57 protein-coding genes and 1 pseudogene (1 of these 58 running past the window's edge) are annotated in these 55,280 nt (G+C 64.7%); 33 read left to right on the plus strand and 25 right to left on the minus strand.

The features are described from left to right. Both ACI0FO_RS09485 and azu read right to left on the minus strand, forming a co-directional pair. Window positions 1–98, minus strand: partial view of a TerC family protein gene (locus ACI0FO_RS09485; protein WP_416026092.1) — the 5' end (the start) only. Its footprint begins 1,489 nt before the window's first position; only the first 98 of its 1,587 coding nucleotides appear in the window; its start codon is at window positions 96–98; the stop codon falls past the left edge of the window. A gap of 187 nt (window positions 99–285) precedes the next feature. Further along, a complete protein-coding gene (gene azu / locus ACI0FO_RS09490; protein ID WP_416026094.1) occupies window positions 286–735 on the minus strand; it encodes an azurin in 450 nt (149 codons plus the stop codon). Between the two features lie 336 nt (window positions 736–1,071). Between azu and ACI0FO_RS09495 the strand changes: the two genes are divergently transcribed. Genes ACI0FO_RS09495 through ACI0FO_RS09525 form a run of 7 tightly spaced genes read left to right on the plus strand, consistent with a single transcriptional unit; the run spans window position 1,072 to window position 9,793 of the window. Next, window positions 1,072–3,255, plus strand: a complete 2,184-nt coding sequence (locus ACI0FO_RS09495; protein WP_416026096.1) for a 4Fe-4S binding protein — start codon at window positions 1,072–1,074, stop codon at window positions 3,253–3,255. Window positions 3,256–3,308: 53 nt separating this feature from the next. Continuing rightward, window positions 3,309–5,225, plus strand: a complete 1,917-nt coding sequence (nosZ, locus tag ACI0FO_RS09500) for a TAT-dependent nitrous-oxide reductase (protein WP_416026098.1) — start codon at window positions 3,309–3,311, stop codon at window positions 5,223–5,225. A gap of 5 nt (window positions 5,226–5,230) precedes the next feature. Then, entirely contained in the window at window positions 5,231–6,529 is a 1,299-nt protein-coding gene (locus tag ACI0FO_RS09505; RefSeq protein ID WP_416026100.1) for a nitrous oxide reductase family maturation protein NosD, read from the plus strand. Continuing rightward, entirely contained in the window at window positions 6,526–7,431 is a 906-nt protein-coding gene (locus tag ACI0FO_RS09510; RefSeq protein WP_416026102.1) for an ABC transporter ATP-binding protein, read from the plus strand. Before ACI0FO_RS09505 ends, ACI0FO_RS09510 begins: the two co-directional genes overlap by 4 nt. After that, on the plus strand, window positions 7,428–8,258 hold the full coding sequence (locus ACI0FO_RS09515) for an ABC transporter permease (RefSeq protein ID WP_416026104.1): 831 nt from the start codon (window positions 7,428–7,430) through the stop codon (window positions 8,256–8,258). The genes ACI0FO_RS09510 and ACI0FO_RS09515 overlap by 4 nt, the downstream gene beginning before the upstream one ends. After that, a complete protein-coding gene (locus ACI0FO_RS09520) occupies window positions 8,255–8,755 on the plus strand; it encodes a nitrous oxide reductase accessory protein NosL (RefSeq protein ID WP_416026106.1) in 501 nt (166 codons plus the stop codon). Before ACI0FO_RS09515 ends, ACI0FO_RS09520 begins: the two co-directional genes overlap by 4 nt. A 42-nt stretch (window positions 8,756–8,797) precedes the next feature. Continuing rightward, on the plus strand, window positions 8,798–9,793 hold the full coding sequence (locus ACI0FO_RS09525; protein WP_416026107.1) for an FAD:protein FMN transferase: 996 nt from the start codon (window positions 8,798–8,800) through the stop codon (window positions 9,791–9,793). Between the two features lie 91 nt (window positions 9,794–9,884). Here the strand turns inward: ACI0FO_RS09525 and ACI0FO_RS09530 are convergent, their stop codons facing one another. Further along, window positions 9,885–10,670, minus strand: coding sequence for an inositol monophosphatase family protein (locus ACI0FO_RS09530; protein WP_416026109.1), 786 nt, complete (start codon window positions 10,668–10,670; stop codon window positions 9,885–9,887). Window positions 10,671–10,801: 131 nt separating this feature from the next. Here ACI0FO_RS09530 and ACI0FO_RS09535 point away from each other — a divergent pair, with 131 nt between their 5' ends. Continuing rightward, window positions 10,802–11,593, plus strand: a complete 792-nt coding sequence (locus ACI0FO_RS09535) for an RNA methyltransferase (protein ID WP_416026111.1) — start codon at window positions 10,802–10,804, stop codon at window positions 11,591–11,593. Window positions 11,594–11,656: 63 nt separating this feature from the next. On the opposite strand, the gene ACI0FO_RS09540 is transcribed toward ACI0FO_RS09535, so the two are convergent. Next, the gene (locus tag ACI0FO_RS09540) at window positions 11,657–12,646 is read right to left on the minus strand and encodes a Bug family tripartite tricarboxylate transporter substrate binding protein (protein WP_416026113.1); all 990 of its coding nucleotides are present in this window, start codon (window positions 12,644–12,646) and stop codon (window positions 11,657–11,659) included. A 160-nt stretch (window positions 12,647–12,806) separates the two neighbouring features. Between ACI0FO_RS09540 and ACI0FO_RS09545 the strand changes: the two genes are divergently transcribed. Continuing rightward, complete coding sequence (locus ACI0FO_RS09545) at window positions 12,807–13,568, plus strand: IclR family transcriptional regulator (RefSeq protein ID WP_105557481.1); 762 nt, start codon at window positions 12,807–12,809, stop codon at window positions 13,566–13,568. Between the two features lie 106 nt (window positions 13,569–13,674). On the opposite strand, the gene ACI0FO_RS09550 is transcribed toward ACI0FO_RS09545, so the two are convergent. From ACI0FO_RS09550 to ACI0FO_RS09570, 5 genes are all read right to left on the minus strand, one after another. Continuing rightward, window positions 13,675–14,535, minus strand: a complete 861-nt coding sequence (locus tag ACI0FO_RS09550) for a mechanosensitive ion channel family protein (protein WP_416026116.1) — start codon at window positions 14,533–14,535, stop codon at window positions 13,675–13,677. 121 nt (window positions 14,536–14,656) lie between these two features. Further along, window positions 14,657–15,778 (minus strand): DUF1513 domain-containing protein, encoded by a 1,122-nt coding sequence (locus ACI0FO_RS09555; RefSeq protein WP_416026118.1) that lies wholly within the window; start codon window positions 15,776–15,778, stop codon window positions 14,657–14,659. After that, window positions 15,759–16,847, minus strand: coding sequence for an imelysin family protein (locus ACI0FO_RS09560; protein WP_416026119.1), 1,089 nt, complete (start codon window positions 16,845–16,847; stop codon window positions 15,759–15,761). Before ACI0FO_RS09560 ends, ACI0FO_RS09555 begins: the two co-directional genes overlap by 20 nt. After that, window positions 16,847–18,364, minus strand: coding sequence for a di-heme oxidoredictase family protein (locus ACI0FO_RS09565; protein ID WP_416026121.1), 1,518 nt, complete (start codon window positions 18,362–18,364; stop codon window positions 16,847–16,849). The genes ACI0FO_RS09560 and ACI0FO_RS09565 overlap by 1 nt, the downstream gene beginning before the upstream one ends. Continuing rightward, window positions 18,361–19,659, minus strand: coding sequence for an imelysin family protein (locus tag ACI0FO_RS09570; protein ID WP_416026123.1), 1,299 nt, complete (start codon window positions 19,657–19,659; stop codon window positions 18,361–18,363). Before ACI0FO_RS09570 ends, ACI0FO_RS09565 begins: the two co-directional genes overlap by 4 nt. A 211-nt stretch (window positions 19,660–19,870) precedes the next feature. Here ACI0FO_RS09570 and ACI0FO_RS09575 point away from each other — a divergent pair, with 211 nt between their 5' ends. The 4 genes from ACI0FO_RS09575 (at window position 19,871) to ACI0FO_RS09590 (ending at window position 23,737) form a co-directional block, all read left to right on the plus strand. After that, window positions 19,871–20,797 (plus strand): LysR family transcriptional regulator, encoded by a 927-nt coding sequence (locus ACI0FO_RS09575; protein WP_416026125.1) that lies wholly within the window; start codon window positions 19,871–19,873, stop codon window positions 20,795–20,797. A 106-nt stretch (window positions 20,798–20,903) separates the two neighbouring features. Then, a complete protein-coding gene (locus tag ACI0FO_RS09580; RefSeq protein ID WP_416026126.1) occupies window positions 20,904–21,704 on the plus strand; it encodes a class II aldolase/adducin family protein in 801 nt (266 codons plus the stop codon). 81 nt (window positions 21,705–21,785) lie between these two features. Next, window positions 21,786–22,742: a Bug family tripartite tricarboxylate transporter substrate binding protein gene (locus ACI0FO_RS09585; protein ID WP_416026128.1), complete on the plus strand. Its 957-nt coding sequence runs from the start codon at window positions 21,786–21,788 to the stop codon at window positions 22,740–22,742. A 14-nt stretch (window positions 22,743–22,756) separates the two neighbouring features. Beyond that, complete coding sequence (locus tag ACI0FO_RS09590) at window positions 22,757–23,737, plus strand: NAD(P)-dependent oxidoreductase (protein WP_416026603.1); 981 nt, start codon at window positions 22,757–22,759, stop codon at window positions 23,735–23,737. 10 nt (window positions 23,738–23,747) lie between these two features. Here the strand turns inward: ACI0FO_RS09590 and ACI0FO_RS09595 are convergent. Further along, a pseudogene (locus ACI0FO_RS09595) lies at window positions 23,748–23,921 on the minus strand (MFS transporter); the annotation flags it as partial. A gap of 221 nt (window positions 23,922–24,142) precedes the next feature. Here ACI0FO_RS09595 and ACI0FO_RS09600 point away from each other — a divergent pair. From ACI0FO_RS09600 to ACI0FO_RS09625, 6 genes are all read left to right on the plus strand, one after another. Continuing rightward, window positions 24,143–25,150, plus strand: a complete 1,008-nt coding sequence (locus ACI0FO_RS09600) for an ABC transporter substrate-binding protein (RefSeq protein WP_105557471.1) — start codon at window positions 24,143–24,145, stop codon at window positions 25,148–25,150. Between the two features lie 81 nt (window positions 25,151–25,231). Next, window positions 25,232–26,038 (plus strand): ABC transporter permease, encoded by an 807-nt coding sequence (locus ACI0FO_RS09605; RefSeq protein WP_416026605.1) that lies wholly within the window; start codon window positions 25,232–25,234, stop codon window positions 26,036–26,038. Beyond that, window positions 26,039–26,860 (plus strand): ABC transporter ATP-binding protein, encoded by an 822-nt coding sequence (locus ACI0FO_RS09610; protein WP_416026130.1) that lies wholly within the window; start codon window positions 26,039–26,041, stop codon window positions 26,858–26,860. A 67-nt stretch (window positions 26,861–26,927) separates the two neighbouring features. Further along, the gene (locus ACI0FO_RS09615; protein ID WP_416026132.1) at window positions 26,928–27,110 is read left to right on the plus strand and encodes a DUF4089 domain-containing protein; all 183 of its coding nucleotides are present in this window, start codon (window positions 26,928–26,930) and stop codon (window positions 27,108–27,110) included. Then, window positions 27,107–28,495 (plus strand): AtzE family amidohydrolase, encoded by a 1,389-nt coding sequence (locus tag ACI0FO_RS09620; RefSeq protein WP_416026134.1) that lies wholly within the window; start codon window positions 27,107–27,109, stop codon window positions 28,493–28,495. Before ACI0FO_RS09615 ends, ACI0FO_RS09620 begins: the two co-directional genes overlap by 4 nt. 34 nt (window positions 28,496–28,529) lie before the next feature. After that, window positions 28,530–29,237 (plus strand): GntR family transcriptional regulator, encoded by a 708-nt coding sequence (locus ACI0FO_RS09625; RefSeq protein WP_416026136.1) that lies wholly within the window; start codon window positions 28,530–28,532, stop codon window positions 29,235–29,237. Between the two features lie 20 nt (window positions 29,238–29,257). Here ACI0FO_RS09625 and ACI0FO_RS09630 read toward each other — a convergent pair whose 3' ends face one another. Beyond that, on the minus strand, window positions 29,258–29,800 hold the full coding sequence (locus tag ACI0FO_RS09630; protein WP_416026138.1) for an antibiotic biosynthesis monooxygenase: 543 nt from the start codon (window positions 29,798–29,800) through the stop codon (window positions 29,258–29,260). Between the two features lie 220 nt (window positions 29,801–30,020). Here ACI0FO_RS09630 and hpxZ point away from each other — a divergent pair, with 220 nt between their 5' ends. After that, window positions 30,021–30,395 carry an oxalurate catabolism protein HpxZ gene (gene hpxZ / locus ACI0FO_RS09635; protein WP_416026139.1) on the plus strand — a complete coding sequence of 125 codons (375 nt, stop codon included), beginning with the start codon at window positions 30,021–30,023 and terminating at the stop codon, window positions 30,393–30,395. A gap of 128 nt (window positions 30,396–30,523) precedes the next feature. After that, window positions 30,524–31,078 (plus strand): NADPH-dependent FMN reductase, encoded by a 555-nt coding sequence (locus ACI0FO_RS09640; protein WP_416026141.1) that lies wholly within the window; start codon window positions 30,524–30,526, stop codon window positions 31,076–31,078. Between the two features lie 762 nt (window positions 31,079–31,840). Here ACI0FO_RS09640 and ACI0FO_RS09645 read toward each other — a convergent pair. Then, on the minus strand, window positions 31,841–32,056 hold the full coding sequence (locus ACI0FO_RS09645; RefSeq protein WP_054426601.1) for a dodecin: 216 nt from the start codon (window positions 32,054–32,056) through the stop codon (window positions 31,841–31,843). A gap of 183 nt (window positions 32,057–32,239) precedes the next feature. Here ACI0FO_RS09645 and ACI0FO_RS09650 point away from each other — a divergent pair, with 183 nt between their 5' ends. Further along, window positions 32,240–32,761 (plus strand): DUF6496 domain-containing protein, encoded by a 522-nt coding sequence (locus tag ACI0FO_RS09650; RefSeq protein ID WP_416026142.1) that lies wholly within the window; start codon window positions 32,240–32,242, stop codon window positions 32,759–32,761. A gap of 13 nt (window positions 32,762–32,774) precedes the next feature. Here the strand turns inward: ACI0FO_RS09650 and ACI0FO_RS09655 are convergent, their stop codons facing one another. Continuing rightward, the gene (locus ACI0FO_RS09655) at window positions 32,775–33,677 is read right to left on the minus strand and encodes a LysR family transcriptional regulator (RefSeq protein ID WP_416026144.1); all 903 of its coding nucleotides are present in this window, start codon (window positions 33,675–33,677) and stop codon (window positions 32,775–32,777) included. Between the two features lie 111 nt (window positions 33,678–33,788). On the opposite strand from ACI0FO_RS09655, the gene ACI0FO_RS09660 reads away from it, so the two are divergent. The 3 genes from ACI0FO_RS09660 to ACI0FO_RS09670 all read left to right on the plus strand — a co-directional run bounded on the left by ACI0FO_RS09660 (window position 33,789) and on the right by ACI0FO_RS09670 (window position 36,096). Then, complete coding sequence (locus ACI0FO_RS09660; RefSeq protein ID WP_416026146.1) at window positions 33,789–34,583, plus strand: SDR family NAD(P)-dependent oxidoreductase; 795 nt, start codon at window positions 33,789–33,791, stop codon at window positions 34,581–34,583. 27 nt (window positions 34,584–34,610) lie between these two features. Continuing rightward, window positions 34,611–35,624: a zinc-binding alcohol dehydrogenase family protein gene (locus tag ACI0FO_RS09665; RefSeq protein WP_416026148.1), complete on the plus strand. Its 1,014-nt coding sequence runs from the start codon at window positions 34,611–34,613 to the stop codon at window positions 35,622–35,624. Window positions 35,625–35,862: 238 nt separating this feature from the next. Next, the gene (locus tag ACI0FO_RS09670) at window positions 35,863–36,096 is read left to right on the plus strand and encodes a hypothetical protein (protein WP_416026150.1); all 234 of its coding nucleotides are present in this window, start codon (window positions 35,863–35,865) and stop codon (window positions 36,094–36,096) included. A 9-nt stretch (window positions 36,097–36,105) separates the two neighbouring features. Here the strand turns inward: ACI0FO_RS09670 and ACI0FO_RS09675 are convergent, their stop codons facing one another. From ACI0FO_RS09675 to ACI0FO_RS09695, 5 genes are all read right to left on the minus strand, one after another. Further along, on the minus strand, window positions 36,106–36,456 hold the full coding sequence (locus ACI0FO_RS09675; protein WP_416026152.1) for an antibiotic biosynthesis monooxygenase: 351 nt from the start codon (window positions 36,454–36,456) through the stop codon (window positions 36,106–36,108). A 132-nt stretch (window positions 36,457–36,588) separates the two neighbouring features. After that, a complete protein-coding gene (locus ACI0FO_RS09680; protein ID WP_416026154.1) occupies window positions 36,589–36,945 on the minus strand; it encodes a hypothetical protein in 357 nt (118 codons plus the stop codon). An 80-nt stretch (window positions 36,946–37,025) separates the two neighbouring features. After that, window positions 37,026–37,931, minus strand: a complete 906-nt coding sequence (locus ACI0FO_RS09685) for an aldose 1-epimerase (RefSeq protein ID WP_416026155.1) — start codon at window positions 37,929–37,931, stop codon at window positions 37,026–37,028. 98 nt (window positions 37,932–38,029) lie between these two features. Then, complete coding sequence (locus tag ACI0FO_RS09690) at window positions 38,030–39,499, minus strand: catalase (protein ID WP_416026157.1); 1,470 nt, start codon at window positions 39,497–39,499, stop codon at window positions 38,030–38,032. 506 nt (window positions 39,500–40,005) lie between these two features. Then, window positions 40,006–40,725, minus strand: a complete 720-nt coding sequence (locus tag ACI0FO_RS09695; protein ID WP_416026159.1) for a GntR family transcriptional regulator — start codon at window positions 40,723–40,725, stop codon at window positions 40,006–40,008. 184 nt (window positions 40,726–40,909) lie between these two features. Between ACI0FO_RS09695 and ACI0FO_RS09700 the strand changes: the two genes are divergently transcribed. From ACI0FO_RS09700 to ACI0FO_RS09720, 5 genes are all read left to right on the plus strand, one after another. Next, window positions 40,910–41,761, plus strand: a complete 852-nt coding sequence (locus tag ACI0FO_RS09700) for a fumarylacetoacetate hydrolase family protein (protein WP_416026161.1) — start codon at window positions 40,910–40,912, stop codon at window positions 41,759–41,761. Window positions 41,762–41,817: 56 nt separating this feature from the next. Further along, window positions 41,818–42,765, plus strand: a complete 948-nt coding sequence (locus ACI0FO_RS09705) for a VOC family protein (protein ID WP_416026163.1) — start codon at window positions 41,818–41,820, stop codon at window positions 42,763–42,765. Between the two features lie 100 nt (window positions 42,766–42,865). Then, the gene (gene mutS, locus ACI0FO_RS09710) at window positions 42,866–45,535 is read left to right on the plus strand and encodes a DNA mismatch repair protein MutS (RefSeq protein ID WP_416026165.1); all 2,670 of its coding nucleotides are present in this window, start codon (window positions 42,866–42,868) and stop codon (window positions 45,533–45,535) included. Then, window positions 45,532–46,725, plus strand: coding sequence for a JmjC domain-containing protein (locus tag ACI0FO_RS09715; RefSeq protein ID WP_416026167.1), 1,194 nt, complete (start codon window positions 45,532–45,534; stop codon window positions 46,723–46,725). Before mutS ends, ACI0FO_RS09715 begins: the two co-directional genes overlap by 4 nt. Before the next feature lie 217 nt (window positions 46,726–46,942). Next, window positions 46,943–47,170: an endopeptidase gene (locus ACI0FO_RS09720; protein WP_105557453.1), complete on the plus strand. Its 228-nt coding sequence runs from the start codon at window positions 46,943–46,945 to the stop codon at window positions 47,168–47,170. A 176-nt stretch (window positions 47,171–47,346) separates the two neighbouring features. Here the strand turns inward: ACI0FO_RS09720 and bamC are convergent, their stop codons facing one another. The 4 genes from bamC to ACI0FO_RS09740 all read right to left on the minus strand — a co-directional run bounded on the left by bamC (window position 47,347) and on the right by ACI0FO_RS09740 (window position 50,828). Further along, a complete protein-coding gene (bamC, locus tag ACI0FO_RS09725) occupies window positions 47,347–48,471 on the minus strand; it encodes an outer membrane protein assembly factor BamC (protein ID WP_416026169.1) in 1,125 nt (374 codons plus the stop codon). A gap of 17 nt (window positions 48,472–48,488) precedes the next feature. Then, on the minus strand, window positions 48,489–49,394 hold the full coding sequence (dapA, locus tag ACI0FO_RS09730; RefSeq protein WP_416026171.1) for a 4-hydroxy-tetrahydrodipicolinate synthase: 906 nt from the start codon (window positions 49,392–49,394) through the stop codon (window positions 48,489–48,491). Window positions 49,395–49,481: 87 nt separating this feature from the next. After that, window positions 49,482–50,129: a site-2 protease family protein gene (locus ACI0FO_RS09735; protein WP_105557450.1), complete on the minus strand. Its 648-nt coding sequence runs from the start codon at window positions 50,127–50,129 to the stop codon at window positions 49,482–49,484. A gap of 72 nt (window positions 50,130–50,201) precedes the next feature. Then, on the minus strand, window positions 50,202–50,828 hold the full coding sequence (locus ACI0FO_RS09740; RefSeq protein ID WP_105557449.1) for an L-threonylcarbamoyladenylate synthase: 627 nt from the start codon (window positions 50,826–50,828) through the stop codon (window positions 50,202–50,204). Window positions 50,829–50,914: 86 nt separating this feature from the next. On the opposite strand from ACI0FO_RS09740, the gene ACI0FO_RS09745 reads away from it, so the two are divergent. The 3 genes from ACI0FO_RS09745 to ACI0FO_RS09755 all read left to right on the plus strand — a co-directional run bounded on the left by ACI0FO_RS09745 (window position 50,915) and on the right by ACI0FO_RS09755 (window position 53,251). Continuing rightward, a complete protein-coding gene (locus ACI0FO_RS09745; RefSeq protein ID WP_416026173.1) occupies window positions 50,915–51,769 on the plus strand; it encodes a neutral zinc metallopeptidase in 855 nt (284 codons plus the stop codon). A 184-nt stretch (window positions 51,770–51,953) separates the two neighbouring features. Next, window positions 51,954–52,490, plus strand: coding sequence for a hypothetical protein (locus ACI0FO_RS09750; protein ID WP_416026175.1), 537 nt, complete (start codon window positions 51,954–51,956; stop codon window positions 52,488–52,490). Further along, window positions 52,487–53,251: a DUF1828 domain-containing protein gene (locus tag ACI0FO_RS09755; RefSeq protein ID WP_416026177.1), complete on the plus strand. Its 765-nt coding sequence runs from the start codon at window positions 52,487–52,489 to the stop codon at window positions 53,249–53,251. Before ACI0FO_RS09750 ends, ACI0FO_RS09755 begins: the two co-directional genes overlap by 4 nt. Here the strand turns inward: ACI0FO_RS09755 and ACI0FO_RS09760 are convergent. The 3 genes from ACI0FO_RS09760 to ACI0FO_RS09770 form a co-directional block, all read right to left on the minus strand. Then, window positions 53,248–53,520, minus strand: a complete 273-nt coding sequence (locus tag ACI0FO_RS09760; RefSeq protein ID WP_105557445.1) for a hypothetical protein — start codon at window positions 53,518–53,520, stop codon at window positions 53,248–53,250. The genes ACI0FO_RS09755 and ACI0FO_RS09760 overlap by 4 nt on opposite strands. A gap of 222 nt (window positions 53,521–53,742) precedes the next feature. Then, a complete protein-coding gene (locus ACI0FO_RS09765; RefSeq protein ID WP_416026179.1) occupies window positions 53,743–54,408 on the minus strand; it encodes an N-acetyltransferase in 666 nt (221 codons plus the stop codon). A 133-nt stretch (window positions 54,409–54,541) separates the two neighbouring features. Then, entirely contained in the window at window positions 54,542–55,276 is a 735-nt protein-coding gene (locus ACI0FO_RS09770) for an ArsR/SmtB family transcription factor (RefSeq protein ID WP_416026181.1), read from the minus strand. Window positions 55,277–55,280: the final 4 nt, after the last annotated feature.

Below are 55,280 nucleotides of genomic sequence, written 5' to 3' on the forward strand. Positions count from 1 at the left end.
ATGGCGATGAAAATCAGGTTATCAATGCCCAGGACGATCTCAAGGACCACCAAGGTAAGCAAGCCGACCCACGCAGCGGGGTCTAGCAGCCACTCCATCAGGAGCTCCAGAAGTTACACGACCGGTAATCGTACATGGAAATGCCATGACACGCCGGTGACACGCCTCGTCCGTATGCCTGATGGCCGCGGGTTTTCAATCGGCTGATAAGCGGATCAAGCCGGATTCCAGGCAGAAAAAAAGCTGGCGCGCGCGCCAGCTTTCAGCCGTCAACCCGCAACGAAATCAGCCGCCCAGCTTCAGCGTGCCCTTCATCATGGCCCAATGCCCGGGGAACGAGCAGAAATAGGCGTAGTCCTGGCCGGCCGCGATCTTCGACACGTCGAAGGTCACGGAGTCGGATTCGCCGCCGCCGATGACTTTGGTATGGGCGATGACCCGGGGGTCGGCGGCCTTGACATAGTCCTGCGCCAGGCCCGCGCCCACGCCCTCGGTGGCCACCGCCTGCTTGTCCGCGTCTTTGGTCAACACCAGGTTATGGCCCATGGCGACCTTGGGCATCTTGCCTACGTGCTTCAGATGCAAGGTGAATTGCTTGCAGCTCTTGTCGACGACGATTTCCTTGACGTTGTACTGCATGGCGTCATTGCTCTCGACAGTAGCCTCGCATTGCGCGGCAAACACCGGCAAGGCGGCGGTGGATAGCAGGAGGGCCAGGGTGGTCTTTGCAAGCATGAAATTCTCCGGTGACTGGGCGGTCCGTTTGCGCGATTGCGGTATCTGTCCGCAAGGCCGCCGCCGCGCAGAAGTCTATGCCCGCGATCACCCGGCCCGATTGACGCGCATCAAACGCACCGGCCAATAACCGCATACATCCCTACGGTCAATAAGGGTATTACTTAGGAAACATACGAGTTTGACAAACCGCAACGTGATGCCGTGCGGCGATTCGTAGGATGGCGGCAGACCCATACCAATAAGAGTCAGAGCATGCGCGGCAGTTCGGCGGCACGTCACGGATTTCCCCATTTCATCGGGGCCCTTATTTTCTTCTTGCTGCTGAGCTGGGCATTGCTTGGAACCGCCGCACAGGCACAGCGGCTACCAGATTTCCTGGGCGCGACGCCGCTAGCAGAGATCTTCCCCGGCGCCGACCGGATCGGTCCGCCCGAAGGCAAGCCGGTGACCGTCCGGGCCTACGCCGGCGGCCAGGCGCTTGGACGCATCTATCTGACTTCCGATGTCGTCAACACGCGGGGCTATTCCAGCAAGCCGATCGATGTGCTGGTGGGCCTGGCGGACAACGGCCGGATCGTCGGGGCAAAGCTGGTGGAACACCACGAACCCATCGTGCTGATCGGCATTCCTCAATCAAAGGTCGACCATTTCATCCAGGGCTATGTGGGCCTGAACTTCGTGGACAGCCCGCCCCGCCACGGCGCGCCGCCCCCGGTGGATATCGTCAGTGGCGCCACCGTCACCCTGATGGTGATCGGCGACAGCATCACGCGGTCGGCCATCGCGGTGGCGCGCGCCTATGGCGTCGACAAGACCGCCGCCGGCCAGCCTGCGGCCGCCCCTGCCGCCGCGCGCCAGGTGGACGAGGCCCTGAGCGCCGTCGAGTCCTGGCAATCGCTGCAGGAAGCCGGTGCCGTCAGGCGCCTGCGCCTGTCGCCTGAAGACGTGGATCTGGCGTTCCGCCAGTCGGGTCGGCAAGACGCGGCCCGTCACGGGCAGGAAGCCGCGCAGGACGATACGTTCATCGACCTGTACGTGGCGCTGGCCAGCGTGCCGGGCATCGGCCGCAGCCTGCTTGGCGACACGGAATGGCAGCGCCTGAAAGAACGGCTCAAGCCAGGACAGCAGGCAATTCTGGTGGCGGGCGAAGGCGCCTATTCATTCAAGGGCTCGGGCTATGTGCGCGGCGGCATCTTCGACCGCATCGAGATCATCCAGGACGAAAGCAGCTTCCGCTTCCGCGACCGCAACCATCAAAGGCTGGCCGATATCGCGGCCCCGGGTTCGCCCGCGCTGCGGGAAGTGGCGCTGTTCGTCGTGCCTGAAGACGCGTCGCTGGACCCCGTAAAACCCTGGCGCCTGCAACTGATGGTGCAGCGCGTGCTAAGCGTGTCGGACAAGGCCTTTGTGACCTTCGACCTGCCCTACGAACTGCCCGTGCGGTATACGCGGCCCGTCGCGCAGGCCACCGCCGCACAGCAAACACCTGCCAGCGTGCCCGCGGCCATCGCGCAAGCCCCCGAGGGAAATGCCGCCCCGGCGCTGTGGAAGCAGATCTGGCGCGGCAAGCTTGGCCAGGTCGCCATCCTGGCGGTGGCCCTTGCGGTGCTGGTCGGCATCTTCTTCTTCCAGGACCAATTGGCAAGCCGGCCCCTCATGCATGACCGCCTGCGCCTGGCATTCCTGGCGTTCGCGCTGTTCTGGATCGGCTGGTATGGCCAGGCTCAGCTATCCATCGTCAATGTGCTGACGTTCTTTTCAGCGCTGCGCAGCGACTTCCGTTGGGAGTACTTCCTGATGGATCCGCTGGTCTTCATCCTGTGGTGCGCCACGGCGATCTCCATGGTTTTCTGGAACCGGGGCGCGTTCTGCGGCTGGCTGTGCCCGTTCGGCGCCTTGCAAGAGCTTTCCAACCGAATCGCCAAACGCCTGGGGGTGCGCCAGATCACGATCCGCCACGGCGTGCACCAGCGCCTGTCGACGCTGAAGTACGTCATTTTCCTTCTGCTTTTCGGCTTTTCGCTCTATGACCTGGCGGTCGCCGAGCAGCTTGCCGAGGTCGAACCGTTCAAGACCGCGATCATCCTGCGCTTCATGCGCTACTGGCCCTTCGTGGCGTTCGCCGTGGCGCTGCTGGCCGCCGGCCTGTTCGTGGAACGCTTTTTCTGCCGTTACCTCTGTCCGCTGGGGGCCGCGCTGGCCATCCCTGCCCGGCTACGCATCTTCGACTGGCTGCGCCGCTACCGCGAATGCGGCAACCCCTGTCAACGCTGCAACCACGAATGCCCGGTGCAGGCGATCGAACCCACCGGCGAAATCAATCCGAACGAGTGCATCCAGTGCCTGCACTGCCAGATGCTCTACCACCACGAGCAGAAATGCCCGCACCTGATCCAGAAGCGGAACAAGCGCGAACGCCGCCGCACGCCGGACACAGGCGTCGTGGAGCAGGAAATCGTCATACATCGCGCGCCGAATCCCAATCCGCCGGCCACCCCGGCGCCTACCGAACGCTGACACCCCGTTTTCGCACTGCGGCGCCAAGCGCCGTCCCTATCAAGGAGTTTTCCATGTCCGACAAGAATCCAGACAAAGCCGGTTTGACCCGCCGCAGCTTCCTGGGAACCGCCGCCATCACCGGAGCCGCCGGCCTGGTCGGCGGCGCGCAACTGTCCACCGCCCACGGTAAAGAGGCCAAAACAGGCGCCGGCGCCGTCCTTGGCCACGTCGGCCCCGGCGACCTGGATGAATACTATGCCTTCAACTCTGGCGGTCAATCGGGCGAAGTGCGGGTGCTGGGCCTGCCGTCCATGCGCGAACTGGTCCGCATCCCGGTTTTCAACCATTGCAGCGCCACCGGCTGGGGCCGCACGAATGAAAGCCGCAAGATCCTCACCGAAGGCCTGACTCCGGAAACCCGCGAGTACCTGAAGGACAAGGGCGGCGTGTTCCTGAATGGCGACGCGCACCACCCGCACTTGTCGTTTACCGACCGCACCTACGACGGGCGGTATCTCTTCATCAATGACAAAGCGAACAACCGCGTCGCCCGCGTCCGCCTGGACGTCATGAAGACGGACAAGATCACCGAACTGCCCAACGTGTCGGGCGTGCACGGCCTGCGGCCCCAGCGCTATCCGCGCACGGGATACGTGTTCGCCAACGGCGAACACATCATTCCTTTGCCCAACGACGGCAAGATCGTCGACGACGCGAAAAAGAACTTCTTCGCCATTTACACCGCGCTGGACGGCGACACCATGAAGGTCGCCTGGCAGGTGCTGGTGGACGGCAACCTGGACAACGGCGATGCCGACTACCAGGGCAAGTATTCCTTTTCCACCTGCTACAACTCGGAGAAGGGCGTCACGGTGGAAGAGGCCTCGGCCAACGAGCAGGACTGGGTGGTGGTGTTCAACATCAAGCGCATCGAAGAGGCCGTCAAGAAGGGCGATTTCAAGACGATGGGCGGCGTGCCGGTGATCGATGGACGCCACGGCTCCAAATACACCCGCTACATCCCCGTGCCGAACTCCCCGCACGGCTGCAACGCCGCGCCTGACGGCATTCACCTGGTGCTCAACGGCAAGCTGTCCCCCACCGTCACGGTGCTGGATGTGCGCACGCTGGACGACCTGTTCGACGATAAGATCAAGCCGCGTGATTGCGTGGTGGCCGAGCCCCAACTGGGCCTGGGCCCGCTGCACACGGCTTTCGACGGCCGCGGCAACGCCTACACGACGCTGTTCATCGACAGCCAGATGGTCAAGTGGAATATCGACAAAGCCAAGCGCGCCTTCAAGGGCGAAAAAGTCGACCCCATCATTCAGAAACTGGACGTGCACTATCAGCCTGGCCACAACCATTCGACGATGGGCGAAACCCGGGAGGCCGACGGCAAATGGCTGGTGTCGCTGAACAAGTTCTCGAAGGACCGCTTCCTGAACGTCGGTCCGCTCAAACCCGAGAACGACCAGCTCATTGATATTTCGGGCGATGAAATGAAGCTGGTGCATGACGGCCCGAGCTTTGCCGAGCCGCACGACATGTGCCTGGTGCACCGGTCGAAAGTGCATCCCGCCAGCGTCTGGAAACGCGACGACCCGATGTGGGAAGACGCCCGCCAGATGGCCAAGAAAGACGGCGTTTCGCTGGATGACGCGGCCAAGATCGTGCGCGATGGCAATAAGGTGCGCGTGTACATGATGGCGGTCGCGCCCATGTTCAGCATCAAGCGGTTCGAGGTCAACCAGGGCGACGAGGTCACCGTGGTGGTGACCAACATGGAGGTGATCGAAGACCTGACGCATGGCTTCACGCTGGAAGGCCACGGCATCGCCATGGAAATGGGGCCCCAGGCGACCGCGTCGGTCACGTTCACGGCCGACCGTCCGGGCGTGTACTGGTACTACTGCCAGTGGTTCTGCCACGCGCTGCACATGGAGATGTCCGGCCAGATGGTCGTTCATCCCAAGAAGACCGCGTAGCGCCCATGACGTTCATCGCAACGTTGACGGTGGGCGTCGGCCGCGCTGCCGGCGCCGTGCTGGCGGCGCTTGGGCTTGCGCTGCCCGGCGCCGCGGGCGCGGCTGCCGTGCAGGTCGGCGCGGGCGCCGACCTGGCGGCCGCGATCGCGGCCGCCAGCGAAGGCGACGTGCTCAAGCTGTCGCCAGGCACCTACGCCGGCGGCATCGTCGTCGACAAGCCCCTGACACTGGAAGGCCCCGAGGACCGCTCCGCCGTCATCCAGGGGACGCGCCAGGGCCGCACATTGTGGATCAAGGCGCCCGGCGTGTCGGTGCGCAACCTGACCGTCACGCATTCCGGCCTGAGCCTGTCGGAGATGGATGCGGGCATTTTCCTGGACCGCACGGCGGACCGCGCATTGGTCGAACGCAACGACATCCTGGACAACCTCGTTGGCGTGCACGTCTGGGGCCCTTCGAACGCGACCGTCCAACACAACCGCATCGTGGGAAACCGCGAGTTGCGCGTCGCCGAACGAGGCAACGGCGTCACGCTTTGGAATGCGCCCGGCACCCGCATCCTGCATAACGATATCTCTGCCGGCCGCGACGGCATCTTCGTGAACACCAGCAAGCAGAACACGTTCAGCGGCAACCGGTTCCACGATCTGCGCTACGCGATCCATTACATGTACACCAACGATAGCGAAGTCAGCGGCAACGTCGCAACGGGTACTGACATTGCCTACGCGATCATGTATTCGCACCGGCTGGTCGTCAAAGACAACCTGGCGGTCGACAGCCGCGAACAGGGCTTGATGTTGAATTACGCGAATCAATCGCAAGTCACGGGCAACACCATCGACCGCGCCGGCAAATGCGTGTTCATCTACAACGCCAACAACAACGCCTTCGTGGACAACCGCTTCGCCAATTGCGACATCGGCGTGCATTTCACCGCCGGATCCGAAGGCAATCAGATTTCTGGAAATGCGTTCATCAACAACAGGAACCAGGTCAAGTACGTGGGCACGCGCACACTGGACTGGTCCGTCGACGGGCGCGGCAACTACTGGAGCGACAACACCGCTTTCGACCTGAACGGCGACGGCATCGCCGACACGGCCTACCGTCCCAATGACGTCGTGGACCAATTGCTATGGCGCGCGCCGGCCGCCCGCATCTTGCTAAATAGCCCGGCCATTTCCATCGTGCGGTGGGCGCAGTCGCAATTTCCCGCCCTGCTGCCCGGAGGTGTCATCGACAGCGCGCCGCTGATGAATCCTCCGGCCCCGCCCGGCGGGAACCCAAAGGAAGCACCATGAATACCGATCTTGTGACCCTCGCGGGCGTCAGCAAGCACTATGGCGGGCTGCGGGCCATCGACGGCCTGGACCTGCAATTGCATGAAGGCGAGTGCGTTGCGCTGGCCGGGCACAACGGCGCCGGCAAAAGCACACTGATCAAGCTGATCCTGGGCCTGATACGTCCTACCCACGGGCGCGTCGCGCTGTTCGGGCACGACGCCCATGGCGCGGCCGCCGCGCGCCTGCGCGGCAAGATCGGCTATCTGCCCGAGACCGTTGCGCTGCACCCGTCCATGACCGGCGCGGAGACGCTGGCGTTCTACGCCAGGCTCAAACGCCAGCCGCTTGGCGGCAATGCGCGGCTGCTTGAAAAAGTCGGCATCGCGGGCGCGGCGCATCGGCGCGTCGGGGGATATTCCAAAGGCATGCGGCAACGCCTGGCGTTGGCGCAGGCGCTGCTTGGGCAGCCTCGCGTGCTGTTGTTCGACGAGCCGACCACCGGACTGGATCCGGCCTCGCGCCTGATGTTCTACGAGATCGTCCATGAACTGCGCGCCGAAGGCGCCACCATCCTGCTCAGCACGCATGCCTTGTCGGAACTGGCGGGGCATGCCGACCGCATCGTGGTCATGAAGGCCGGCAAGAAGATCGCCGACGGCGCGATGTCGGCGCTACGGCGCTCGACGGGCCTGCCCATCCGCATCCGGCTGACGTTTGAAGATCCGCAGGCGGGCGCGACCCTGCCGGACGCATGGCGCCGTATCGACGCCCACCGCTATGAAATGGCTTGCCTGGAACGAGACAAGATCGACGCGATTCGCAGCATCGGCGCCCTCGCGCCGCCCCTTGCCGACCTGGACATCCTGGTGCCCGGGCTGGATGACATCTATGCACACCTGCTTGAACGGGAAGACGTATGAACGCGGTACTCACCATCATCGGCAAGGAAATCCGCGACGGCCTGCGCAACCGCTGGGTCCTGGCCACCGCCCTGCTGCTGGCCGCCCTGGCCCTGGCGCTGGGGCTGCTGGGCAGTTCGCCGACCGGCACGGTCAAGGCCGACCCGTTGGCCGTCACCGTCGTCAGCCTGTCCAGCCTGTCGATCTTCCTGGTTCCGCTCATCGCCATGCTGCTTGCCTACGACGCCGTGGTCGGCGAGATCGACCGGGGCACCATGGCGCTGCTGCTCAGCTATCCCGTGTCGCGCTGGCAGGTGATCGTCGGCAAATTCTTTGGCCATCTGGCCATCCTGGCGCTGGCCACCAGCGCGGGTTATGGCTCGGCGGGCCTGGCGCTGCAATGGGCCCACGGCGGCCTTGACGCAACCGCCTGGCAGCCGTTTGCGCTGTTGATCGGCGCAAGCATCCTGCTGGGCGCCAGCTTTCTGGCGATGGGCTATCTGATCAGCACCCTCGTGCGCGAACGCGCGACCGCCGCGGGCATCGCCGTGGGCGTGTGGTTGTTTTTCGTCGTGATCTACGACATGGCGCTGCTGGGCGTGCTGGCGGCCGATCAGGGCCGCCACATCAGCCCCGGCCTGCTCAACACGCTGCTGTTGCTCAACCCGTCGGACGTATACCGCTTGTTGAACCTGACGGGCTTCAAGAATATTTCGCAGTACGCCGGGATGGCGGGCGTAAGCGACCAGGCCAGCCTGCCCGTATCCGCGCTGGTGACGGCGCAATTGCTGTGGATCGTCGCCCCCTTCGTGCTGGCGGCGGCGGCTTTCAGGAACAAACCGCTATGAGATCCCTTCGGCTTGCCGTGAGCCTGACCGCCTTGCTGGCTATCGCCGCCTGCGGCGACGCCGGCGACGCCCCGCCCCCGCCCCCGCCGCAATCCGTCAGCGCGCAGTCGGTCGGCCACTATTGCGGCATGGCGCTGGCCGACCATGCCGGCCCCAAAGGGCAGATCTTCATCCAGGGGCGTCCGGACCCGGTATGGTTTTCGTCGATCAAGCAGCTGTTCGCCTACACGCTGCTACCCGAAGAACCCAAAGCCGTCAGCGCCCTGTATGTCAACGACATGGGCACGGCTGGCCCGGACGGCAAGCCCGACCCGGCCGCGTGGATCGACGCGCGCAAGGCGTTCTATGTCATCGAAGGCCGTTTCATCGGCGGCATGGGCGCCGAAGACGCCATGCCGTTTTCCCAACGCGCCGACGCCCAGACATTCAGCCAGACCCATGGCGGACGGGTCGTCGCGTTTTCCGACGTGCCGGAACAGTATGTCTTCGCCCAATAGCGCGAGGGAATGCCCGCGCCCCGCTCATCGAGTCCCAACGCCATGAATACCACCCGCCGCCGTTTCATCGGCATCGCCGCCGCCTCTGCGCTGGCGCTTACCTCCCTTCCGGCACGCCGCGCCTGGGCCGGCATCACGCCGGTCTTGTGGCAAGGCGTGGCGTTGGGCGCGGATGCGGAGCTACGCATCTATCATCCCGACGCTGGCCTGGCGCAGCGCTTGATTACGCAGTCACTACAGGAACTGCGCCGGCTGGAACGCGTGTTCAGCCTCTATCAAGACGACAGCGCGTTATCGCTCCTGAATCGCCAGGGATTCCTGGATGAGCCCCCGGCTGACTTGCTGCGCCTGCTAAGCGACAGCCGCCGCTTCAGCCAATTGACGGACGGCGCGTTCGACCCGACCGTGCAGCCGCTGTGGCAGATGTACTCGCGGCATTTCGCGCAGGTGAACGCCGCCGTCGAAGGCCCGCCAACGGCGCAGATCACGCATGCGCTATCGCTTGTGTCATACGAAGCGGTGACGTTGGACAGCCAGCGCATCCGCTTGAACCGCCCCGGCATGGGCGTGACGCTGAACGGCATCGCCCAAGGCTATATCACCGACCGCGTCACAGATTTGCTGCGGCAAAGCGGGCTGGAACGCGCGCTGGTGGACATGGGCGAGATACGTGGGCTGGACGTGCGCGCATCGCCCGGCGAATGGCAGGTCGGGCTGGCGGACCCGTTGGCCCCCGAACGGATACTTGCGTCGGCGCCGATACGCAACCACGCATTGGCCACCTCGGGCGGCTACGGCACGGCGATCGATGCCTCGGGCCGGTACACGCACCTGTTCGATCCCCGCACCGGCAGCGCACAGCCCCGCTACCGCAGCGTGTCCGTCATGGCGTCCGACGCCACCACCGCGGACGCTCTGTCCACGGCGTTCTCCCATATGCCGCTATCGGCCACGGCGCCTCTTGTGCGCCAGCTGGGATTACGCGCCTGGTTCGTACTGCCCGACGGGCAACTGGTGCGGCAGGGCATGCCCGGCTAGCACGCCCCGCTGCCCGGGACGCCCGTATTTCCCCCACAAAAAAACCGGCCATTCGGCCGGTTTTTGACTTGCAGCACGGATCCGTCCGATATCAGGCGGCCGACGGCGAATTCAGCGACGTCAGCATTTGCGTGAAGATCTTCGGGCTGGCTGCCAGGACGTTGCCGCTGTCCATCCAGCCTTGTTCGCCGTCGAAGTCGGCGATCAGGCCGCCGGCTTCCAGGACCATCAGGCTGCCGGCAGCCACGTCCCAGGGCTTCAGGCCCACGCCGCAGAAGCCGTCCAGGCGGCCGCAGGCCACATAAGCCAGATCCAGCACGGTAGCGCCCAGGCGGCGCACGCCCGTGGCGCCTTCGGCCATCTGGCGGAAACGCTGCGAACCCTGTTCGGGGTCGCCGGCGCTAGGCCAATGGGCGCCCAGCAGCGCCTCGTGGTAGCGGGTGCGGCCCGACACGCGCACGCGGCGGTCGTTCAGGAAGGTGCCGCTGCCACGGCTGGCCGTGAACAGTTCATTGCGCGACGGGTCGTAGATAACCGCTTGCGTGACCTGGCCGCGCTGCGTCAGCGCGATCGACACGGCGTAGTTGGGCAGGCCGTGGATGAAGTTCGTCGTGCCGTCCAGGGGATCAATGATCCACTGGAATTCGGCTTGGTCGGGACCTTGCAGCCCGAATTCCTCGCCTAGCACGGCATGGTCCGGGTAAGCGGCATGCAGCGTTTCGACGATGGACTCCTCGGCGGCGCGATCGACTTCCGTGACATAATCGCGCGGCCCCTTGCGAGCCACGCTGAGTCGTTCCAAATCCATGCTGGCACGGTTGATAATGGTGCCGGCACGCCGGGCCGCCTTGATGGCGATGTTGAGCATCGGGTGCATAAAATTCCGTACGTATGCGGTGGGTTCGCGTGATGGTAGGCCACTTGCCGCCCCCCGGGTCCGTCGTCGCCCCCACCGGGGAAATCGACCCAAAAAACCAGGAAGGCACTCAGCCAAACGTGCCATTTTAAATGACTCAAGCATTTTCACGTGTTCGCTTCGTTATGGTGAACCCCAGCCACCCCGGAAACGTCGGTTCGGCGGCCCGTGCAATCAAGACAATGGGCTTCTCGGAACTGGTGCTGGTGGAGCCTAAATTCCCAGATGTAACAAGCCAGCCGGAGGCCGTGGCGCTCGCCAGCGGCGCGCTGGACGTTCTGGAAAACGCACGCATCTATCCGTCACTGGAGGCCGCGCTGGCCCCGGTCACCCTGGCGTTTGCCCTGACGGCCCGCGTGCGCGACCTGGGCCCGCCGCCTTGCGATATCCGCCAGGCGGCCGACCTGGCCTGCGCCCATCTGGCCGAAACAGCCGAAGGCGTCGCCGCGATCGTGCTGGGCACCGAGCGCGCCGGGCTGACCAACGCGCAGATCGCGCTGTGCCACCGTATCTGCCATATTCCCGCCAATCCCGAGTACAGCTCGCTGAACGTCGCCCAGGCGCTGCAACTGGCTGCCTGGGAACTGCGTTATGCGTTGCTGGTGGACCAGGGCGCGGCGCTGCTGCCGGCCTCCACCGCCCAGGAACCTTCACGCGGCGCGGAACCCGCGTCCAGCGAAGCCGTGCAGGCTTTGCTGGCGCACTGGGAAGAAGCCCTGATCGGCATCCAGTTCCTGGACCCGGCGCACCCCAAGAAACTGATGCCGCGCATGCGTCACCTGTTTTCGCGCCCTGCCCTGACCCGTGACGAAGTGGACATGATGCGTGGCGTGTGCACGGCGATGCTGGCCACCGCCCGACGCAACGGCGGCGCAAAAAAATAGGGACAGGCATTCGCCTGTCCCTTTGGCACGTCCCGGCGGCAAGCCTGCCGGGGCATGCGATTATCAGTCCACCTTGGCGCCCGAAGCCTTGACCACGGGGGCCCAGCCTTCCACTTCCGACTTGATGAACTGGCCGAATTCGGCCGGCGTGGTCTTCACGCCCACGGCGCCCAGCTTCTCGAAGCTGGTCTGCACGGACGCCTTGTCCAAGGCCTGCTGCATCGCGGCGTTCAGCTTGTTGATCACTTCCGGCGGCGTGCCGGCAGGCGCCAGCAGACCGAACCACGACGACACGTCGAAATCGGTAAAGCCCGATTCCTTCATCGTGGGAAGGTCCGGCGCGCTCTTCGAACGGTCGCTGGTGGTGACGGCCAGAGCGCGCAGCTTGCCCGATTGGGCATGCGGCCACGCCGAGGGCATGTTGTCGAACATGAACTGCACCTGGCCGCCGATCAGGTCGGTAACCGCCGGCGCGCTGCCCTTGTAGGGCACGTGCAGCACGTCAATGCCGGCCTTCATCTTGAACAGCTCGCCTGCCATGTGGATGGAGGTGCCGCTGCCCGACGAGGCGAACGCCAGCTTGCCCGGATTCTTCTTGGCGTAGTCGATCAGCTCTTGCACCGACTTCACCGGCACCTGCGGGTTCACGACCAGGATGTTCGGCACCTTGGCGCCCAACGCCACCGGCGCGAAGTCCTTGCGCAGGTCGAACGTGACGTTCTTGTACAGCGTCTGGTTGATGGCGCTGGTGACGGCCACGAACAGCAGCGTGTAGCCGTCAGGGGCGGCGCGCTGGACCTGGTCGGTGGCGATGTTGCTGCCGGCGCCCGGCTTGTTCTCGACCACGAACGATTGGCCCAGGCTCTCGGTGAGTTCCTTGGCCATGATGCGGGCGATCACGTCCGTTGTGCCGCCGGCGGAAAAACCGACCACGATACGGACAGGCTTGTCGGGGTAGGCGGCATGGGCGGCGCCCATGGCGAATGCGCTTGCGGCGGTGGCCAGAAGGGTGGCGGCCAGACGCCGCAGGCCAGGCTTTTGACCTGTAGTCATAATGTCTCCGTGCAGGTACTGTCCATCAGATGGACGATTCGAATTATTAGATGCTGCATTCTGAGCTATACACGGCGAGTGCATCAAGGTAGAGTCCACGCTACGGACAATGGTTTTCCCTTGGCCGTTCCGCACTTACCTAAAGATCTCAGAGATTTGCATGCAAGACAGTGATGCCGCGGCCGCAGGCCCACGCACGTTGCGGCGCGGTTTAGCCGTTCTGGCCGCGTTACGCGACCAAGGGCCCGACGGCCTCAGCGTGACAGATATCGCCCGCCTGACGGGCATTCAACGCCCCACCATTTACCGCCTGCTGGCCGCCCTGCTGGACGCGGGCCTGGTGCTACCGGTGACGGGCACCAAGAAATACCGCGCCCAACTCGCGGTGGACCCGGACACACGTTCGCGCGATCCGCGGGTGCGCCAGTTGCTGCCCGTGCTGCGCCGCCTGGCCGACCGCACGGGCGACGCCGTCTTTCTGGTGGTGCGCGACGACGACGATTCCATCAGCCTGCATCGCGAGATCGGCAGCTACCCGGTGCAGATCCTGGCAACCTATGCCGGTAAGCGCCAGCCGTTGGGCGTGGGGTCAGGCGGCATGGCGCTGCTGGCCGCGCTGCCCGACGACATCGCACGCGGCATCGTCGAACGCAACTCCGGACGGCTGGATGAGTACGGCGGCATGACACCGCAGGAAATGTACCGCCTGATCGAAAACACGCGGGCGCGCGGCTATTCGGTGGTGGGCAACCACGCCGTGCGCGGCGCGCTGGGCGTGGGTTGCGCGTTGCTGGATTCCCAGGGCGCGCCGCTGCTGGCCGTGAGCGTCACGGCGATCATCGACCGCATGCCGGCACAACGCCAACGCGAAATCGCCGGGTGGATCAAAGCGGAACTGGCGCGGCTGGCCCTGCAGGCCTGAGCGGCAACGCAAAAAAACCCATAAAAAAACCCCGAAGGTTGGACAGGGATCCGACCTTCGGGGTTTTTTATCGGGCGCCGGTTGTTGTTGAACCGGGGCTTCCGTATCAGGTCGTGGCGCTGCCGGGAGCGGCTTCGGCCTTGCCGGCGTTCTTGGGGTTCTGGATTTCGCGCAGCGGGATCGGCGGCTGAAAACCGGCCGCTTCCAACGCCGAACGGATCTGCTGATACAGGCCCCAGCGCAGATCCCAATAGTTGTCGGCCAAGGCCCACACGCGCACGTTCACGACAATGCCGTTTTCCTTGTATTCGAACACCTTGACCTGCGGCTCGGGATCTTTCAGCGCGTCGGGGCGCGCATCCACGATGTCCTTCAGCTTGGCCAGCACCACTTCCAGATTGTCGCCGTAGCGAACCGGCACCGGGATATCCAGGCGGCGCGTCTTGTTGCGGCTGTAGTTGGTGATGGTGGCGTTCCACACGGTGCTGTTGGGCAACGTCAGGTGAATGCCGTCGACCTGCACCAGACGCGTCAGGAACAAACCGACCTCTTCCACCGTGCCGTCGGCGCCGGAACTCAGCGCCACGTACTCGCCTGCGCGGATGGGGCGCAGGATCAACAGCATGATGCCCGCGGCGATATTTTGCAGCGTGCCTTGCAAAGCCAGGCCCACGGCCAGACCGGCGGCGCCCAGTACGGCGATCAGGCTGGCCGTCTGCACGCCAAACCGCGCCAGCACGGCGATGACCGTGAAGATGCGCACCGTCCACACGACCGTGCTGTAGAACATCGGCACGATGGTGGGATCGATCTTGGTGGAACGCGAGGCGGCGCGGCGAACCCATCCGCCCAGCAGCGACGATACCCACCAGCCGACAATCAGGATAAGCAAGGCAACAAGCAGATTGATGCCCATATCCATCAGCCTGGGGGCCCAGGCGCTAAATTCCTTCAAGGCGTCTTCCATGGAATCTCCCGCAAAATTGACAACCGAAAACTGTATCAGAGGATCGGTAAACGAAGGGCCGCGATGCGGCCCCATGATGTCAAGTTTTGTAAGGATACGCCTGCCCGACGCGCGACAACGTTCAGGCCGGCACCACGCGGAAATGATTGTCCCAGGACACCTCGCGCGAGGGAGGCAGCACGGGTGATTCCCCGCCCGCGGCATCGGTGCGCAGCATCGCGCCCAAACCGCTGCTGACCAGGAAGCCGGCCTTGGCGGCGGGCGCCACGCCGCAGCCGTCGGCCAACCGCGTCGTTCCCAGGCAATGGCCGTTCGTGGTGTCCCAATAAATCACCTGGCCGCCCACGGGGCTGGAGGTGGCGACGATGCCGCCTGCGGCGTCCACGGTCACCGAACCCACGTAGTTGCGCATGTTGCGCAAGGTCTCGGCCGGCCCTTCGAAAAGCTCAAGCGCCGCGCCCCGGCGATGCCGTCCCACCAACGCCGGGCGGTCCGCCGCCGGCCCCATGTACTGGCAGCCAAACCACACGCAACCGTCGGCCGCAAGTGCCAGATGCCGGATCGACAAGCGATGCAGGTCGGGCGCCAGTTCCACTTTTTCAAGTAGTTGGCCGCTGGCCGCATCGATGTAGGCCAGCGACGGCCGCATCGTGTCCAGGTTCAGTTCCAGCTTGCCGTAGTCGGGGTGCGTGAGGATGCCGCCATTGGCCACGCACAGGGTTTTGCCGTCGGGCATCAGCACGACTTCGTGCGGACCAATGCCGCCGGAATCGAATTCGCCAACACGCCGCCAGGCGCCCCCGGGCGAGGCATCATAGAGGCCCAGTACGCCGCGCCCTCCTTCGAAATCGTTCTCGGTGGCGGCAAGCAGCCGCCCGCCGTCCACGAATGCGCCATGCCCGAAGAAATGGCGTTCGTCGGGTACCGGCAATGCTTGCGGCTCACCGCCGCCGCGCAGCGAAAACGCCACGGCGAAGAAGCCAGGCTGGCGGCCGAACACGACCGCCCGCTGATGGGCGGCGTCGATGGCGAAGCTGTGCCCACGCGCGGGCATGGGTACCACCAGCCGGTCGCCCCCGGCCTCGTCCAGCAGCACCGCTTCGTCGCGCCCGCCGCGCTTGCGCGCGCTCAGGTACAACGGCCCGCCATGGTCGGGCAACACGGCCCGCGCCGCGCCTGGAGACAAACCCAACGCGGCAGCCAGCGCCAAGAAGCGGCGGCGATCAATCACCGTCGAGCGCATTGAACCCAATGGTGACGCCCAGCGCGGGCGCCAGGTCCTGGTCGACGATGGCCTTGGCGTTCTGGATCGTCAGGGCCGCCAGCAGCAACTGACGCCGGCCGTCTTCCTGCTTCAGCGCGGCTTCCAGCGGCGCGGGCACCGCCTGCAAGCCTTGCGCCGCATTCTGCAATTCGCCGCGCACCGACACATCCATCCATTCGCCGCCCTTGGGCAGCGGATAGCCGCCGGCCTGATAGAACGCCTTCAGGCCGTCCAGATTGGTCGCCAACAAACGCATGGAAAGCTCGCTGCGCCAGAAGGCGGCGCGCTTGGGCCGGGCGGCCTGGGCCGATTCGCCCAGCACGGGCAGGATCTTCACGTCACGCGCGAATTGCAGGCCGGTGGACAACGCCTTCATAGCCTCGGCCGCGACTTCCTGCGGATCGCGGTACAGATCATTGCTGGCTTGCGGCTTGGCGAACTGGCGGCCGAATTCGCCCTGCGCGCTCCAGGCCTGCGCCACGTCGCCAGAAATCGCCGCGACGTTGGCGGCCACGGCCCGCGCATAACCGCACGCGTAGCCGAACGTCGGCGCGCTTGTCTGCTTGAGCAGCGCGGGTTCGCCGTACAGCACGTATTCCAGGGCAGGCAGCCCCTGCACCGCCACGCTGCGGCCGGCCAGCGCGCCCGGTGCCAGCAATGCCGGATCGCCCGCGGCGATCAGCTGCTGCACCTGCTTGGGCATCACGCCGCGCGTGTCCGGCCAGAACGCCAGGCGTTCGAAACGGTTGGCCTGCACCAGCGGGCCGAAGCGCAGAATTTCCACGCCGGACCACGCCAAGGCAAGATTCGCGAAGGCGTCGCCGACGCGCGCCGCGCCAGCCGCATCGGGCTTGGCGCACCAGCCAACCAGCTCGCGATCCATCGCGGCCGCGGCATCCGCCATCTTGCCTACGGCCGGGCGGGCGTAATCGCGCGCCAGGCGTTCGCCCAGGTCGGCGGGCAATTCGGCCTGCGCGGCCAGCGGCGCGGCCGCCAGCAACCAAGCCGCCACGGCATGCTTGAACACGGGCGAGAAGGATCGGGCCATCAGAGCGACTCCAGGAAACGGATCAGGTCGGCGCGTTCTTCGGGCGTCATCGCCACCACGCGGTCGCGCGCGGGTTTGCCCGCGCCGCCATGCCACAGCACGGCTTCCAGCAGCGTGCGGGCGCGCCCGTCATGCAGCCAGGTAGCGCTGGGATTCACGGTCTTGGTCAGGCCGATGCCCCACAGCGGCGGCGTGCGCCATTCACGGCCATTGGCGGCGCCGTCGGACACGCCGTCCGCCAAGTCGTCGCCCATATCGTGCACCAACATGTCGGTGTAAGGCCAGATCAGCTGGAAGCGGTGCTCGGCCTGCTTGGCATTGCGGCTGGTCACGTACTTGGGTACGTGGCAGGCCACGCAGTTCGCTTCGTAAAACAGCTTCTTGCCCGCCAGCACGCGCGCGTCATCCGCATCGCGCCGCTGCGGCACGGCCAGATTGGTCGAATACGTCGTGACGAAGTCCATCAGCTTGGCCGGGACTTCCTCCGGCCCGAAGCGCGGTTGCGCGCCATGCGGCATATCCAGGCACTGCTTCTGCGCGGGCGTGCAGTCGCCCGAGTGCTTGGGGAACAACGGCGTGGACAAGCCCATGTCGTTCGAGAACGCGGCGGCGCTTTGCTGTTCGACCGTCGGCTGCCCGGCCTTCAGATTGAAGCGGCCCAGCACGCGCGTGCCAGTGCGCGCATCGGTCACCCAGTTGGGCTTGCCGACGATGCCGTCGCGTTTGTCGGCCCCCACGTTGGCCAGGATGTCGGCCTCGTGGATGGACTCCAGCAGGCCCAGGCCGATCATGGGTGGCGCCAGGCGCGGCGAAATCTGCGTGTCGGCGCGCATCGGGCCATAGCCCAGGTTGTCGATGCGGTACGTGGGCTTCATCAACGTGGCGGTTTCGCCACCGTTGAGCGCGACCGTGACGGGTTCGTACTCGATCTCCATGCGGCCTTCGGCGGGCAGGCCCGCCACCGCGAAGTTCTGCAGCTGCACGCCGTAGACGGGTTCAGGCAAGGCGGCAAGTTCGCCCGCGGCAAGCTTGGGGTGGCCGCCGTCGGGGCCGTTCGGCACGGCAAGGCGCAGCAGCAGCGCCACCGCGTCCGTGCGTTCCAAAGGATCGAAACCCGGCACCGTGCCGCGTCCGTCCTTGGTATGACAGGCCTGGCACGAGCGTGCATTGAACAGCGGCCCCAGGCCATCGGACGCCTGCGTGGAGGCAGGCGCCGACACCCAGTCCTTGCGGAACAGGCCGTTGCCGACCTGGAATTCCTGTCGGCGTTCAAAGCTCATGTTGGCCGACGGCTGCGAAAAGATATCGGCGTTGATGAGCTTGTTGGTGGTGCCCGCCCCGGCCTGCATGATCTCGAAGGTTTCCACCTTCGAGAAATCGCGCGTGGGCGCGGTAATGGCGGTGACACGCTTCTGGTCTTCGGGCGTAAGGTCGTCACGTCCGGCTGGCACTTCAGGTGCGGCGGCGGCGCCGGCATGGGCCGACGCCGCCAGTACGGCGGCTAATACGAGTTTCACTTGAACACGGCGTCGGGTTTATCAAGGCTGTCGGAACCTTCAATGGCGACCTTGCCCAGTTCCAGCAATGCGATCACGCGTTCCAGGCTGCGGGTCTGGTCGACCAGGCGGTCGATGGCGGCCTGCACCATCGCGTTGCCTTCCTTGTTGCCGTCGGCAATCATCTGGTCATAGGTTTCGACCGTTTCGGCGCGCGTCTTCATCGCTTGCATGGCGGCCACGGTGGCGTCCAGCTTGGCGCGCACTTCCGCATCCAGTTTCGGATCCTTGGCCTTGACCAATTCCGACAGGCTTGCGCCCTTGACCTGCTTGCCGTCGATGCGGGTATAGGCGCCCAGGTAGACGTTGCGGATGCCCAATTGGTCGTAGTAGTGCGCGTTATGCGTGTTGTCCGAGAAGCAATCGTGCTCTTCTTCCGGATCATGCAACATCAGGCCCAGCTTCATGCGTTCGCCAGCCAGTTCGCCATACGACAGGCTGCCCAGACCGGTCAGCATGGCGATCAGGCCAGCCTTGGGATCTTCTTCCACGGCCTTGCGCGCCGCGCCGTCGCGCTTCCAGTTGCCCACCATTTCTTCCAGGTCCGTCACCAGCAGATCGGTCACGGCCTTCAGGAATTCAATGCGGCGTTCGCAGTGGCCGCCGGTGCATTGCTTGGTATCGAAGTCCGTGTGCGGACGGTTGCCCGAATGGCGTTCCTGCGGCGTGCCCTTGCGGTCGCCCGGCGCGGGGCCGGTGCCGTTCAGGTCCTGGCCCCACAGCAGGAATTCGATGGCGTGGTAGCCGGTGGCCACGTTGGACTCGTTGCCGTCGGCCTCGTGCAGCACTTCGGACAACAGCTTGGGCGTGATCTTGCTGACATCGACGGTCCTGCCGCCCACCGAGATCTTGGAATTGGCGATGACGTTGACGGCGTAATACGCGTTCTCGTCGTTTTCGGTGCCGTAGGACGCGTCCACGTAGTCGATCAGCCCTTCATCCAGCGGCCAGGCGTTCACGCGGCCTTCCCAATCGTCGACGATGGGATTACCGAAGCGGTAGGCCTCGGTCTGCTGATACGGCACGCGGGCCGCCAGCCACGCCTCACGCGCGGCCTTCAACGTTTCGGGGCTGGGCTTGGCGACCAGGGCATTGATGGCGGTGCGCAGCGTCTTGGCGGCGGTCAGCGAGTCTTCGTAGCCCGCCAGCGCCAGATCCGAATAGGTGGCGACCACGGCCTTGGGCTCGACCGCGGCGTGGGCCGTGCCCCCGAATACCGCGGCGGCCAGTACCGCACCCAAAAGCAACTTGCGCATCGACTTTCTCCCGTAACTCGAACGGTGTCCGCCCCCGCGGCGGGCCGTTCCGACTTCAATTTTGTGGATGCGAGTGTAAACAATTTTCGTTTGATATTCAGCGTGAAGTCAGATACCTGACGTTTTTTTGAATGCCATATCCGGGTAAATCCACGCTGAAATGGGCGTTCGGCCGCTACTATCCGGCTTTGCCGATCCTTATTTCGACGCCATGGAACTCCGCCAACTCCGCTACTTCGTCCGCGTGGCCGAACTGGGCAGCATCGGCCGCGCCGCGCGCGATCTGGGCGTGGTCGCCTCGGCGCTGAGCCAGCAGATCAGCCGCCTGGAAAGCGAATTGGCCACGCGGCTGCTGATGCGCACGCATACCGGCGTCGTTCCCACCGACGCCGGCACGGCGTTCCTGCGCCAGGCCCGGTTGACGCTGCGCCACGCAGAGAACGCCGTGGCCGCCGCCCGCGAGGCCCGCTTGTCGGGCATGGTCAGCGTGGGGTTCGCGCCCACCACTGCGTCCTTGCTGGCCAAGCCGTTCTACGCGGCGATGGCCGAGCGCTACCCCAATGTGCGGCTGCATCTGGTGGAAGGCTTGTCGGGCAACCTGGGCGAACAGCTCAACAACCGCCGCCTGGACCTGGCGGTGCTATTCCAGAACGACAGCGGCCAAGCCCGAAGCACGATCCCCGTCCTGGACGAACGGCTGTTTCTGCTGGTGCGGCGCGGCATGTTTGCCCAGCCCGACGGCGAACCCGTGACCATCACCCAACTGGCGGCCTTGCCGCTGGCGGTCACCAGCAAGGCGCATGGCCTGCGCGCCTGGGTCGAGGCGGCGTTCGAACGCGCCGGGATCGAGCCCTGGGTTGAAGTGGAAGTCGACGGGCTGACCACCCTGATGGACCTGGTGCAGGCCAACGCGATCGCGACCATTCAGCCGGGCGCGGCGGTGGCGCGGGCCGAGGCCGGGCTGCTGAACATGCATCCCATCGACGACCCCTTCCTGTTCCGCCGCAACGCGGTGCACTGCGTCAATGAAGAAGAACTGTCGCCGGCCGCGCTGGCGGCGCGCGTGGTGCTGGTGGACGTGATGCGCGCACAGGTCCGCCATGGCGCTTGGCCGGGCGCCACCCTTCTCGATTCGTGATGCCCCCATGCCGACCGCATGGCTAGGCCGGGGCCGGTCGCACGGATAAATTGAATCCGTGGACGCCGCGACATGGTGTTGCGGCAGCAGACCTTCCCAATATCCGATGACCCCTGACACCCCACGCCCGGGCTCGCTGCCCATTCCGTCCATGCGGCCGCACTGTTCCGATCAGGAATGGCAGGCACGCGTCGACCTGGCCGCCTGTTACCGGCTGGTCGAACACTATGGCATGGCCGACATGATGGCCAACCACATCTCGTCACGCGTGCCGGGCGAAGACAACGCCTTCCTCATCAACCCCTACGGCATGATGTACGAAGAGATCACCGCGTCCAGCCTGATCAAGGTGGACCTGGACGGCACGATCCTGGCCAAGCCCGATTTCGGCGACCTGGGTTACGGCATCAACAAAGCGGGCTACGTGATCCACAGCGCCGTGCATCGCGCGCGTCACGAGGTGGATTGCGTGATCCACACGCACAGCTGGGCATCCATGGCGGTTGCCTCGCTGGACTGCGGGCTGCTGCCGCTGACGCAAACGGCCATGCGCTTTCTGAAGATCGGCTATCACGACTACCAGGGCGTGGTGCTGGACCTGGACGAGCAGGCGTCCCTGCTGCAAGACCTGGGCCAGGGCGAAGCGCTGATCTTGCGCAATCACGGGGCGCTGACCGTCGGCAGGACAGTGGGCGAAGCGTTCAATTGGATGCATCGGCTGGAACTGGCGTGCCGCGCGCAACTGGCAGCAATGGCCACGGGCGCGCCCTTGCGCGCAGTCAGCCCGGCCGTGCTGGAAGACACCTGGAACAACTACCAGCCCGGCACGCGGCGCCCTTATGGCGTCATGGAGTGGCCGGCCCTGTTGCGCAAGCTGGACCGCATCGATCCAGGTTTCCGCGACTGAATCCCGCTTTCCCATGGCGCCGGCCGACGTGGCGGCACGGCGCCGCAGCAGTCCAAGACAACGACCACGAACGGAGACGATATGAACACTGCCCGAGCCCTGCTCGCCGCCGCAGCGGCGGCCTGCGCCTGTACGTCGCTGCCCGCCGCAGCGGACTACCCCGACAAGCCCGTCAAAGTCATCGTCGCGTTCACCGCCGGCGGCACGACCGACACGCTGACGCGCAGCATGTCCAACGCGTTATCCAAAACGCTGGGGCAACCCTTCGTGGTCGAGAACAAGCCGGGGGCCGGCGGCAACATCGGCACGGAATTCGTCGTTCGCGCCGCGCCGGACGGCCACACCCTGATCGTCAATTCCGTCGGTCCCATCGCCGTCAACGCTTCGCTGACCAAGCTGCCATTCAATCCCCTGACGGACCTGGTCCCGATGGTGCAGATCGCGACGGTGCCCAATGTGCTGGTGGTGCCCCCGTCGTCCCCCGCCAAAGACATCAAGGGCTTCCTGGAATACGTCAAGAAGGCGTCCCACCTGAATTACAGCTCCACCGGCGTGGGCACGTCTTCGCACCTGTCCAGCTATATGCTGATGGACCAGTTGGGCGTGCAGGCCACGCACGTGCCGTATAAAGGCGCCGATGCCGTCAATGATCTGCTGGCCGGACGCATCGATTTCATGTTCGCCACCATCCCGTCGGTGATCGGACAGATCCGTGCCGGCAAGCTACGCGCACTGGCGGTCAGCACGCTTCAGCGCTCGGCCACCTTGCCCGACTTGCCCACCATCGCGGAATCGGGCTACCCCGGCTTCGACGCCGGTTCCTGGTTCGGGTTCTTCGCGCCCAAGGGCACGCCGCCGGCGGTGGTGGACACGATCAACCGCGAAGTCAATGCCGCCCTGCCCTCGCTGCACGCGCAGATGCTGCATGAAGGGGCCGAACCCGTCGGCGGCACGCCGGGGCAATTCGCCACCTTCATCCGGCAGGAGCACGACAAGTGGGCAGCGCTGGTGCGCAAGTTCGAACCCAGCGCCAACTGACACCCATGCCCCCGATGCCCGACCTTCGCATTCTGTGTTCGCCCGCCGAAGCCCCCGCCCTGACCCAGGCGCTTTCGTCTTCGGGCAGGCGCTTCATCTTGCGCCACCCCGAAGACGGACACCCCTGCGATGCGCAGGTGGCGTTCGTGTCGCGCGACATCACGGGTGCGTCGACCAAGTTCCAGATCACGCCGGAAACCGCCCGCTATTACGAGGCCATGCGCCACGCGCCCGACCTGCGCTGGGTGCACGTGCATTCGGCCGGCGCCGACCGCGAGATTTACCAGAGCCTGCATGCGCGCGGCGTCGCCATTACCACCTCGCAAGGCGCCAGCGACGCCGTGGTGGCGCAAACCGCCATTGGCGGCGTGCTGGCCCTGGCGCGCCGCTTGCCGCTGTTGGCGGCGGACCAGCGCGATCGCGCCTGGCGCCCTTTGCTGGGTGCGCGCACGCCACGCGACTTGGCGGGTCAGCATGCGGTCGTGGTCGGGTGGGGCGGCATCGGGCAACGCATCGGCGAACTGCTTCTGGCACTGGGCCTGACGCTTTCCGTCGTGCGCCACTCCGGCACACCCGTGCCCCAGGCGCGGCATACCGCTCGCTACGAGGATCTGCCCGGCATGCTGCCCCAGGCGGACTGGCTGGTGCTGGCCTGCCCGCTAACGCCCGCCACGCAAGACTTGGTCGACCGCCACGCACTGGCCACCCTGCCCCCTCACGCATCGATCGTCAACGTGTCGCGCGGCCATGTCGTCGATGAAGCGGCCCTGATCGAGGCGCTGGCGGCGGGCCGACTGGGCGGCGCCTTCCTGGACGTGTTCCAACAGGAACCCCTGCCGGCCGCGTCTCCGCTGTGGGCAATGGATAACGTCATCGTCACCCCGCATAGCGCCGGATTCTCGGATGGCAATCAAGCCCGCGTGCGCAGCCTGTTCCTGGAGAACCTGCGCCGCTGGACGAACGCCGAGCCCTTGGCCAACAGACGGGTAGGCTGAAACGCCGAGGCGCGATTGCCGTCACGGCCAGCGCGGCCGCCACGTACAGCGAAACCGCCACGGTAGAACTCCACGACGTGTACACGCTGGCGATGATCAGCGGCGCGAATCCGCCGCCCACGATGCCCGCCAGGGTGCAGGCCAGCGACGACCCGGCGTAGCGTACGCGCCCCGCGAACTGCTCGAGAGGCGCGGTCCGCACGCCGTTACGTCCCCTTAAGTGGTGCGGCATGCACCACATTGGTTCATGCGACGCACCGCCCCGGCGCCCAGGAAGGCGTCCGCCATAGGGAGAGGACCCGTCGGCCCAAGTTGGCACGGGTTTTGCTTGATGACTGGTATGCAAGCTTGTCTACAAGGCAAGCGCCGTCACCGGAATATTCCGCGAGCACACCAGGAGCCCTCATGATCAACCGCAATGCGCCCTACGCCTTCAACGCCACCCGCCGCCGCCTGATCCAGGGGGCCGCGCTAGGCGCCGCGACGCTGGCCGCGCCCGCGCTGGTGCGCGCGCAATCAGGCCCGGTGATCCGTATCGGCTTCTGGCCCGTGGCCGCCGGCCTGCCGTTTTACGCCGCCGTCGAAAAAGGCTACTTCAAGGAAGCGGGCCTGAACGTCGAGCCGCTGAAGTTCGCCGGCGCGCAGCAGGTCATGGAGGCCATGCTGGCCGGCCGCGCGGACGGCAGTGCCAACGGCACGGGCTCGGCCAACCTGGCCATCGGCGAAATCGCCTCGCCTGGCTTGTTCAAGATTTTTGCGTCCAATCCCAGCAACGCCAAGAACGTGCTGGATGAGTTCATCGTCGCGAAAGACAGTCCCATCAAATCCATCGCAGACCTCAAGGGGAAAAAGGTCGGATCTGGACCCGGCATCCAGAATGCCACGCTGGCCAAAGCAGTACTGGAGCGCGCCGGCGCAACCGGGGCAACCGTGGTCGAGTTGGCGATCAGCCAGCACGTCGCCGCGGTTGCCGCCGGCCAGTTGGATGCGTGCTACACGCTGGAACCCACGGGCACGGTGGGCCGCCTGAACGGCACCACCCGCGTGCTGGAAACGGGCGTGATCGCCAAGTATGTATTGGGTGATCCGATGGCGCCGTGGTTCGGCGGATCGGCATCGCTCACCACCGCCTTCCTGAAAAAGCACCCGGAAGAAAGCAAGAAATTCATCGCGGCCTATGCGCGCGGCATCGAGCTGATCCGCACCAAGCCGGCCGAAGCGCGCCCCTTCATGAAGGGCTACACCGCCATTGAAGGCCCCATGACGGAAGAAGTGCCGCTAGCCGCCTACACGCTCTACAACGAGTTCACGCCCAGCGACATCCAGTATTTCCAAAAGTTCTTCGACCTTTTCACCGACAAGGGCATCTTCGCACAGAAGGTCGACGTGTCCGCCATGCTTTACAAGGGCTGACCGATGACCGCAACGACCGCCCCCACCGCGGCGAGCACGGCGTCGGCAAGCGCCGTGGTCGCGCCCCAGGCCACCCCCGCCATGACATCCCCACCCACCCACGCCGCCGCCTCGGCCAAGCAGCCGCCCCGCAAGTTCAACGGCGCGCGCTTTCTGCCGCTGATCGGACCGTTGGCTCTTTTCGTAATCTGGGACCTGGTGGTGCGCCTGCAGCTGGTCAGCCCCGTCCTGCTGCCTACCCCCAGCGCCACCATCGTGGCGCTGGCCAAGGGCCTGGCGGGCGGCCCCCTGCTGTGGGACTTCCTGTCGTCCTTGAACCGCACGCTGCAAGCCTTCGTCATCGCCGGCGTGATCGGCGTGCCGCTGGGCGTGCTGCTGGGCAGCAATGAAAAGGCGTATCGCAGCGTGGAGTTCCTGGTGGACTTCTTCCGGTCAACGCCGTCGTCCGCGCTGATCCCGCTGTTCCTGATGATCTTCGGCGTGACCGACATGAACAAGATCGCCATCGCCGCCTTCGCGGCCGTGCTGGTCATCCTGTTCAACAGTGCCTATGGCGTCATCAACGCGCGCAAGCAGCGCGTGATGGCGGCCCGCGTGATGGGCGCGTCGCGCTGGCAGATCTTCAAAGACGTGCTGATCTGGGAAAGCCTGCAACCGACCTTCGTGGGCCTGCGCAGCGGCGTTTCGATGGCGCTGGTGATCGTGATCGTCGCGGAAATGTTCATCGGGTCAGACAGCGGCCTGGGCAACCGCATCATCAATGCGCAGCAGGTGCTGAACGTGCGCGAGATGTACGCGTCGATCCTGGCGGCCGGCGCGCTCGGCTATGTGCTGAATATTCTGTTTCTTATGCTGGAAAAGCGCGTGGTCCATTGGAGCGGCCGATAAATGTCCACCGTCATCAACCCCATCATCGCCCCCGCCCCCGCCGCCGCGCCGTTTGCGCCCGGCCCCTTGGGCACGCACATCACCATCCGCGGGCTGACCAAGTACTTCGCGGGCTGGCCCCTGTATGAAGACTTCAACCTGGACATTCCCAAGGGCAAGATCGTCTCGGTGTTCGGCCCCAATGGCTGCGGCAAATCCACGCTGATCAACATGATCGCGGGCCTGATCCCGATCGATGCCGGCGAGATTCTCTTTGACGGCAAGTCGCTGGCGCAGACCAAGATCGGATACGTGTTCCAAAACTACCGGGAAGCCATGTTCCCGTGGCTGCGCACCATCGACAACATCGCCTATCCGCTGCGGTTGGAAGGCCGCAGCAAGGCCGAAGTGGATGCGCGGGTGGAAGAGCTTGTCGCGTCGTTCGACGTCAAGTTCGACCTGAAGCGCTATCCGTATGAATTGTCCGGCGGGCAGCAGCAGACGGCGTCCATCATGCGCGCGCTGGCGCCCGGGCCCGAAGTCCTTTTCCTGGACGAACCGTTTTCGGCGCTGGATTTCGAGATGACGCTGTTCATCCGCGAAAAGCTGCAGGAAGTGTTCATGCAGACGGGCACCACGATGCTGCTGGTCTCGCATGACCTGGAAGAAGCGGTGTACCTGGCCGACCAGATCCTGCTCTTGACCAAGCGGCCCACGCGTGTCGCAGAAATCCTGGATTACGGCGACGCGCGCCCCCGCACCGTGGAAACGCTGTCCGAATCCAGCTTCATCCAGATGAAGAAACAAAGCCTGGAGATCTTCCAGCGCGAAGTGCGCAAGTAAGCGTGCGCCATTGAACGCGCGCAAGTCATCAAGCCCGCCACCATCCAGCCCATCGGGAGAATCCGCCATGACCCAGGAAACCATCGATCAATATGTGCGCAGCGCCTTGGCGCTGTCGGGGTATGCCTTGCGCGAATCCACCACGGCCGAGGTTGTGCAGCAGTTCGCGCGCATCCACGACATTGCCGCCAGCTTCGTGGACGAGGCGCTGCCCGTCGAGCTGGAATCGGCTTCGGTGTTCCGCCCGTGACCGGCCCCGCCGCAGACATCGCCCGGCAAGTCGCCAGCGGCGAGCGCAGCGCGCAGGCCGTGCTGGACGCCACCCTGGCGCGCATCCGCGAACACGATTCCCGCTACAACTGCTTTACCGCGGTCACCGAAGCGCGCGCCCGTCAGGAAGCGGCCGCCATCGATGCGCGGCGCGCACGCGGCGAACCGCTGCCCCCGCTGGCAGGCGTGCCCTATGCCGTGAAAAATCTGTTCGACATCGCCGACGAAGTGACGCTGGCGGGCGGCCGGGTCAACGCGTCCAATGCGCCAGCCCGCCACGACGCGCGCCTGGTGGCGCGCATGCGTGACGCCGGCGCGGTGCTGGTCGGGGCGCTGAACATGGACGAACACGCCTACGGCTTCACTACCGAGAACACGCACTACGGCCCCTGCCGCAACCCGCACGACACCACCCGCATCGCCGGCGGCTCGTCCGGGGGAAGCGCCGCAGCCGTCGCGGGTGGATTGGTGCCGCTGACCTTGGGGTCCGACACCAACGGCTCGATCCGTGTGCCCGCCTCGCTCTGCGGCATTTTCGGGCTGAAGCCCACCTTGGGCCGCCTGCCGCGCACCGGCTCTTTTCCCTTTGTGGGCAGTCTGGATCACCTGGGGCCGTTCGCCGCCAGCGTCAGCGACCTGACGGCAGCCTACGATGCGCTGCAAGGTCCAGACGCCGACGACGCCGCCTGCGCCCAGTATGCCTCCAACCCCGTCCTGCCTTCCCTGGAGAACGGCGCGCGTTCGTTACGCATCGCGGTGCTGGGCGGGTACTTCTCGGAATGGGCCGGTCCGCAGGCGCGCCGCGCCGTCGACATCGCGGCGCAAGCGCTGGGCGCCACCGCCGTCGTGGAACTGCCCGGCGCGGCCCAGGCCCGCGCGGCCGCATTCATCATCACCGCGGCCGAAGGCGGCGCGCTGCATCGTCGCAAGCTCGTCACGCACTACGACTACTACGAACCGCACTCCCGCGACCGTCTTGTCGCAGGCAGCCTGGTGCCCGCCGCGTGGGTCCAGCAGGCACAGCGCGTGCGCCATCGCGTCTACCGCGAAGCGCTGGCCTTGTTCAGCCAGTACGACGTGTTGATCGCGCCCGCCACGCCCGTATCCGCCACGAAGGTAGGCACGGACTGGCTGACGCTGGCGGGCAAATCCATGCCGGCGCGCGCCAGTATGGGCTTGCTGACGCAGCCGATCTCGTGCATTGGCCTGCCGGTCTGCACCGCGCCCACGTGGCCCGAAACGGAACAGGACGGCCATCTGCCGCTGGGCGTGCAACTGATCGGCGCCCCCTGGCGCGAAGCCGACTGCCTGGGCGCCGCCTATGCGCTGGAGCAGGCCGGCGTGTCGCGGGTCCGCACGCCCTGAACCGCCCCTCCCGAAATCCCTTCAAGGCCACGCAATGGAAACCGCTTTCGCCGCCATCGATATGCCGCGCACCCTGGCCGATTCGGCCTACGGATCGTTGAAACGGGACATCCTGGACTTCCGGTTGGCGCCGGGCGACCGCTTCACGGAAACCGAGATCGCCGACCGCCTGCAGGTCAGCCGAACCCCAGTACGCGAAGCGCTGTTTCGCCTGGAACGTGAAGGCTATCTGGAAGTGCGGCAGCGCAACGGTTGGCTGGTCAAACCGCTGGACTTCAATACGCTGGACCACTTCTATGAACTGCGCAGCGTGCTGGAGACGGCCGCGGTGCATGCGCTGTGCGCTCCCGGCTTGGCTCCGGACCCCGCGCGCGCGCTGCATGCGCTGGCGGACACCTGGCTGGTCGACGCAAGCGAACGCTCCAGCGACGGCGAATGGCTGGCCGATCTGGACGAGCGCTTCCACATCGACCTGGTGGCGGCGGCCGGCAACCCCGAGATATCGCGCGTGCACCGCGCCGCCACCGAGCGCATCCGCATCGTGCGGCGGCTGGACTTCACCCTGCCCGACCGTGTCGGCAAGACCTACGAGGAACATGGCGCGATACTGCGCGCCCTGCTGGCGCGCGATGCGGCCAACGCCGCCCGCTTGCTGCAAGCCCACATCCAGGAGAGCCAGACGGCCGTGCGCAAGATCACGCTGCACCGTCTGTATTCCACGCGCCGCGCCAAAGCGGCCTAGGGCTGGAACCTGAGGCGCCGTCAGCCGGCCCGCAGCCAGCGCTGCAGCACGCGCGTGATGACGGGGATGCAGACAAACACCATGATCGGCGTCAGGATCACGCTGGTGATCAACACGCGCCAGAATATCGGCAGGATGTTCAAGTGTTCGCTGACCAGTATCGAAAACACCAGCAGTACCGGAAAGTAGGCCAGCCAGATGCTGACCGCCTGCTTCCAGCGCGGCGGCGCGCTGGCGGCCTTGGGCGCAAACCAGCCGTCGGTGCCACTGACGCGATGCTCGTGGCTGGCCCGCACCAGCGTCGCCCCGCGTTCCAGCCACATGCGGCGCGGCAGGGACTTTTCCCACCGGGAAAGGCTGGCGGCATCGGTAAACCGCAGGACGATCTGATACTGGTCGCCGCCTTCAGGGGGCTGCAACACGCCCGACCCAAGGAACCCCGGAAAGCCCGCCGCCAGGATTTCGCCCTGACGCATCCAGGACAGGAAATCGCTATAGCGCTCGGGCGCGATATGCCGGGTGACCAACATGGTGACCGGGGCAGAAATGACGGAACGGGACATGGCGGAACTCCTGGGCAGCGGTGCAGCTTGTTATGTCGTGCTGATGCAGTGCGAGTGCAGTGTTAACCCTAGCAAGCGGCGTGCCAACCTTACGGCGCGGGCATCCCCCGGGGGCAACGCTCTTACGGGTACTTCCCCCGCCCATCGGCGCACCGCGACAGACACCATATTGGTGATTACCCTGAAACCCGCACCAGAACGGTGCATACGGAGAAGCCCCATGGATATCAACCTGCCCGACGTCGTGGCCGAAGTCACGGCAGCGTTCGAACGCTACGAAACCGCCCTGGTCAACAACCAGGTGGACGTGCTGGACACTCTTTTCTGGAATAGCCCGCATACCCTGCGTTATGGCGCAGGCGAAAACCTGTATGGCTATGAGGCCATCCGCGCCTTCCGCGCCACGCGCTCGCCGCAAGGTCTGGCGCGCCGCGTGCTGCGCACGGCCATCACGACCTACGGCAACGACTTTGCCACCACCAACCTGGAATTCCAGCGCGACGGCAGTGACCGCATCGGACGCCAAAGCCAAACCTGGATACGCACGCCGGAGGGCTGGCGAGTGGTGTCCGCGCATGTCAGCCTGATGACATAAGGTTGTCTCGTTGCCAGCCGCCACGCACTGCAAACCGGTGCGCGATATCGATATACGGAATCGGCATTGAGCAGGCTGCGGGCAAGGTCTACACTGAACTTTCCTTTACCCGTTGGAGCACACGCCTCATGAGCACCTACAAGATTGCGGTTTTCGTCGGAAGCCTGCGCGCCGCCTCCATCAACTTGCGACTGGCTCGCGCGCTGGAAAAGCTGGTTCCCGCCGATTTCAAGTTCGAGTACGTGAGCCTGGGCGACATCCCGCTGTACAACCAGGACAACGAAAACAACCTGCCGCCGCCTGCCGCCAAGCTCAAGCAACAGATTGCCGACGCGCAAGGCATCTTGTTCGTCTCACCCGAACACAACCGCTCGGTGCCCGCCGCCATCAAGAACGCCATCGACTGGGGCTCCCGCCCCTGGGGTCAAAACTCGTGGCCCGGCAAGGCCGTCGGCATCGTCGGCGCGTCACCCAGCGCCGCCGGCACCGCGCTGATGCAGCAGCACCTGCGCAACATCCTGGCCGCCGAAGGCGCCAACGCGCTGACCACACCGGAAGTCTTCCTGCAATACACGGAAGGCTTGGTCGACGACCAGTTCAACATCACCAATGAAGGCACGCGCAAATTCCTGCAAGGCTGGATCGACCGCTATGTCGATTGGGTCAAAAAAATGAATAGCTGATTGCCGCCGCCGCCGGCCCAGGGCCCTGCCCCCGCCGGCGCCGATCGCCCGATCTACCTCCGGGCGATCAAGCCCCTCGATGCGTCGAGGGGCTTTTTTTCATCCTGAAGAAGCACCAAGCTCTCGATAATGCCTCGGAGTTTTTAAACCTGAAGAAGAACAGACAGCAAACTTATCCCCGCCAACTGTGGAGAACGTTGAGGACAGCTTTGGGGTAGACCCAAAATGTCCTGTCCTGCCAAGCACTTGCACGGGGTGATCAAACAATGCGCAATCATCCTTTTGGATGAGTTTCCGCGCATTTATCCACGAAAAGCCTGGATGTCCGTCCAGGTCTTTCGCATCCGCGCCATCGCGTGTGGATTTGTCCCAGCATTCTGTGGAAAAGCATGAGGACAGCTTGAGGGCAGGTCCGAAATCCCTTGGGATATCAACACCCTGCAAGGGGTGGTCAATAAAGGCCCAAGCGCCCCATTTCGCACCCAGGTTGTCCCCGTCAAATGTGGATAAGCCTGAGGACAGTATGCGGGTAGTCGCCAAAAACCCTTCTACGGCAATGACTTGCGGGGAGCGGGCAAAGAACGCTCAGGCGCATGCGCCAACCGCCACGGCATTTCGCGGCGCGAGGCGATGGGGATAAGCGGACAGGCTTGTCCCCATCGAATGTGGACAAGCCTATGAACAGTCGGATAACAAGCCCGAAAAGTCCTTATCCGACAACCACTTGGAAGGGCTGCTCAAAAAAGGCGCAGCACAGCGAAACTACTTGTCGCCTTCCAGCCGCATGCCGATCTTCAGACCGACCTGCCAATGCGCCACTTTGCCATCCTTGATATGGCCGCGCACTTCGGTGACCTCGAACCAATCCAGGTTGCGCAGGGTTTCCGAGGCGCGCTCGATGGCTTTGGCAATTGCATCATCGGTGGATTTGGTGGAAGAGCCCACCAGTTCGATTTGCTTATAGACATGATTCGACATCGCTCTTCTCCGCTAAGGGTGTGAGTCGTGAATCGTCGGCGCGCAAGCCTTTCCGGCGCTTACGACCGGCAATCCATTCGAACACACAGGATACCCCCGCGGCGGTAGAGTGGTGTTACGAGTTTCGTCGCCCGATCTCGACAGGCGACGGCTCTGCTCCCGCAACCTCGCAAGGAGATCACCATGCCTGAACGAAAAACCCTGGAACGAGCCAAGCGCGACAAACGCCAAGGCAAGTCAGCGTCCACGCAGGCCGGAGAATTCGTCCGCGAAGAAATCGAGCACGTCCGCGAAGGCAAACACGGCGTGCGGTCCACCAAGCAGGCCATCGCGATCGGACTGTCGAAGGCGCGGCGCTCGGGGGTCAAGCTGCCGGCCTCCAAGTCGGCCAGCCCGGCCACCAAGCGCAAAGCCGAACAAGACACCCATGCCGCCAAGGACGGGCACGCCAAGTCCGCCACGCGCGCCCGTGCCACCACCACCGCATTGAAGAAGGAAAGCGCCAAGCCCGCATCGCGCGCCGCGCTGTCGCGCCAGGCCAGCAAGACGGCCGGCCGACGCACCGCGGCGGACCGCTCGGCGGCCGCCAAGAAAGCCGCAGCGACCAAGGGCGCGGCAGGACGCTCGGCCGCGGCCAAGAAGGCCGCCCGCACGCGGGCAGCCAACAAGCAGGCAGGCGGCGCGCACCATCGCGCGGCGCATTGACACGGCGACGCGGCTAACCCGCGTCGAAACGCTTGAACCGTTCCTGCAGGAATTCGCGCATGCGTTTCACCGCGGGCGACAGCAGCATGCGGTGCACGCACAGCAGGTATAAGGGCGACGGCTCGGTGCCGTAGTCCGGCAGCAGTTCGACCAGCCGGCCGGCGCGCAGATCCGCCAGCACGTCGTAGCGCGATTTATAGGCCACACCGTGTCCGCCCAGCGCCCAACGCCGCACGAGGTCGCCGTCGTCGCCCACGCGGTCCCCCTTGACCGGGACCGTGGTGCGGGTGCCTTCGCGCTCGAAGCTCCAGCGGTCATGCAAGGTTTCGCCCAGCACGAACGACAGGCAGTTGTGGCGGCGCAGATCCGCCGGCGCCTGCGGCACGCCATGGCGCGCCAGGTACGCGGGCGATGCGCACACGACGCGACGATTGTGTTCGGACAGCGGCAGCGCCACCAGCGCCGAATCGTTCGGCGTGCCGTAGCGAATGGCGATATCGACCGGTTGCCGGTACAGGTCGGCCAACCGATCGCTGATGCGCACCTGGAAGCTCACGCGCGGATGCTGGTGCTGGAAATCGTCCAGCCACGGCAGCAGCACATGCCGCCCCAGGTCCGACGGGATCGAAACCGACAAGGTGCCCGAGATGGCGGTCTTGTCGCGGGCCATCGCATTCTTGCCGGCTTCCAGCGTGGAGATCGCCGCGCGGGCATATTCCAGATAGCGTTCACCATCGGCCGTCAGCCGCAGGCTACGGGTAGACCGGACGAACAGCCGGGTTTCCAGCGTCAGTTCCAGCCGCTTGAGCGCGGCGCTGGCCACCGCCGGGGTCAGATCCAGTTCACGGGCGGCGGCGGAAAAGCTGCCGTGGACGGACGCCGCCACAAAGATCCTCAAGTCCTCGAACCGCACCATGCTCGCCTCATTTTCAAAAAATTATTGAAACTGAGTCGGATGCTAGCCGGTTTTTCATCGTCCCGGACTGGGTAATCATGAGTCCGTTCCCAACCGCTTTGGAGTCAACGCATGAAAATCGAATTGAACGGCAAGAAAGCCCTGGTCACCGGATCTTCTGGCGGCATCGGCCTGGCCATCGCCATGGGGTTGGCGGAGGCCGGCGCGGAGGTCGTGCTGCATGGCCGCAACGCGGGCAAACTTGCCCACGCCGCCCAAGCCATTGCCGACAAATTCCCGACCGCCCACGTCAGCACCGTGCAGGCCGATCTGGCCACCGCCGATGGCGCGGCATCGGTCTGCGCCGCCCACCCGGACGTGGACATCCTGGTCAATAACGCGGGCTTCTTTGCGCCCAAGTCCTTCACCGAAATCACGGACGACGACTGGCAGGTCATGCTGGACACCAACGTCATGAGCGGCATCCGCTTGTCGCGCTACTACCTGCCCCGCATGATGGCCGCCGATTGGGGTCGTGTCATCTTCATCTCCAGCGAATCGGGCGTGCAGATTCCCGCTGAAATGATCCACTACGGGGTCAGCAAGACCGCGCTGCTGGGCGTGTCGCGCGGGCTGGCCGAACTGACCGCTGGCACCGGCGTCACCGTCAACGCCGTGCTGCCCGGCCCGACGCGGTCGGAGGGCGTGGCCGACTTCTTCGCCGAAATGGCCAAGGAGCAAGGCGTGTCGCAGGACGACATGGAACGCGACTTCATCGCGCAGCATCGCCCGACGTCGCTGCTGCGCCGCCTGGCCACGGTGGAAGAAGTCGCCAACATGGTCGTCTACACGTGCTCCACGCAGGCCTCCGCCACGAACGGCGCCGCGCTGCGCGTCGACGGCGGCGTCGTCCGCTCCATTCTCTGATTCCCACTACCCCGACGCGAGCCCGCCATGAAAGCTATCGCCTATTTCAATAACCTGCCGGCCGATCAGGCCGACGCCCTGCAAGACATCACAATTGACGAACCCGTGCCCGGCGACCACGACCTGCTGGTCGACGTGCACGCCATATCCGTCAACCCCGTGGATGTGAAAATCCGGGCCAACCGCGCGGCCAAGGACGGCCAACCCGAGATCCTGGGCTGGGACGCCGCCGGCATCGTGCGCGCGGTGGGCGCCAAGACCAGCCTGTTCAAGCCCGGCGACCGTGTCTGGTATGCCGGCGCGCTGAACCGCCCAGGCGCCAATAGCGAACGTCACGTGGTGGACGAGCGCATCGTTGGCCGCATGCCGGACAGCCTGGACTTTGCTCAGGCCGCGGCATTGCCGTTGACGACCATCACCGCCTGGGAACTGCTGTTCGACCGCCTGCGCGTGCTGGACAACGCCGCGCCCAGCCAGCGCAGCCTGCTGGTCATCGGCGCCGCGGGCGGCGTGGGATCCATCCTGGTGCAGTTGGCGCGCCAGTTGACCGGCTTGACCGTGATCGGCAGCGCGTCGCGGCCCGAGACGCAAGCCTGGGTGCGCGAACTGGGCGCCCATCACGTCATCGACCACAGCAAGCCCCTGACGGAAGAACTCGCGCGTATCGGCTTCGACCACGTCAGCGATATCGCGGGCTTGAACCACACCGACAAGCACTTCGCGCAGATGGCGGCGGCAATCGCCCCGCAAGGCAAGATCGCGCTGATCGACGACCCGGCCGCTATCGACGTGCGTTTGCTGAAGGGGAAATCCGCGTCGCTGCATTGGGAGTTCATGTTCGCGCGCCCCCTTCACAACACGCCCGATTTGATCGCCCAGCATGAACTGCTGAACCAGGCGGCCCGCCTGATCGACAACGGCACGCTGCGCACGACGCTAGGCGAGCACTACGGCAAGATCAACGCCGCCAACCTGCGCCGGGCCCACGCTTTCATCGAAAGCGGCAAGGCGCAGGGCAAGGTGGTGCTGGAAGGGTTCTGATCCGGCCGTATCCTGCCGAATACCAGCGCTTCCGGGGCGTTGCCGGTTGGGGCGTCCTGAAAAGCCCCTTCCGGCGGCCGCGCTGGTTCGGGCAAGCAGCCTGACGCCAGGCGGGACATCTCGCCATTCCAGCCAGAAAGCGGTAAAAACGCGAGCGGACCGTTGCGCGCGAATTTACCGGGAGTTTCCCCTGCTTGCCCATTTGATCGAACAAACGCTTGAGCCGCTCCTGTGGGGGATGGTTGCGTTTACCTTGTTGATGCTTCGGCTTGCACCGCTGCAAGGCTGGAAGGCCGCCATCGTGGCCGGCATCGCGGCCGGCATGGTGTTCGACACCATCCAGTTCCGCGTTGGCCCGCCACGCCTGTGGGACGCGCTGGTCGTGAGCTCGATCCTGGCCGCGTTGGTGGCGGCTGCCGTGCTGGAAACGGCTGTGCATCTGTTGGCGCGGGCACGCGCCCGCCGCGCTTAACCCCGAGGGCTAGGCGCGAGCCCCAGGCAACACCAGATCGCCTACCCGATAGGTATGGAATTCACTGGTGGACACCTCGTCCAATTTACGGAATTTCTGCAGAAACACCGGGTCGGCAAAGAACTCGTCCACGTTGCCTTCTCCCGAAATCGCCTCGATGTTCACGACGGTCTTGCCGTCCGTGCTCTTGGCCAGATTGCTCCAGAGGAAGCCCGGCTTGGTTTCCGCCACGTAGTGCACCACATCCTGGATGGCCCTGAATGCGTCCTCTTGCCGCCCGGGATGGGCATGGATGACGTTAACGATGAACACGGTGGCCTGCGGGACGGCCGAGAACACGGCCTGGGGGATAAGGGACATCGATGGCTCCTGTTGAAAAAACAGAAGCCACTATGCCCCCAAGGCGTACCGCGAAAAAGCGGTTGGCGGGCGAAACACTACGGACAACCCTGTCCGCAATCGGCACGCCCCCCGGCGCTCGGGGCAATGCCCCTAGCCGCGCCCTTCCCGCTTGGCGCGGGCATGGGGATCATTGATCTCGGTCTCAAGTTCCTGGATCAGCCAATCGAACCATCCCGTCTCCGTGCGGGCATACACCACGGCGGCGGGCGTCTTGCCATCGCGCCAGCCGGGCTGATGCGCGTCCATCCAGGACGCCAGGCTCTTGTGCGGCGCCAGCAGACCCGACAGCCAATTCCAAAGGTATTCCGGGACATTGCGCCGAAAGCCCTTCGCGCTGGCGTAGAGGGTAGGCTCCAGCGGCAAGCTGCCCGAGCGGGCAAGCTTCGCCTGCACCCGGCGCAGCGTCTCGGCCGCAGCCTGCAATTGTTCGGTGCTGAGCTTTTTCACGTAGGAACTCCTGGATTGGGATTTGCCCGGATTATCGCCGGAGGAACCGGCGCCTTCCAAGCGCCGCGTTCTGGACTGCGTCAGCGTGACGCGCGAGGCAAGCTCAGCCCCAGCAGGCAGGTTGCGCTAAACCGCGCGCCCGGCGCCAGTGTGCGCATGCCGGTGCGCGTATCGCCATCGGCTGCCCGATTGAACGCATCGGCCACATTCGTGACCGGTTCCACGCAAAGGAAATCCGAGCCCGGCGCCGTATAAACCACCAGATGCGCAAACGCCGGATCGGCGTGCAGCGCCAATTCGTGCCCGCCCGTCCAGTGCAGGGTGGCGCGCCCTTCCCATTGCGACAGATAGGTATCGCAACCATCGGCCGACCGGCGCAATTCGCGCACATGCTTGACGCGGCTGCCGGTGGGCAAGCCATCCGCGTCGGCCGTCCATAGCCGCCGCGCGTTCAACGTGACCCGCTCGGCGGTGAAATACGGATGAATGCCGAAGCCGAAGGGCATGGGCGTATCGCTTAGATTGGCGATGCTTAAGGACAAGCTCAGCCCGCGCGCGTCGAGCCGATAGCGCTGCACGCATTCGAACGGCCAGGGCCATCCCAGCACGCCGGCCGGTTGGTTCAGGACCAGATCGATGCTGTCGGCCGCGTGGTTGCGCACCTGCCAGGCCTGGAACAGGCCCGCGCCGTGTATCGCGTGGGGCCGCCCCGGCACGGACTGCAGCGTGTGTCGGGCGCCGTCGAACGTAAAGACGCCGTCGCGAATGCGGTTGGAATACGGGGCCAACGGATAAGACCCCGCCCGCGGCCATTCTCCGGCCGGCCACCGGGTTTCGGTCAGCGGCACGATCCAATCATGCGCGCCCGTAGACAAACGGGTCAAACGCCCGCCGCCGCCCGGTGCGAATTCGGCTTGGTGGCCACCGCCGGCAATGGCGACCCGTTCGGAGGCATCCAGCGGGTCAGCAAAAAGATAATCCTGCATCTACAGCTCCCGCAGCCGTCACAAGGCCGCGTCGCAAGATTGTGACGCCCCCGCACCTAAGCGGCAAGTTCGCCCACCATCCTAGTGGAACGGGTGGCTCAGACGTCCGACCCCAGCCCCAAAGCCTGGGCGACTCCCGCCCCATACGCTGGATCCGCCTTGGCGCAGTTGGCCACGTGCCGCCGTTTGATGAATTCTGGTGCGTTGCCCATCGCCCGTGCGGTGTTCTCGAACAACACTTGCTGCTGGGCCTTCGACATCAGCCGGAAAAGGTCGCCGGGCTGCTTGAAGTAATCATCATCGTCTTCCCGGAAATCCCAGAAATCCCCATCGCCGTTGATCTTCAGCGGCGGCTCGCGGTAGGCGGGCTGGTCTTCCCAGGCGCCAAAACTGTTGGGCGTGTAATGCAGCGCCCCCCCGTAGTTTCCATCCACGCGCATCGCGCCGTCGCGCTGGTTGCTGTGCACGGGGCAGCGGGCGGCATTCACCGGAATCTGGTGATGATTGACGCCCAGCCGGTACCGTTGGGCATCGGAGTAGGCGAACATGCGCGCCTGCAGCATCTTGTCCGGCGAAATTCCGATCCCCGGCACAAGGTTGTTCGGCGCCATCGCGGCCTGCTCGACGTCGGCGAAGTAGTTGTCGGGATTCAGGTTTAGCTCCAACACGCCGACTTCGATCAGCGGATAGTCCTTGTGCGGCCAGACCTTGGTGAGATCGAATGGATGGTAGGGGACCTTTTCCGCATCGCTCTCGGGCATGATCTGTACGCAGAGCGTCCAACGCGGAAAATCGCCCCGCTCAATGGCCTCGAAGAGATCGCGCTGGAAGCTCTCGCGGTCATGGCGGATGATCTCGCCCGCATCGGCATCGCTCAGCGTGCGGATGCCTTGCTGCGTGCGCCAGTGGAACTTGACCCAGCAGCGCTGGTTATCCGGGCTGATGAAACTGTACGTATGCGAACCGAAACCGTGCATGTGCCGGTACCCAGCCGGGATGCCGCGGTCGCTCATCACGATGGTCACCTGGTGCAGCGACTCAGGCAGCAGGGTCCAGAAGTCCCAATTGTGGGTCGGGCTGCGCAGATTGCTGCGCGGATCGCGCTTGACCGCCTTGTTCAGGTCAGCGAATTTTCGCGGATCGCGCACGAAGAACACGGGCGTATTGTTGCCCACCAGGTCCCAGTTGCCCTCCTCGGTATAGAACTTCACCGCAAAGCCGTGGATGTCGCGTTCACCATCGGCAGCGCCACGTTCGCCCGCCACCGAAGAAAACCGCACAAACACGTCGGACCGCTTGCCGATCTTCTCAAACAATTTCGCTCGGGTGTAGCGCGAAATATCGTGCGTGACGGTAAAGTGGCCGAACGCCCCCGAACCCTTGGCGTGCATGCGGCGTTCAGGGATGACTTCACGATTGAGATTCGCCAGCTTCTCGATCAACCACACATCCTGCATCAGCACCGGCCCGCGAGGGCCCGCCGTCATCGTGTTGTCGTTGTCGACGACGGGTGCGCCGAAAGCGGTGGTCAAGGGGCACTGCTTCTTTTCTTGCGAGGGATCATTCATGGCTTGCTCCTATGTTGAAAACCGACCTGGCGGTTCGCAGACGACGGGCCGATCGGCTTGATCGGCCTGGCACATACTTATCTTATGTCATAGGTCAATTATTGTTTTGAACCGCTCAATTAGTAAAATTGAATGAATGAATTAAAACAATAGTTTCTGGCTATTTTTGAGGCTCTGGTTTCATCCGCAGGCATGGTCCGCTTGTGAACGCCTAGCCGGACGGATCATTGCCGAAGCCAGATATCAGGCTGGCGATCCATTACCGACAAGGTGCATGTCCGGGGCGGGAAAACATGGGCTCAGCGATGGCTCGTAGGGCGCATCTTCCATGTCGACTTGCAGAATGGCGGCGAGGGTGCGGGGGATTCACCGACTACCCTGCCTACACACCGGATTGCCCCGTATGGATCCACAGTGGGAACCTCCGGATCCTTAGGGTGCGCAGACGCCTGAGTGGCAGCAGGTAAGCGATTGCACTGCGCCAACGCCAGACCATGTTGCCCTCGTTATTTCACATTCACGAGCTCGGCCAGGATGATGCGCGAGGTGGTCTGAATATGTTCTTTGACAAGCGCCTCTACCTTTGCGCTATCGCGGGCCAACGCCGCGTCGGCCAGCGCCTGGTGTTCGGCCATGTCGTCGCGCGGGGCCTTCAGATAGCGCACTGAGAGCTGCCGGTAGCGCTCTGCCCGTTTATAAAGATTGGCGCGGATATCCAGCAGAACCTCATTGTCACAGGCGCCGACGAGCGTGGCATGAAACTGGCTATGCAGCTCCTCCCAGGCGGGCTGTATCGATTGGTCAACCGGATTGACCTTGCTTGCCTTGCGCAGCAGATGAAAGCTGCCCAGCAACGACGCCTCCCAGGCGTCGTCGCCCTGCTCGACGGACCAGCGCGCCAACAGGCCTTCTATCTCCGCCCGCGCCGCGGTGAGTTGCTGCAGATCCGACGGACTGACAGACGCCACCGAGAAACCCCGTTGGTCCTCAAGCACCACCAGCCCCTCGCTGACCAGCCGCATCAGGGCTTCGCGCACAGGCGTCTGCCCCGCCTGGAACATGTCGGCAAGCGCCGAAACCACCAGCCGTTCGCCGGGAGGCATCTGGCCGCGCACGATGCCGGTGCGCAGGCGATTCAACAGCAGCGTGGTCTGCGTCTGCTTGCCGCCTGCCGCAATAGCGCCCCGCGCCGGGCGCTGCGTGGCGGATTCGATACGGGTAGTCATGATGGTCTCTATAACGACGATGGCCCGTCAGGGCGGAGAGCGCCTCATCGGTTTTTCCTGCCGGGCTGGCAGTCTACCCGGCGAGGGGCGTTGCCGGCGCGTTCGAAGGCTAGGGGAATTACTAGGTAGGCATATTCTATAGAATCTATATGATTATATAAAATCCTGAACAACGGAACCCACAATGGACATTCTTTCCTTCCTGCAGAACGGCCGTAGCGGCCTGGCATTACGGGGCAAAGCCGGCTGGCTTGATCTGTCCCGGGCGGACAGCGACCTTCCCGACGACGTCGCGGCGCTGGTGGCGTTGCCTGACTGGCAATCCCGCGTGGAAGGCGCTGCCGCCGCCGCTCCCCTTCTGGAAGAACCCTACGAATGGCTTTCGCCAGTCCGCAGGCCGCAGAAGATTCTTTGCGTCGGTCTTAACTATCTGGACCACGTCGCCGAAAGCCCCTACAAACAGCCGGACTATCCCACCTTCTTTCCCCGTTTCGCCTCGACCCTCATTGGCCACGAGGCCGCCTTGATCAAGCCCCGCTCCAGCGACGATTTCGACTATGAGGGGGAACTGGCCGTCGTCATCGGCCGCAAGGCTCGCCACGTGACCGTTGACGACGCGCTCGAATACGTCGCGGGCTATACCGTGTTCAACGAGGCGTCTGTACGCGACTACCAGTTCAAGTCGCCGCAATGGACAATGGGCAAGAACTTTGACGGTACCGGCGCTTGCGGCCCCTGGTTCACGACCGCGGACGCGCTTCCCGCCGGCGCGCGCGGGCTCATGCTGACCACGCGGATCAACGGAACGGTCAAGCAGCAGGCCAGCACGAGCGACATGCTGTTCGACGTGGCTACGCTGATCTCGCTGGCAAGCGAAGTGCTGACCTTGGCGCCGGGGGACCTGCTGGTCACCGGCACCCCGGCTGGCGTGGGATTCGGCATGAAGCCGCCGGTCTACCTGAAACCGGGCGATGTCTGCGAAGTCGAAATCGAACGTATCGGCATCCTGCGCAACGTGGTTAAACAAGAATTCTGATCCCTTTCCGCACCGGTCCGCAGAGATCGGGCGGATATCCTCTGGAGGAGGCTCGCATGACGGCGATCACTGACATCGCGTACGTGATTTTCAACCACACCGACCTGGATGCCGCTCACCGGTTCTATACCGATTTCGGCTTACAGGTGGTAGCCCGACGCACCGACGAACTGGTACTGCGCGCAGCCAGCGGCCATCCCTATTGCTATATAGCGCGCCGCGCGCAGCGCCCGGGCCTCGTGGCGATCGGGCTATGCGCACCCAACCGGCAGGCCTTGGAGCAAGCCGCCTTGTTTCCTGAAGCCTCTGCCATCGAAAAGCTGGAGCGCCAGGGCGGCGGAGAATGCGTGCGCCTGACCAGCCCGGACGGATGGGTTTTCGAACTGACGCACGGCGTGGAGCTTCCGCAACGGCAGACGCTGCGCCCCGCCCTGAAGCTCAACAATGGCGACACCAAGACACGCTACGGAGAATGGCAGCGCGCTGAACCGGGACCGACGCCCGTATGGAGGCTGGGCCATGTGGCGTTGTTGACGCCCGATTTCAAGCGCAGCGCGGCTTGGCTGCAATCCCGGTTGGGCCTGCGGCCGTCGGATCTACTCTACGACGGCTCGCCCGACGATCAAGTCGGCGGCTTCTTCCACGCAGGCGCGGGCGACTGGGTCGATCACCACACCATCGCCCTCTTTCCCGGCGATACCGCGCGCGTTCACCACACGTCGTTCGAAGTCCAGGATCTCGATGCACAGTTCCTTGGCAACAAATGGCTCCGCGAACAACGCTGGCAAGGACTGTGGGGCGTGGGCCGGCACATACTGGGAAGCCAGATATTCGACTACTGGTTCGACCCGGACGCCAACGTCGTCGAGCATTTCACCGACGGCGACCTGGTAACGCCCGGCCAGCCACCAGGCAGACATCAAGTCACCGGTGAAGCGCTGGCGCAATGGGGTCCCCCCATCGACCTTGCTTATTTCGTCAACCCCTGGCGCCAGCCCGACTAAGGCGGCCCCGGCGGGCCGCGCCAACGTCCGAATGCGATCGGACAAACAAGTCCCGCTCTGCCGCCCCTGCCCCCCGCTCCGGCCCGATACAATCACGGGCATGAATTCAGCAACACAAAACACCGCCGCCGACGCCCACGCGGGCCACACCCCGATGATGCAGCAATACCTCCGATTAAAAGCGGAGGCCGGACCCTTGCTGCTCTTCTATCGCATGGGGGATTTCTATGAAATGTTCTATGAAGACGCGGAACGCGGCGCGCGCCTGCTCAACCTGACGCTGACCAAGCGCGGCTCGTCAAACGGCACTCCGATCCCGATGGCCGGCCTGCCCGTGCACGCCATGGAGCAATACCTGGCCCGCCTGGTCGCCATGGGCGAATCCATCGCTATCTGCGAACAGATCGGCGATCCGGCCGCCTCCAAGGGCCCCGTCGAACGCCGCATCGTGCGCATCGTCACGCCCGGCACCCTGACCGACGACGCCCTGCTGCCCGCCAAGGCGGACCGTGCGCTGGCCGCCGTGTTCGTCACCGGCAACGCCCGCGCCCCGCGCGCCGGGCTTGCGTGGCTGAACCTGGCCAGCGGCGAATTCCGCGTGACCGAATGCGCGCCCGCGCAGCTGGAATCTGAACTGCACCGCATCGCGCCCGCCGAGATCATCTGCGCCGACGGCGCCGATTTCGATTTCCCGTTCGAAGGCGCCCGCGCCCGCGTGCCGGACTGGCACTTTGAAAGCGACGGCGCGCGCGCGCACCTGCTGGCCCATTTCAAGACGGACACGCTGGCGGGTTTCGATATCGAAGACATGCCGGCCGGCGTCTGCGCCGCCGGCGCGCTGCTGCGCTATGCGGCGCGCACCCAGTCGCAAGCGCTAGCGCACGTGCAAAGCCTGTCGGCCGAGCGCCCGGGCCAGTACGTGCTGCTGGACCCCGTGACCCGCCGCAACCTCGAACTGACCCAGACGCTGTCCGGCGAGGACTCGCCCACGCTGTTCTCGCTGCTGGACGGCTGCCGCACGCCCATGGGCAGCCGGCTGCTGCGCCGCTGGCTGCACCATCCGCTGCGCGAAAACGATCAGGCGCTGGCGCGCCAACAAGCCATCTCGGCGTTGCTGGCCGGCCGCATGGACGTCGAACAGACCTTCGGCGTAGCCGGCTTAGGCGCGGCGGGCCTGCTGGAAGCGCTGCGCGCGGCGCTGAACGCCTTTCCCGACATCGAACGCATCGCCGCGCGGCTGGCGCTGCGTTCGGTACGCCCGCGCGAACTGGCCAGCCTGCGCGATGCGCTGGAATCCCTGCCCGCCTTGCGCGATCTGGTCGAACCCATGGCCGGTTCCCCGCGCCTGGGCGAACTGATCTCGCACTTGTCCGTGGACCCGGCGCTGGCCGCGTTGCTGGTGCGCGCCATCGCGCCGGAACCAGCCGTGGCGATCCGCGACGGCGGCGTGTTGGCGGCCGGTTTCGATGCCGAACTGGACGAACTGCGCGGCCTGGCGGCCGACGGCGGCGATTTCCTGGTGCAGCTGGAAGCACGCGAGCGCGAACGCACAGGCATCAACAACCTGCGCGTGGAATTCAACCGCGTGCATGGCTTCTACATCGAAGTCTCCAAGGGCCAGACAGCCAAGGTGCCCGACGACTACCGCCGCCGCCAAACGCTGAAGAACGCCGAACGCTACATCACGCCCGAATTGAAGACATGGGAAGACAAGGTGTTGTCCGCCCAGGACCGTTCGCTGGCCCGTGAAAAGTGGCTGTTCGAGCAACTGCTGGACGTCTTGGCCGAACACGTGCGGCCGCTGTCCGACTGCGCCGCCGCGCTAGCCGAACTGGACACGCTGGCGGCCTTGGCCGACCACGCGCGCCGTCACGACTGGATGGCGCCCGACTTGTCCGACCAGGCCGATATCGATATCGAGGCCGGCCGCCACCCCGTGGTCGAGCACGCCATCGAACGCTTCACGCCCAACGGTTGCCGCCTGGACCCGGCGCGCCGCATGCTGCTGATCACCGGCCCGAACATGGGCGGTAAATCGACCTACATGCGTCAGGTGGCGTTGATTGTGCTGTTGGCGCGCATCGGCAGCTTCGTGCCCGCCAGGCGCGCACGCATCGGCAAGATCGACCGCATCTTCACCCGTATCGGCGCGGCCGACGACCTGGCGGGCGGGCGCTCTACCTTCATGATGGAAATGACCGAGGCGGCGGCCATCCTGTCGGCCAGCACGCCCAACAGCCTGGTCCTGATGGACGAAATCGGCCGCGGCACGTCCACCTACGACGGCCTGGCGCTGGCGTGGGCTATCGCCTGCCGCCTGCTGACGCATAACCGCGCATTGACGCTATTCGCCACGCACTATTTTGAATTGACCCGCCTGCCGGCCGAACAGCCAGCCTCGGCCAATGTGCACCTGGCTGCGGCGGAATCGGCCAGCGGCATCGTCTTCCTGCACGAAGTGCGCGAAGGCCCCGCCAGCCGCAGCTACGGGATCCAGGTGGCGCAACGCGCCGGCGTACCCGCCGCCGTGATCCGCCAGGCCACGCGCGAACTCGAACGGCTGGAAGCCCAGGGTTCGCCCACCCCGCAGCTGGGCTTGTTCTCGGCCGCCGCGGACGCCGACGCGCAGGCCTACGCCAGCACCGCGCGCTCCGACGAGATCGAGGCGCTGGACGCCTTGCGCGAATCGCTTACTGCCATCGACCCCGACAGCCTCACCCCGCGCGAAGCGCTGGATGCCCTCTACCGCCTGAAGAAGCACCTTCAATGAACCTCGACCAACGCCTGCCGCTGCTGGGCAACCAAAGCCCCAACGACTTCATGCGCCGCTATTGGCAGCGCAAGCCGCTGCTGATCCGCCAGGCCATCCCCGGCTTCAAGCCGCCGTTGACCATGGCGGCCATCAAGAAGCTGGCGCGCCGCGACGATGTCGAGTCGCGCCTGATCTGGCGCGAGGACGGCGAATGGCAGATGGAAAACGGCCCGTTCGCGCGCCTGCCCAAAGACAACGAAGGCGATTGGACGCTGCTGATTCAAAGCGTCGACCTGCTAAGCGATGCAGCATCCGAACTGATGGGGCTGTTCCGCTTCATCCCCGACGCCCGTCTTGACGACGTGATGATCAGCATTGCCAGCCACGGCGGCGGCGTCGGTCCGCACTTCGACAGCTATGACGTGTTCCTGTTGCAGGCCGCTGGCGAACGCGAATGGCGTTATGGCCGCCAGAAAGACCTGTCGCTGGAACCCGGTCTGCCGCTGAAGATCCTCAGCAACTTCCAGCCCGAAGAAAAGGCCGTGCTAGTGCCTGGCGACATGCTGTACCTGCCGCCGCAGGCGGCCCACGACGGCGTCGCCGTGGGCGACGGCTGCATGACCATCTCGATCGGGTTCCGCGCCCCCACGCAGGCCACGCTGGCGCGCGGGCTGCTGGAAGCCGCCGCCGACCAGGTCATGGCGCGCGTCGGCCTGCTGGGCGGCCCCTACGGTGAACCGGCCCTGCCCGGCCCCAAGCTGTCCGCCGTCTATCGAGACCCGGGCCAGCCCGCCGTCGACACGCCCGCGGCGCTGCCCGATGCCCTGGTGGCCGCCACGCTGGAGACGGTCGAAAAGCTCCGCTTTGATGATGCGCTGGCATCGCGCTTCCTTGGTTGCTGGTTGACCGAACCGCACAACCTCAGCGTGTTCGACGCGCCCGAGGGCGTGGACGTAGACCTGGAAGAAGACTGGCCCACATCAGGACGTCTGGTGCTGGATCGCCGCAGCCGCATGCTGTATCGCGGCAAGCAGCTCTTCATCAACGGCGAAACCGCCATGACGCCTGCGGACGCCGCGCTCCGGATATTGGCCGATGCCCGTAGCCTTGACTGCGCCGACCCCGCCTGCGCAAAGCTATCCGACGATGCGCGTTCATGCCTGGCGGATTGGGTGGATTCGGGGTGGATTCATTACCGCGCGGCGTAGTATCCAGACACGTGCGCGTATCTGACTTGCACAGAACGCAATCAGGTCTATGCGCGTGGTCACATAAAGAAAGACATAACACCGAGCTGAAAGGTTTGTTGCCATTGGGATGCGACCTTTTTAACTTTCACACGCGATAGGGCGCCGGCTTCCTGTAGCCTGGATTCTGGTTTCCCCTAAGGGGGTTTCAAGAGTCGTCATCTACAGGAGTCCAAAAATGATGAGCAAAACCTTGATTATTGCCTCGGTGCTGGCAGTGTCGCTCAGCGCTTGCAACAAGAAGGAAGATGCCCCGGCGCCCGCGAACAACCCCACCCCGGGCGCAAGCACGCCTGCCCCCAGCACGACGCCTCCGGCCACGTCGCCGGCTCCGGCGCCCACCCCCGGCACAACGCCTGGTGGCGGTTCGAACACCCCGGGCGGCTCGACCACCCCCGCGTCTTAATAAAAACAGAGACGAACCCCCGCTCTGAAGACGTAGAAAAGCCCTGGCAGCCATGCTGCCGGGGCTTTTTTATGCGCGCCGCATCCGGTCGCCAACTTCACAACGCCCATGAAAAAAGGCCCCCTCTCGGGAGCCTCTTGCATCAAACCGGCGCCGAAGCGCCGATCTGCCGCGTTTTACATCTTGTCCTTCAGGACGCTCAGCAGACGCTGCGCCGTTGCGCTGTTGTCGCGGGTGCCCGTGGAGTCCAGCACCGTCACCGTGGTCTGATCGCCCGTGGCGGCCAGGTGGATACGGTACTGCGGCGCCTCGGCCTTCTTGTCGCCCGAGAACATGCGGCCGAAGAAGCCCGGTTGCTCGTTCTTTTCGCCCGTATCGGTATCGACATAGCGCACGAAGTAGTCACCCGAGGAGCGATCGCGGTCATCCACGGCGAAGCCGCCGCCGTCCAGCGCCACGCCGACACGGCGCCATGCGCGGTCGAACGATTCAGCCACCAGCAACGACGCGCCCTGCGTGCGAACGTCTTCCTGCACGGCCGGCTTCTGCGGCGCGGCTTCTGCCTGCTGCACCAGCTTGCGAGCGTTGTCCACGTCCGAACCCAGGTAGACCATCATGCGCGCCAGCATGGCGGCGTTCAGGCCAGGATCTTCCTTGCCGTTCTGCCATTGCACTTGGCCGCCGTCGGAACCCACACGCTTTTCCAGCATCTGGCGATGGCTGACATAGACTTCGGTGTGGCCGTTCACGCGTTCGACGCGCGTGCGGAATTTCTCGCGTTCGCCGCTATCCCAAGCCGATTCCAGCACCGCGCCCAGCGCCTGGCGCAGCCAGCTTTCCGGGATCTTGGCGCGGTTTTCCGCCCAGTCGGTTTCGATCAGGCCAGCGCTGGGGTTGTTGCTGGCAACGGTAAAGCCGTTTTCGGTCCAGAAGTCGACCAGACGCGGGAACACGTCTTCGGGAGCACGGTCCACGACCAGCCAGCGCAAATCGCCGTCACGCTCGACACGCATGTCCTGGCGGCCGGGCAGCACGTTGCTGGTCTTGGGGGCCGTGGCTTGCGCCTGGCCCTGCTGCTGGAACTGCGAGTACGTCGTCGAGCCCGAAGCGGGCGCGCGATAACGCGGGTCGCTGTTGGCCTGAGTCAAATCCGGCGGGATGCTTAGAGGCTCTCCACGCTGGGTGACGGCGCTCTTGTAGTTGACGGATTCTTCATTGCCCAGGAATTGGTTGACCTCGCTGCAGCCGGCCAACAACACCAGAGACATCAATGCCGACAAACCGGCATGACGTTTGTTCATACGTATCCTCACGATATTTAGAGCAGACCCGTTTCCTGGAGCGCGCGACGCACGACTTCGTGGTTCTGCGAGCCCAGTTCAACCAGCGGAAGCCGGTAGCCCAGTGCGCTACGGCCCATTTCGGCCAACGCCCACTTGACGGGGATGGGATTGGCTTCAACAAACAAAGCCTTGTTCAGACGCGCCAGAAACGCATTAAGTTCACGGACCTTCGGCACGTCGCCCGCCAGCGCCGCGGCGCAAAGATCGCGCATAAGCTTGGGGGCCACGTTGGCGGTCACGGAAATGTTGCCCCGCGCGCCCAGCAGGATCAGAGCGGCAGCCGTGGGATCGTCGCCGCTGAAAACCTGGAAGCTTGCCGGCGCTTCGCGCAGCAACAGCCCGCCGCGGGCGATATCACCGGTAGCGTCCTTGATGCCGATGATGCCCGGCACCTGCGCCAGGCGCAGGACCGTCTCGTTGCTCATGTCGGCAACGGTACGGCCCGGCACGTTGTACAGGATCGTCGGCAGATCGACGGCTTCCGCGATCGTGCGGAAGTGGCGATACAGGCCTTCTTGCGAAGGCTTGTTGTAATAGGGAACGACCGACAGACCAGCCTGCGCGCCCACCGTTTTGGCGTGGCGCGTCAGGTGGATGGCTTCGTCGGTGGAATTGGCGCCCACGCCAGCGATGACCGGGATGCGGCCGGCGGCATGTTCCACTGCCACGCGAATCAGTTCCGCGTGCTCTTCCATGGAGACCGTGGGCGACTCCCCGGTGGTGCCCACCACCACCAGCGCGTCGGTTCCTTCCTGGACGTGCCAGTCGATCAATGACCGGTAGGCAGCATAATCCAGGCTGCCATCGGGCTGCATGGGAGTGACCAGGGCCACCAAGCTGCCCTGGAAATTAACGCCTGCGGCGGTTGCAGGGGATGCCATAAATGTAGGGCTCCAACGCCCCGCGGCAGGATGCCCCAGGGCCAGAATCAATGAAACCGCTGAGTTTAACGGAATTTGGCCGGAATCCTACAGAAACCACTGGACGATAGTCGTTCCAAATTCGTACACCGGACGCATCAGAAGCCAAAGCACGTCGGTGACTAAAAGGACGATGACGATCATCAGGCCATACGGCTCGATTTTCGAGTATTGCCAAGCCAGGCGGTTTGGCAGCAGGCTGAACAGGATACGTCCCCCATCCAACGGCAAAATCGGCAGCAGATTCAGCGCCATCAGCACCAGGTTGATATTCACCCCGGCCACGCCCATCTGGAACCAGAACGACTCCTGCATGCCGGATTCCAACATCAGGCGCAGCGAAAACGCCCACAGGATCGCCATGAGCAGGTTCGCGGCCGGCCCGGCCAGCGCCACCCACAGCATGTCGCGCTTGGGGCGGCGCAAGCGGCCGAAATCCACCGGTACGGGCTTGGCCCACCCGAACAGCATGCCCGGGCTGCCCAGCAGCTTGGATGCCAACAGGATGACCACCGGCACCAGCAAGGTGCCGACAGGGTCGATATGGCGCGCCGGGTTCAGGCTGATGCGGCCGGCCTCGTAAGCCGTCGGGTCGCCAAACATCCGCGCGACATAGCCGTGGGCCGCCTCGTGCAGGGTGATGGCGAAGATGACCGGTATCGCGTAGACCGCAATGGTTTGGATGATGTCGTTCATGGCGAGCCGGATTGTAGATGAGCCGCGTGCCGGCAGGGGCCGGCACGCAAGGCACTACGGAGTGAAGAAGATTCAGGCAAGGCCAAGCGTGGCCGGATCGCCGCGGCCCACGCGCACGACCACCGGATCGTCGCTGGTCAGGTCGATGACCGTGGTCGGCGATTGCGGACAGGCGCCCGCGTCGATGATGGCCGCCAAGTCGTGGTCGTAGCGCGCGCGGATGTCTTCGGCGTCGTTCAACGCGTCGGTCTCGTCCTTGGGGATCAGCGTCGTGGACAGCAAAGGCGCCCCCACTTGCTCAAGCAGGCCCAGCATGACGGCGTGGTCCGGGACGCGGATGCCGATGGTCTTGCGCGACGGGTGCGAAACGCGTCGCGGTACTTCTTTGGTGGCTTCAAGAATGAAGGTCCAAGGACCCGGCGTCGCAGCTTTCAGCAAGCGGTACTGCTTGTTGTCCACGCGGGCGAAGTGGCCGATTTCGGCCAAGTCGCGGCACAGCAACGTCAGGTGGTGTCTTTCGTCCAGGCCGCGAAGCCGGCGCAAACCGTCAGCGGCGTCCTTGTCGTCCAGGCGCGCGACGACGGCATAGCTGGAGTCGGTGGGCACCGCCACCAGGCCTCCATCGTTCAGCCATTGGGCTGCCTGCTTAAGCAGGCGAGGTTGAGGATTCGCAGGATGAATAGATAAATACAAGGCCATGGGATTATCCTAACACTCTTGGATGCCGCCCAACATGGCGCGGCGATGCAAAATGGCGGGAACGCCGACCCGCCCGGAGAAACAGTATGCGCCTCGATGACTCGCGTGAAAGCGACAATGTGGAAGACCGACGAGCCAGTGGTCCCCGTATCGGCGGCCGTGGAACCATCGGCATCGGTACGATAGTACTTGCCTTGGTGGCCATGTACTTTGGCGTGGACCCCAGCGTGGTCCTGCAAATGGCCGAAGGACCGCCCCAGACCCAACAGCAGGCGCCGGCCACCCGGCCGCCCGTCAACGATCCGCAAGCGCGCTTCGTGGCCAAGGTGCTGGGCGAAACCGAAGACACCTGGACCGCGATATTCCAAAAAGACCTGAACCGCCAATATGTCGCGCCCAAGCTCGTGCTGTTCCGCGGCGCCACGCCCACGGCGTGCGGCACGGGCCAATCCGCGATGGGCCCGTTCTACTGCCCCGGCGACAGCAAGGTCTATATCGACCTGGCCTTCTTCGATGAATTGCAGAACAAATTCAAGGCGCCCGGCGACTTCGCCCAGGCCTATGTGATCGCGCACGAGGTCGGACACCACGTGCAGCATCTGCTGGGCATTTCGGACCAGGTGGACCAGTTGCGCCGCCGCAATCCCGCGCAAGCCAATGCGTTGTCCGTGCGCGTGGAATTGCAGGCTGACTGCTTCGCCGGCCTGTGGGCGCAACGCGCCAACGCCGCCCGCAACATCCTGGAGGGCGGCGACGTCGAAGAAGCGCTGTCGGCGGCCACTGCCATCGGCGACGACCGTCTGCAAAAGCAGGCCCAGGGCTATGCCGTGCCGGACTCGTTCACGCACGGATCCTCGGCCCAGCGCGTGCGCTGGTTCAAGCGCGGGCTGGAAAGCGGCAACATCAAGCAATGCGACACGTTCTCGGCCAGCGCGCTTTGATCTTCTGCCAGACCTGAACGACTCCGCCCTTTGGCTGTATGGATATACAGCCAAAGGACCGACACCGTCTTCATCTTGTAAGATTACGCCCCCTCGCACTGTTTGCGCGCATGAGTTCCCTGCGCCCTGTCGCGAGCGGCGCAGCGCATTCGCAGCGCAATTCCAAGACCCCTAAATCCGTTCCATGGCCAACAAGTTCGAACCGTTAATCACCGTTGATGAGGTGCAGGAGATCCTTGCCGAACCCAAGGAAACCGTAAAGCCGATTTCCTGGATCCCGAAGCCCGCCGCCAACAACATCCAGTGGATGGAGTTCGCCAGCGCGTGCAAGGTCAAGGGCGACGTGCGCGACGACGTGATTTTCCGGGTGATCTACCGCGGCGCGCGCACCGCCGTGCATGGCCAAGCCACGATCTTCCTGACGGAAGCATTCAGCGCCAGTCTTTTCGTCGGCCCGCACCGGGTATTCGGCGTGGACACCGATGACTCCTTCCACACTAGCCTGGTCGGCGCGGGCCGGCCGCAATACCGCAAGCCGCTTGCGGACCGCAGCCACGAACATATCTGGGTGGACGAAGGCGAAGGCTATGCCGAACCCATCGTGCCCGCCCTGCACACTATCGGCGCGCTGATGCAGTACTTCCTGCCGCGGGCGAACCTGACCCTTGCCGGCGGATTTGCGCATCCCCTCAAAGGCCGCCAAATCGAATTGATCCTATGAGCACTTTTCTGGAAGCCTCCGGCTGGACCGTCCTGCCGGCCGGTGAACACGCCATACGCGCGGTCTCCCCCATGACCCTGGGGCTCGACGGCCAACACGCCGCCTTCTTCATCGCGCACCCTGACGACACGTCGTTCTACCTGACCGACGCCTGTGAGACCTCGATGCACGCGTCGAGCTACGGCATCGACGTCGGGGCCAAGCGCATCGATCTGCTGAACGAGACCCCCGGCGTCAGCCTGGCGCATTTCGACCGCGACGGCGCCATCGTCGCCTCGGGCCCCAACGAACAGTTGCAAGAAGCGCTATGGGATGCGGTGAAACTGGCCATGGCCTTGTCGTTCCAGTGCGCCAAGTGGATGCCCCGATTCAGCCAGCTGCGCTTTCGCGCCCAGGTCGGCCGCGCACTGGCCGAAGGCGTGGGCGCGAACCGCATGGTCAAAGGCGCGCGCGCCAAGGGCAGCAGCGGCCATACCGCGGATTTCGCGTTCGCCGTTCGCGCGGCCGGCACCACGGCGCTGACCTATATCGAACCAATCGCCCTCAAGGCCGGCAAGAAGATGGACTGGACGCAGGTCTACCAGACGCACGGCAAGATGTCGGATGTGAAGATGGCGGATGCGCGCAATTCGCGCATGGTCATCCTGGAAGACGGCGCATCGGCAGAGGAATTCAAAAAGGCCGTGAGCATTCTCGAGCAGTCCGCGACCGTGCAGACGCTGGCCAAGACGCGCGACTGGCGGGAAGTCTTTTCCGGCTAGGACGGCATGTTCGTCAGGCCGTCGACGATCTCGCGGCCATGCAATATAGCCGCGTGCACGGCTTCTCGCGGACTGAAGACGAAACCGCCATCGGCAAAACGGGGAACCGGGTATTCGTCGCCGCCTTCCAAGACGGCGCCTGCCTGAACCACCATTACCGATGCGACGAATACGGGGCCGCTGGGTAGCGCCGGGACTTCAGCGTCCTCGCCCCGGGAGACCTTGGCTGTCAGCCGGTATCCCTTGTAGATCAAGTTGTTCTGATGCACTTCGGATGCCCTCTTTCTCCAATCGAGCATACCGCGCCTGCACATGACAGTTCTGATATGTTTTGTAACGCAGGCAGAAACTAGAAACATTGTTGCAGGCGAATATCAACGTCCCCTATTCTCAAATGGCAAGAATGCCGGCCCGGAATTCGCCGCATCGGCAAGCCCGACGCGGCCTGCGGCCCGACGCGGCACACGCCGGGCCCGGGCCTTATCGCGGGCTTACGGGGATTTCCCTAGGTCGTGTTGCGAAAGCGCATCTTCGGACGCCGCCATGCCTGTTGCGCGCCGGTAATCGGCCAGGGTCCAGCCCCGGCCCAACAGGATCATCCGCGTGTGCAGATCTTCCTGCACGCGAGGCGGCACCGCAGGCCCGAGGTACCGCAACTGCTTGCGTCTTAAGTCCACATAGCCCAGCTCGTAGTACTGCGCCAACCGCATCCATAGCCGGTGCGCCCCCAGGGATTGCCGGGCGCCGCTCATGATGCACAGGCCTGCGTCCAACCCCCAGCGGTACACCGCCGTTGCCAGACCCATGCCCTGATAGGCCTCGGCGTATTTGGAATGCGGGGCCCGCACATAAGGATCGGCTCGCCTGCCCACTTCAATCAGCCGGTTGAACACCGTGTAGCCCGCCACCCGGTCGCGCCGCAGATCCACCACATACACGTAGTACTCGCCGTCGGCTTCGCGATAGCGAAGCACGATGCCAGGGATGTCGGTCTTGACCTCCGGCAGCCCGTGCAAGCGATCCAAGGGACGATTCATCCGATCGTGTATGGCAACGAGTTCTTTCTCCACTTCGTATGGAGCGTGATTGACGTCGATGCGGAGCTCCGTCACGAAATGCAGGACGGAACGAAATGCGTGCAGCGCCAGCGTGGGCAAGGCCACCTCCTGTACAGGTTGATTCGCTAAGGTTGGCTAACGAAAAAAAAGCCGCATTCGCGGCTGGAATGGATGTGTTCAATGGGCCGTCTAGTAGACGGGCCCCGTATTGCGCGGCGCGAATGGCGTCGGGCTACGCGGCGGCATGCGTGCCCTCATGCCAGCCGGCAGCCGCTTGGGCGTCGGCCTTGCCGAAGAATGCGGGAAATTGCTGCGCCCCTTTCCGGGTGACCGACAGCGCGCGTGAATCCAGGTCTTTCGTGATCCAGCCGCGTTGCATCAGCGCGTCCAGCAAGGCCGCGCCCAGCGCGCCCCCAAGGTGCGAACGCCGCTCGCTCCAGTCCAGGCAGGCGCACGCGAAACGCCGACGGCGCAGCCGCGCTTGCACGGCATCCACGCCAATCTGGGCCAGCGAAGCTTCGCCCAGCGGCGTCAACACGTAGTCGCGGCCGTCGGCCGCCAGCCATTGGCGTGCAAGCATCGCGTCGTGGATACGCACGGCAAGCGTGCCCGCCATATGGTCGTAGCAGGTGCGGGCCTCTCGCAGCGCGGATGGCGTATTGGGTTTGAACGGCGCGCGTTCGGCGCCGGCCACGACCAATAAGGCCTCCAGCGCGTGTGCGACCTCACTGTTGGCGAGCCGGAAATAGCGGTGCTTGCCCTGCACCGCCATGTCGACCAGCCCTTGCTCGCGCAGCCGCTGAAAATGGCTGCTGGCCGTAGAGGCACTGATATCGGCGGCGACGGCCAGCTCGGTCGCGGTACGGGCGCGGCCGTCCAGCAACAGGCACAGCATGCGCGCACGGGCCGGGTCGGCAATCGCCCCCGCCACGCCGGATAGATTGATGTCGGCGAACTCGGATTCCATGATT

The sequence above is a fragment of the Achromobacter marplatensis genome, assembly GCF_049060505.1.
In the GTDB taxonomy this organism is placed as follows: Bacteria; Pseudomonadota; Gammaproteobacteria; order Burkholderiales; family Burkholderiaceae_B; genus Achromobacter; species Achromobacter marplatensis_A.

Coding starts and splice junctions, on each gene's coding strand:
- azu (WP_416026094.1), bottom strand. CDS start 735: ATGCTTGCAAAGACCACCCTGGCCCTCCTGCTATCCACCGCCGCCTTG.
- nosZ (WP_416026098.1), top strand. CDS start 3,309: ATGTCCGACAAGAATCCAGACAAAGCCGGTTTGACCCGCCGCAGCTTC.
- ACI0FO_RS09505 (WP_416026100.1), top strand. CDS start 5,231: ATGACGTTCATCGCAACGTTGACGGTGGGCGTCGGCCGCGCTGCCGGC.
- ACI0FO_RS09510 (WP_416026102.1), top strand. CDS start 6,526: ATGAATACCGATCTTGTGACCCTCGCGGGCGTCAGCAAGCACTATGGC.
- ACI0FO_RS09515 (WP_416026104.1), top strand. CDS start 7,428: ATGAACGCGGTACTCACCATCATCGGCAAGGAAATCCGCGACGGCCTG.
- ACI0FO_RS09520 (WP_416026106.1), top strand. CDS start 8,255: ATGAGATCCCTTCGGCTTGCCGTGAGCCTGACCGCCTTGCTGGCTATC.
- ACI0FO_RS09525 (WP_416026107.1), top strand. CDS start 8,798: ATGAATACCACCCGCCGCCGTTTCATCGGCATCGCCGCCGCCTCTGCG.
- ACI0FO_RS09530 (WP_416026109.1), bottom strand. CDS start 10,670: ATGCACCCGATGCTCAACATCGCCATCAAGGCGGCCCGGCGTGCCGGC.
- ACI0FO_RS09535 (WP_416026111.1), top strand. CDS start 10,802: ATGACTCAAGCATTTTCACGTGTTCGCTTCGTTATGGTGAACCCCAGC.
- ACI0FO_RS09540 (WP_416026113.1), bottom strand. CDS start 12,646: ATGACTACAGGTCAAAAGCCTGGCCTGCGGCGTCTGGCCGCCACCCTT.
- ACI0FO_RS09545 (WP_105557481.1), top strand. CDS start 12,807: ATGCAAGACAGTGATGCCGCGGCCGCAGGCCCACGCACGTTGCGGCGC.
- ACI0FO_RS09550 (WP_416026116.1), bottom strand. CDS start 14,535: ATGGAAGACGCCTTGAAGGAATTTAGCGCCTGGGCCCCCAGGCTGATG.
- ACI0FO_RS09555 (WP_416026118.1), bottom strand. CDS start 15,778: ATGCGCTCGACGGTGATTGATCGCCGCCGCTTCTTGGCGCTGGCTGCC.
- ACI0FO_RS09560 (WP_416026119.1), bottom strand. CDS start 16,847: ATGGCCCGATCCTTCTCGCCCGTGTTCAAGCATGCCGTGGCGGCTTGG.
- ACI0FO_RS09570 (WP_416026123.1), bottom strand. CDS start 19,659: ATGCGCAAGTTGCTTTTGGGTGCGGTACTGGCCGCCGCGGTATTCGGG.
- ACI0FO_RS09575 (WP_416026125.1), top strand. CDS start 19,871: ATGGAACTCCGCCAACTCCGCTACTTCGTCCGCGTGGCCGAACTGGGC.
- ACI0FO_RS09580 (WP_416026126.1), top strand. CDS start 20,904: ATGACCCCTGACACCCCACGCCCGGGCTCGCTGCCCATTCCGTCCATG.
- ACI0FO_RS09585 (WP_416026128.1), top strand. CDS start 21,786: ATGAACACTGCCCGAGCCCTGCTCGCCGCCGCAGCGGCGGCCTGCGCC.
- ACI0FO_RS09590 (WP_416026603.1), top strand. CDS start 22,757: ATGCCCGACCTTCGCATTCTGTGTTCGCCCGCCGAAGCCCCCGCCCTG.
- ACI0FO_RS09600 (WP_105557471.1), top strand. CDS start 24,143: ATGATCAACCGCAATGCGCCCTACGCCTTCAACGCCACCCGCCGCCGC.
- ACI0FO_RS09605 (WP_416026605.1), top strand. CDS start 25,232: ATGACATCCCCACCCACCCACGCCGCCGCCTCGGCCAAGCAGCCGCCC.
- ACI0FO_RS09610 (WP_416026130.1), top strand. CDS start 26,039: ATGTCCACCGTCATCAACCCCATCATCGCCCCCGCCCCCGCCGCCGCG.
- ACI0FO_RS09615 (WP_416026132.1), top strand. CDS start 26,928: ATGACCCAGGAAACCATCGATCAATATGTGCGCAGCGCCTTGGCGCTG.
- ACI0FO_RS09625 (WP_416026136.1), top strand. CDS start 28,530: ATGGAAACCGCTTTCGCCGCCATCGATATGCCGCGCACCCTGGCCGAT.
- ACI0FO_RS09630 (WP_416026138.1), bottom strand. CDS start 29,800: ATGTCCCGTTCCGTCATTTCTGCCCCGGTCACCATGTTGGTCACCCGG.
- hpxZ (WP_416026139.1), top strand. CDS start 30,021: ATGGATATCAACCTGCCCGACGTCGTGGCCGAAGTCACGGCAGCGTTC.
- ACI0FO_RS09640 (WP_416026141.1), top strand. CDS start 30,524: ATGAGCACCTACAAGATTGCGGTTTTCGTCGGAAGCCTGCGCGCCGCC.
- ACI0FO_RS09645 (WP_054426601.1), bottom strand. CDS start 32,056: ATGTCGAATCATGTCTATAAGCAAATCGAACTGGTGGGCTCTTCCACC.
- ACI0FO_RS09650 (WP_416026142.1), top strand. CDS start 32,240: ATGCCTGAACGAAAAACCCTGGAACGAGCCAAGCGCGACAAACGCCAA.
- ACI0FO_RS09655 (WP_416026144.1), bottom strand. CDS start 33,677: ATGGTGCGGTTCGAGGACTTGAGGATCTTTGTGGCGGCGTCCGTCCAC.
- ACI0FO_RS09660 (WP_416026146.1), top strand. CDS start 33,789: ATGAAAATCGAATTGAACGGCAAGAAAGCCCTGGTCACCGGATCTTCT.
- ACI0FO_RS09665 (WP_416026148.1), top strand. CDS start 34,611: ATGAAAGCTATCGCCTATTTCAATAACCTGCCGGCCGATCAGGCCGAC.
- ACI0FO_RS09670 (WP_416026150.1), top strand. CDS start 35,863: ATGGTTGCGTTTACCTTGTTGATGCTTCGGCTTGCACCGCTGCAAGGC.
- ACI0FO_RS09675 (WP_416026152.1), bottom strand. CDS start 36,456: ATGTCCCTTATCCCCCAGGCCGTGTTCTCGGCCGTCCCGCAGGCCACC.
- ACI0FO_RS09685 (WP_416026155.1), bottom strand. CDS start 37,931: ATGCAGGATTATCTTTTTGCTGACCCGCTGGATGCCTCCGAACGGGTC.
- ACI0FO_RS09690 (WP_416026157.1), bottom strand. CDS start 39,499: ATGAATGATCCCTCGCAAGAAAAGAAGCAGTGCCCCTTGACCACCGCT.
- ACI0FO_RS09695 (WP_416026159.1), bottom strand. CDS start 40,725: ATGACTACCCGTATCGAATCCGCCACGCAGCGCCCGGCGCGGGGCGCT.
- ACI0FO_RS09700 (WP_416026161.1), top strand. CDS start 40,910: ATGGACATTCTTTCCTTCCTGCAGAACGGCCGTAGCGGCCTGGCATTA.
- ACI0FO_RS09705 (WP_416026163.1), top strand. CDS start 41,818: ATGACGGCGATCACTGACATCGCGTACGTGATTTTCAACCACACCGAC.
- mutS (WP_416026165.1), top strand. CDS start 42,866: ATGAATTCAGCAACACAAAACACCGCCGCCGACGCCCACGCGGGCCAC.
- ACI0FO_RS09715 (WP_416026167.1), top strand. CDS start 45,532: ATGAACCTCGACCAACGCCTGCCGCTGCTGGGCAACCAAAGCCCCAAC.
- ACI0FO_RS09720 (WP_105557453.1), top strand. CDS start 46,943: ATGATGAGCAAAACCTTGATTATTGCCTCGGTGCTGGCAGTGTCGCTC.
- bamC (WP_416026169.1), bottom strand. CDS start 48,471: ATGAACAAACGTCATGCCGGTTTGTCGGCATTGATGTCTCTGGTGTTG.
- dapA (WP_416026171.1), bottom strand. CDS start 49,394: ATGGCATCCCCTGCAACCGCCGCAGGCGTTAATTTCCAGGGCAGCTTG.
- ACI0FO_RS09735 (WP_105557450.1), bottom strand. CDS start 50,129: ATGAACGACATCATCCAAACCATTGCGGTCTACGCGATACCGGTCATC.
- ACI0FO_RS09740 (WP_105557449.1), bottom strand. CDS start 50,828: ATGGCCTTGTATTTATCTATTCATCCTGCGAATCCTCAACCTCGCCTG.
- ACI0FO_RS09745 (WP_416026173.1), top strand. CDS start 50,915: ATGCGCCTCGATGACTCGCGTGAAAGCGACAATGTGGAAGACCGACGA.
- ACI0FO_RS09750 (WP_416026175.1), top strand. CDS start 51,954: ATGGCCAACAAGTTCGAACCGTTAATCACCGTTGATGAGGTGCAGGAG.
- ACI0FO_RS09755 (WP_416026177.1), top strand. CDS start 52,487: ATGAGCACTTTTCTGGAAGCCTCCGGCTGGACCGTCCTGCCGGCCGGT.
- ACI0FO_RS09770 (WP_416026181.1), bottom strand. CDS start 55,276: ATGGAATCCGAGTTCGCCGACATCAATCTATCCGGCGTGGCGGGGGCG.